This is a genomic window from Calidifontibacillus erzurumensis, from assembly GCF_013303125.1.
In the GTDB taxonomy this organism is placed as follows: Bacteria; Bacillota; Bacilli; order Bacillales; family Bacillaceae_J; genus Calidifontibacillus; species Calidifontibacillus erzurumensis.
In genome coordinates this window covers 1-57,671 of record NZ_JABTTE010000007.1, presented here as the reverse complement: position 1 = coordinate 57,671, position 57,671 = coordinate 1, and the positions used below count along the sequence as shown (strand labels likewise).

Genomic DNA, 57,671 nt, shown 5'->3' with positions numbered 1-57,671 from the left:
ATGTCACTTTTTTCCGGCGGATCATCGCCAGATCAAAAGCCTTTCGGATAATTCTTTCAATTTCTTCATTAGTATAAGAAAGCGTGTCGACGACTAACTCTTTTCCGTTTTCTATTCTCCGTTCCCGCGGGGTGCCGAAATAAATGCCCCCAGTTAATTCACGGACAATCATTAGATCGACTCCATCAATGACTTCTTTCTTTAAAGTTGATGCGTCTGCAAGGCTTGGAATAGCTTGAACAGGTCGCAAATTCGCAAACAAGCCCATTTTTTTGCGGATTGCTAGCAGCCCAGCTTCTGGACGCAAAGCTGGTGGATTATTATCCCATTTTGGACCGCCAACGGCCCCTAAAAGAATCGCATCACTATTTTTGCAAAGAGAAACTGTTTCTTCAGGAAGCGGATTGCCGTCAACATCAATAGCTTCTCCACCAATACAGCCGTATTCAAACTCGAATTGATGGTTAAACTGTTCGGCGATCGTTTGCATTACTTGTACGGTTCCTGCTACGATTTCTTTTCCGATTCCATCTCCAGGCAATACTGCAATTTTCTTTTGCAAATGTATTCCTCCTTTCATACTATTTTTCTAACAATCTATTTCAATACGTTTTGCATTTCTTCACGATATTGTTTTTGCACTAGAACACGGTTGACTGCATTAATATAAGCTTTTGCAGAAGCTTCAAGCACATCTTGAGCTGTACCTCTTCCGCTTGCTGTCATATTTTCGAATTCGATTTTTACGAATACTTCAGCAAGTGCATCTCGGCCGCTTGTATTTGCTTGAATTCGGTAATCTTTCAAATGAACAGGAGAACCAATTATTCTTTCTAATGTATTGTAAATCGCTTCTACACTTCCTGAACCCGTGCACGCTTCATGAACTTCTTCGTTTTCAGGTGTTGTCATGGAAATGGTTGCAGTTGTTACTTGGTCAGTAACATACTGTACTTGCAACGTTTTTAATTCATAATACTTAACGGAACTGCCAAGTTTTTCTTCATAAATAAGCGATAATAAATCATCGTCTGTAATTTCTTTCTTTTTATCTGCAAGCTCTTTAAAGGCGACAAATAATTTATTAATTTCTTCAGTTGAAAGTTGATAACCAAGTTCTTCCAAACGATTACGGAAAGCGTGACGGCCTGAATGTTTACCAAGCACCAAATCATTAGATGGTACACCGACTAATTCAGGAGAAATAATTTCATACGTTGTTTTCTCTTTTAAGACACCATCTTGATGGATGCCTGATTCATGAGCAAATGCATTTTTACCAACGACCGCTTTGTTTGGAGGTACGACAACACCAGTAAGCTTGCTTACTAAAGTGCTCGTATTTTTAATTTGCTGCAAATTCAAACCTGTCTTTGCTTGATAATAATCGTTGCGAATATGAAGAGCAACAGCAATCTCTTCAAGAGCAGCATTTCCTGCCCGTTCACCAATACCATTAATTGTTCCTTCAATTTGGTTAGCACCATGCTCGATAGCAGATAAAGAATTGGCAACTGCCATTCCTAAGTCATCATGGCAATGGGCTGATAAAATTACTTTATCAATATCAGGTACATTTTCTTTTAAATAATTGAAAATTTGCCCATATTCTTTCGGTGTTGTATAGCCAACTGTATCAGGAATATTGATCACTCTTGCACCTACTTCAATGACTGCCTGAACAATTTTTGCAAGAAATGGTAATTCGCTTCTCGTTGCATCCTCACAAGAAAATTGAATAATCGGGAATTTTTTAGCAGCGTATTTCACCGATTCAACAGCTGTCTCAAGCACTTGTTCCGGTGTCATTTGCAGCTTATATTGCATATGAATAGGAGAAGTGGCTATAAAAAGATGCAGTCTAGGTTCGGCTCCACCTTTTAATGCGTCCCAGGAAATATCAATATCTTTCATATTGGAGCGTGATAACCCAGTTACAGAGCAGTTGCGAATAGCTTCTGCAATTTCTTTAACTGCACGGAAATCTCCTTTAGAAGAAGCCGGAAACCCGGCTTCAATAATATCAACACCTAAACGTTCCAACTGGCGGGCAACTTCCATTTTTTCAGAAAAGTTCAAGTTAATACCAGCTGACTGTTCACCGTCACGAAGAGTAGTATCAAAAATATTAATTTTTCGCACTAGCAACCACTTCCTTTGGTTTTCTTGGTTTTACAAATGGCATCATTTCACGAAGCTCAGCGCCAACTTTTTCAATTAAATGTTCATTTTCAGCGCGGTTAATCGCATTAAATTCAGGGCGTCCCAATTGGTTTTCTAAAATCCAGCCTTTTGCGAATTTACCAGTTTGAATGTCCTTTAACACTTCTTTCATGCGCTCTTTAACACCCGCATCAATGACGCGTGGCCCTGAAACAAAGTCACCCCATTGGGCTGTATCAGAAATAGAATAGCGCATATTTGCAAGGCCGCCTTCGTACATTAAGTCTACGATTAATTTCAATTCATGTAGACATTCAAAGTAAGCAACTTCTGGTTGGTAACCTGCTTCTACTAATGTTTCAAAGCCTGCTTTTACTAGTGCAGTTGTTCCACCGCAAAGAACAGCTTGCTCACCGAATAGGTCTGTTTCTGTTTCTTCTTTAAACGTTGTTTCAAGAACGCCTGCACGAGTAGAACCGATTTGCTTAGCGTATGCTAACGCAAGCTCTTTCGCATTTCCAGTTGCATCTTGATAGATAGCAATTAATGCAGGAACTCCCGCACCTTCTGTGTACGTACGGCGTACAAGATGTCCTGGACCTTTAGGAGCAACTAAGAATACGTTCACGTCTTCTGGCGGTACAATTTGACCGAAGTGAATGTTGAAACCATGGGCAAATACTAATGACTTGCCAGCTTTTAGTCCTGGTTTAATTTCTTCGTTATATACTTTTGGTTGATGTTCATCTGGTAATAAAATCATGATAATGTCAGCAGCTTCAGCAGCTTCTTTTACAGACATTACTGTATGACCATCAGCTTTCGCTTGTTCTGCAGATTTACCTGGGCGAATACCAACGATTACATCAACGCCGCTTTCTTTTAAGTTAAGGGCATGAGCGTGGCCTTGTGAACCATAGCCAATGATTGCTACCTTTTTCCCATTAAGTACTGCTTCATTTGCATCTCCGTTATAATATACTTTTGCCATGTTTAAATCTCTCCCCTATTTTTATTAATTTTAATTATTCAAATTGAAAATGATTTTTTATTAATGAAGGCTTTATTAAACGAAAATTTAATTAATAAAGCCAAGCTTTAACTAAATTAAAATACTAAATTGAAAATGCTGTATGTCCATTGCTCTTTTTTGAACCGCGGGCAAATGCCGTTGTGCCGGTTCTGGCAATTTCTTTAATACCATAAGGACGAACGAGTTCGATCAGCGCTTCGATTTTTTGGCTATCTCCAGTTACTTGAATGACTAAGGAATCACGGCTGACATCAACGATGCTTGCTCTAAATGGATCAATAATTCCTGCAAGCTCATTTCGTGTTTGTGGATTGCTTACAACTTTAATGAGAGCTAATTCCCTTTCTATAATTGGTTGATCAGTAATATCTTGAACTTTAATGACATCAATTTGTTTATTTAGTTGTTTTGTCAGCTGTTCAGCTTTTGCATCATCTTCTACATTAACAACAAATGTCATTCTTGAAATTTGCGGATTTTCAGTTACACCAACAGTAATACTTTCAATGTTATAGTCTCTTCTTGTAAATAATCCTGTGATCCGGTTTAAAACACCAGGTTGATTATTAACCGTTGCTGTTACAATCCTTTTCATAATTTCACACCTGCCATTTCGTGAATTCCTTTTCCTGGAGCAACCATCGGATAAACTTTTTCCAACGGTGCCACCCGGAAATCCAATAGAACTGGGCCATTATATGCAAAAGCTTCTGTTAAGACATTGGATGCCTCTTCTTCATTCGTTGCCCTTAAAGCTTTTATTCCATAAGCTTCAGCCAACTTCACAAAATCTGGCTGCTCATGAATTAATGAATGAGAATAGCGTTGTTCATAGAACAGTTCTTGCCATTGGCGAACCATTCCTAGAGCACTGTTATTAACAATTACAATTTTGATCGGTAGGTTTTTCTCTTTAATTACTGATAACTCTTGCAATGTCATTTGAAAACCTGCATCGCCGACTATTGATACAACCGTGTCATTTGGACTGGCAAGTTGAGCACCAATCGCAGCTGGCAACCCGAAGCCCATTGTTCCAAGACCACCGGAAGTTACCCATCTGTTAGGTTTATCAAATTTATAATATTGGGCTGCCCACATTTGATGTTGACCGACATCGGTTGTTACAATTGCATTTCCATTCGTTTTTTCATGGATGAGTTCAATTAAACGTTGCGGTTTCAATACATTAATTTCTCTTTTATATTGAAGCGGGTACTCTTCTTTCCAATTTCTTAACTTTTTCAACCAAATTGAATAATCTCCTCTTGCCCCGTCTTCAGCAATTAAAGCTTTTAAAGCTTCTTTCGCATCGGCAACTACCGGAATATGCGTAGGGACATTTTTACCAATTTCAGCAGGATCTATGTCAATATGAACGACTTTTGCATTTGGAGCAAAATGAGCCAAGTTTCCTGTTAAACGATCATCAAACCGTGCTCCGATATTAATGAGCAAATCACATTCATACATAGCCATATTAGCTGTGTATGTTCCATGCATTCCGCCCATTCCTAAAAAGAGTTCATGGTTTCCTGGGAATGACCCTAAGCCTAGCAAAGTATTTACAACTGGCAAATTTTGCTGCTCAGCATAAATTCGTAACTCTTCATGAGCATTTGCATGAAGAACACCTGCACCTGCTAAAATTACCGGTTTTTTCGCAGAGCTTACAGCTTCAACAACTTTCCGAATTTGCAGATGATTTGGAATATAGTTCGGCTGATAGCTCGGAATATTTACTTCAATTTCATCATAATTGAAAGTATCTGTCCCAACGGCAATGTCTTTCGGAATATCGATTAAGACCGGTCCTTTACGTCCTGAATTTGCAATATGGAATGCTTCTTTAATGACTTTTGGAAGTTCTTCAGTTGAGCGTACTTGATAACTGTATTTCGTAATTGGCATTGTAATTCCAATAACATCCGCTTCCTGGAATGCATCAGAACCAATTACACTTGTAGCTACCTGACCTGTAAATACAACTAACGGCAATGAATCCATCATCGCATCCGCTAAACCAGTTACAATGTTCGTTGCTCCAGGACCAGAAGTAACGATTACAACCCCCGGTTTGCCAGTAATACGTGCATATCCTTCTGCAGCATGGATGGCACCTTGTTCATGCCTTGTTAAAACATGATGAAGGCCTGAATCGTAAAATTCGTCATAAATCGGTAAAACAGCTCCGCCTGGATAGCCAAAAATCACTTCTACACCTTCAGCTTTTAAAGCTTCAACCAACATCCTTCCGCCATTCATCTTCTGGGGTATTGCTTTTTCTTGCTCTGCTTTTACATTCGTACCCACTATAAAAGCCTCCTATTTCTTAAATATTTCAATTTAATTGTTAACATTATTCATTTCAAAATATAAAAAACCTTTTCACCCCATATTAGCCCGAAAGCAAAGGGGTGAAAAGGTTTAACTCTCCACGATACCACCCTTAATTGCGATGCTCCTTTCGAAGCACCACCTCATGAGCGACAATGTCCTATAAAAAAACATTGCTACGCTCGTTTTTGTAACGAGTGCTGTGTTCAACACTCGGCCAATCCTACTAGTATCTCCTTTGTGATCGTTCAGATTGACACTCAGAGGTGAGTTCACCATCAGGGACACCACCGGTTTGCACCAACCACCGGCTCTCTATAGATGCGATCCTGAGATTACTTATCCTCGTCAACGTTTTGATTTATTTGAGGATTATCTTACTCCGTAATTTCGTTTCAGTCAACCCTCTTTTTTATAATAATTTGATAATTTTGATAAAACAGAAGTGTCTGTATGCGTTTCCATCTCTTATATATCAACATTTTTACGATTCAAAAAATTTTTCATTTTTTTGTTTTGAAAATTCTATATTAAAATAGTTGGAGGATTAAACACATTCATTATTGTTTACAGCTTAGCCTAAAAAATATAATTTTTATATAATGAAAAAAGACCGAAGAAATTAATCTCCAGTCTTTTTAGTAGCATCTCAGGAGAGATTTAAACTCCCGAACATGCGCCACCAACCCAAGTTGGTGGACAGACTATCGACAAACTCCCGCGGCGGTGGTTACCACGCGGGAGTTTGTCTTCAATCTGAAGCCGCAATTAATCATGACATGGTTTAATATTTTTACCACAGTTCATCACATTTCATTAAAAATCCGGCTTCCATACCATGAGCACCATGGCGGCTAATGGCAAGATGGTTGAAACAATGCCATACATATTCCAACGACGGGAAGCGCGGACAAACTCTTTCGTCACGGCACCTTGATGCAACGAAATGTTCCCTTCCCGGATCATTTTGGCCTGGGCTGGCAACAATACGACCAACCAGATGACGCCGGACAAAACAAACAATCCGTAGGAGAGGCCAAGCCAGTTCAAATCCAATACCGAATAACCGGCGTTTACCGCGAGCAAATGACCCGAAATCAGAATGAGGGCGATGGAAGGAATGGTAAAAACATAATCCGCAATCATAATATTTTTCGCTGTCTGCAACGTCTGTTGCAAATCTTTGCTGTAATCGGCCCTAATTTTCCAGAACGCCACCGTCAGGGAATTCCCCAACAACAATACCACCCCGGTTAAATGTAAAAACAGCAGCAGGTTCACGTTTCACTCCCCCAAAAATTATAATAAACACCGTTCATTAAAAGTCTAAAAAAAATTATGGCTTTAATGCCAGATAAAGCATTTCTTTCGCCTGAGCTGTCAATTTTGCTATTCGTTCTTCCGAAAAAGCGGGAATCTGGATGGCCAGCGCCACAATACCGTGCATGGTTGCCCACAACAAATCGCTGTATGCCTGCGCCTCTCCCGATTTAATGGCGCCCAAATTTTGCGCGTATTTCACCGCATCCAGCAACACCTGAAAGGCTTCCATCCGCGGTGCCTCTTCCCCGTGCCTCGCTTGCAGCAAATAATCGACCCGCCACATAAACATCAACTGATAATATGCCGGGTGGGTTAAACCGAACCGGATATAAGCGTCTCCGATCCGGCCTAACCGTTCCCACGGATCCGACACGCTTTCGGCAGCTTGCGCCAAATCGTTCCGAAAGCGGGTAAAAGCGTCGTCAACAACACAGAACAACAGTTGGTCCTTATCGGTGAAATATAAATACAACGTGGCGGGAGCATAGCCGATCTTTTCCGCCAGTTTTCGCATGGAAAAAGCGTTGTAGCCTTGTTCGATAAACAACTCGCTTGCCGCATTCAACATAAGCTGGCGCATCTGCTCTTTCTGATCCCCTTTTCGCCGTCGTCCGAAAAGTCTGGAAGTTTTATTGTCCGAATTAATCGGGTTGTTCATTCGTTTCCCCCTTTTAATAAACAGTGTTTATTAAAATTTATCAAATCTTTTTTCCTTTTTCAAGAATCATTCCCGTGCGGTCCGAGTCAAGTATTTGTGGACAATTTTTTTATTCCTTACAAATTGGGTTCTATAATTTTTAGTGTTGGTGAATAAAAACCAACACTAATTTTTTTCAAAAAATAATGAGACAAGTGACAAAAACTGATACTTTAAAAAACTAATGCGTGAAATTGATTTCAGCGGCTATCTGGTAGATCTTAATCCTAAATTAAAAGCTTCATACGAGTTATACCATACGATGTGATATTGTATGAAAACCAAGAATTTTAATCTTTTAAAGAAGGCTCTATCCGATCAACAAAAGAACGCTTCCAGCTATATGAAAACGGCCATCAAGACGATAAACATATACATAAATTACATTGAAAATACGTTTAATACCGATTATAACAACGGTGTTCTGGAAGGCATTAATAATAAGATTAAGGTGATTAAAAGTATTTGCATTTGGTTATAAATGTTTCTTCCACTTTAAAAATCGAATTCTAATCATTCAAAATCTAACAGCCATAAAAAAGCTTAGAGTATTCAAACACCCCTCTAAGGGATCCGATTACATTTTACTATTAGAGTTATCTAAAAATATTAACCAGCACCAATTGACAAAGAAACATTGTTTACTGCTTAGCCAAAATAATATAATTTTTATATAATTTTATATAATATAAAAAAGACTGAAGAAATTTTCTCCAGTCTTTTTAGTAGCGTCCCAGGAGAGATTCGAACTCCCGACCGTGCGCTTAGAAGGCGCATGCTCTATCCAGCTGAGCTACTGGGACATCATATTTATTTTAAATGGAGCGGGTGATGGGAATCGAACCCACGACATCAGCTTGGAAGGCTGAAGTTTTACCATTAAACTACACCCGCATTTATTGATTAATTTTTTATATCAACTAGCGACAATTAATAATATAAATGATCTGTTCTACTATGTCAACACTTTTTTTTAAATAGGTTAGAGAATTTTCTCTAACCTATTTTGCATGCAACTTTTAGGCCCGGTATTTCTAATCCATCTATAGAATAAAATCTTACTATAGCATTTTTATTATCGTCAATTTCCAAGATCGAATATGTTTTTTCTTTTCTCATTCGCGGCAAACGAATGCTTCCAGGATTAATGAAAAGTATACCATCAATCAACTCGGCTCCAGCAATATGGGAATGTCCAAAGCATACAATTTTAGCTCCAACTTCTTCGGCTCGGTATCGCAAATTTAATAAAGTCATTTTCACATTATACAAATGACCATGGGTAATATAAAAAGGCAAATGGTTAAGGTTGACCAATTGGTCACTAGGAAAACTGCGATCAAAATCACAATTTCCCTTGACGACTAAAAATCCTGATAGTTCATTTGAGCTGCTTTCAAGTTCTGAATCCCCACAATGGATCATTGCATCTACTTCTGTCATGTACCTATTTTTCAACTCAATAAGCTCTTCCTTTAATCCGTGGCTATCGCTTACAATTAAAACTTTCATGTCTCTCCCATCTTTCTTGAAACAGGTTCATACTAAATATGAATAAGCAAATCTAAATTTTCTTGAAGTTTTTTCAATGCGCGAGCGCGGTGGCTGATTTGATTTTTTTCTTCAGTTGTTAGTTGTGCCATTGTCTTTTTAAGATTAGGTAAATAAAAAATCGGGTCATACCCAAAACCGTTTTCTCCCACCGGTTCTTCAGCAATATAGCCTTCGCAGGTTCCTTCAAAAATTTTTGTTTTTTTATTAGGAAAAGCAACTGCTAAAACACAATGGAATCTTGCTGTTCGTTTCTCAAATGGAACTCCTTTTAATTCTTCCAACACTTTTTGCAAATTTGCTTCATCATCTTTTTCTTCTCCTGCATACCGGGCAGAAAAAACACCAGGAGAGCCATTTAAAGCATCGACACAAAGGCCTGAATCATCAGCTATGACAACTTTATTAAATTGTTTTGCAAATGCTTCGGCCTTTAGTTTTGCATTTTCAGCAAAACTAGAGCCTGTTTCTTCTACATCAATCGATTCTGGATAATCTAGTAGAGACTTAACACGAATACCTTTCTTTTCAAATAGCGCCTGGAATTCGTTCACTTTTCCTATATTTTTTGTTGCAATTAAAATTTCATCAAACTTGTTCAATTTGGTCTCTCCTTATTCTTTTTTTTCATTTTCTAATACTTTTTGCGCAAGATCTCCAAGCGCTTCTTTTTGAATATCTATAATTTCTCTAATACCTTTTTCCGCAAGGCTAAGCAACTGTTCCAATTGATCTTTCGAAAATGTGCTTTCTTCCCCAGTTCCTTGCAGTTCAACAAATTTGCCTTTTCCAGTCATCACAATATTCATATCAACACTTGCTTTTGAATCTTCAACATAATTCAAATCTAAAATTTCCCCGATCTCCGGATCAATTCCTACTGATGTGGCTGCTAAAAAATCAGTAATTGGCAATTCCTTGAACTCATTTTTTTCAGTCAGTTTTCCTAATGCAAGTGCCATCGCAACATAAGAACCGGAAATGGCAGCCGTTCTAGTTCCTCCATCTGCCTGGATGACATCGCAATCGATCCATATCGTACGCTCGCCAACGAGATCAAGGTTTACAACAGAGCGGAGCGCACGACCAATTAGGCGTTGGATTTCCATTGTTCTGCCAGAAACTTTTCCTTTTGTTGATTCACGCATATTTCTCTGCTCCGTTGCCCTAGGGAGCATTGCATATTCAGCAGTAATCCACCCTTTTCCTTGTCCACGCAAAAAAGGCGGCACACGATCTTCAATGCTTGCGGCACAAATTACTTTTGTATCTCCTACTGTAATTAGCACAGATCCTTCAGGATGCTTTAAATAGTTTGTTTCAATATGTATTGGTCTTAATTCATCATTTTGTCTCCCGTCAATCCTCATAGAAGATCCTCCTTGCATTTTTTGATCCGTATAGAACAGCCGTTTTCCCTTCATTCCTGCTGTTTCCGTTCCCCCATTATACTTTGGTCATGATTTTTTTTGTATATACTTGATTAAAGAAATAAAAAAGGCGGCATCTGTTCGCCGGCCCTTTCCATTCGCAAAACAATTATATCAAAGATGCGCTATTAAAAACTACCTGTATTCACAGATTTTGGTCTTGATACTGGAGAAGAGATTTCTACTCCTTTGTCGGTTAATAATTTTTCTTTTCCATTCACTTTTATAGCAACACTTTCTACCCCATCTTGTTCCGTTAAAGAAAGTACAATTTCATTAATGATGTTTTGCGACAATGCAGTTCCTTCCAAACTATTTAAAATACCTTCATTAAAATTTAAAGTTACCGTACCATTTTTATACGTTGGCTCATCAATTAATGCAATATCATCATGAAGTTCTGTATACAATCCTGAACGAGGATCCGGACCTTTAATTAATTCTTTTACCGTTGCTTCATACGTATTTTTTACGTTTTTATCAATTCTTCTCGTAACTGGAACATAATATGTGTTGTCCCCATTTTGGGCAAGAAAGTAAAGCGTCACCGCTTTACTATTTGTAACATCCACGACTTCACCATTATCAAAATTAATGCCTATTGCCCTGCTTGTTCCTTGATTGATTGGTGTACCATTCACAGGCATATGTGTTTGGTCGTGGCCATTGATTTGAATTTTTACTTTTTTCACTGTGTCGAATTGTGTCAATGTATATGTGATGGCTTGTAATATTTTTAATTCATCTTCCGCTTTATAATTAGCAAACTCTTTTGAGAAATCAACAACTAACGTACCATCCTCTAATAAGTTTACCCCGTTCACCATCGTTCCAGGCGGCAGGACAGCTCGGAATCCATTTGGCAAAAGTTCAGTGATCGGGCCACCTTCTACTAAATATTCGAGCGCTTGCTTGGCAACTTCTTTTGTTTTTGGTAGTGGAATCATTTGCGGAACAACATAACCATTTTTATCGAATAAATAAAGTTCTCTTTGTACAGTCTCTTCTACTTGCGCCTCATCCTTGCTTTCCACTTCATCTGTAGAAGCAGGAGTTTGTTCCAACGTTTCTTCTTCAACATATGTAACTTCCTGCGGAAACTCGTTATCTTTCGTTTGATTTACTGCTTGTTCACCTCCCAATGCACATCCTGTCAATAATGCTGTCAAAGCTAGAAATGAGGCAATGATTCCTGTCTTTTTTATTTTAAACATACTTTTCCCTCCCATGGCAGTTTGTACTACTATATATACGAGCTCATGGTTGTTTTAGAACAAAAAAACCTTCCAAACGGAAGGCTTTTTGTCTACAAATGTATTGATTTAACATTATAAACAGGATGTTCAAATATTTTTGACGCAATTTGTTGAAAAATTTCTTTAGGTCCTGTAGTCAAAAACAAATGCTCAGGCACTCTTTTTTCTGTTACGAGCAAGCCGGAATGGTGAAGAATCGCACTAACTTCCCTTGCAGTTTCATCGCCTGAACTGATTAGTTTCACTTTCTTTCCCATCACTTCCTGAATGATCGAACGAAGAATCGGATAATGGGTGCAACCCAATATAAGCGTATCAATATCATGCTCTTTTAACGGCTGCAACGTTTGTTCAACAATATGAAAAGCTTCTTCCCTTTCATAATTTCCGCTTTCAACAAGGGGTACAAATAAAGGGCAAGCAAGGCTTTTAACTACTACATCGTGGTTGATACTTTTTAATGCATGTTCATAAGAGCCGCTCTTAATAGTGCCTACGGTACCAATCACACCGATATGATTATTTCTAGTCACTTTTAAAGCTGCTCTAGCACCTGGGTGTACTACACCAACAACAGGAATATCGATATTCGCCCTTATTTCATCTAAAACAAGTGCTGTTGCAGTATTACAAGCTATCACTAACATTTTAATGTTAAAGTTTAGCAAATATTTCGTAAGCTCCCAAGTAAATGCCCGAACTTCCTCAATTGGTCTTGAACCATACGGACAGCGAGCCGTATCACCTAAATAAATTATTTCTTCTTTTGGCAGCTGTCTCATTAATTCTTTTGCTACTGTTAAACCGCCAACTCCTGAATCAATAACACCAATACGTCTATTCAAAAGTAGATCGCCTCATTTGTTATGTATTTACTATGCAGTATCAAAGTATTTTCCAAAGTTTTATTATAGCACAATTACTTAGCATATCCATCAAAAATTGAAAGGCTGGCAATGCCAGCCTTCGTAAATTATAATTCTAGTTCCCCCATTCTAAGGAGTTCCACAACTGCTTGAGAGCGCCCCTTAACTCCCAATTTTTGCATGGCGTTTGAAATGTGATTTCGTACTGTTTTTTCGCTAATAAAAAGCTCTTCTGCGATTTCTTTCGTTGTTTTATCTTGGACCAGTAGTTCGAAAACCTCTTTTTCTCTTTTTGTGAGCAGCGGCTTCGGTTGGTAGTTATTTTCCTTCAATCAATTTTTCCCTCCTTACCAGGGCATGAGTTGTGCTTGAAGGGAATATATTTAGTCACGATATAATATGATAGTTTGAATAAGACTGTGACTTATTAGCTTTTTAGTTGTCAATTGGTTTTTATAGAAAATTTTCACAAATGTTGATTTTTGAAATTTATTATGGGATTATTATATTAAAATATTTTTATAATTCATAATTAAACCCTGTCATACCTTTCTGTAAAACTAATAAGTAAAACACATTAAGATATTTATAACATACTTTATTTTGCAAAATAGCCAATTATTGTGAATAATTTTTGTAACTTATTTAAAAGAATGTCACATCTTGACGAAAATTTAGTATAATAGATGCAGTAAAAATTTTTAAATTTTCTTTAATTACATTCTATACACTTTCGATTGGTATTGGATTAGGGGAGGACTTATCACATGTATACCATGTACAATGTAAAGCTTGCTGGCTTCGATTCTGAAACAAAAGAGCAAATCGTACCTTGGATTAATGAAGCGCTAGACGGTCATTATCAAATCTTTTCCGAAGAATATGACGGAAATATCCAGATTGACATTGTTATCTCAAAAATTAACAAATCGTTTGACTGGGTGAAAATAAACCGTCTTCGGAAAAAGCATTTGCAAAGCAAACTAATTATCATTATGGATGAAGAAAATTTAAAAACCGCCCCAATTGCAGTTAACTTGCATGTTCAAGCTCTATTATTAAATCCGGTGCGGAAAAATGCTTTTATAGGTGCAATCAAATCCACCATTGCAGAATTAGCTGATTTACCAATTGTCCGTGAAATGTTTTTAAGAAGGCTATTATATGGAGAAATAAAAACAGAAGAAGAATTGAAGCAATATCAAACATTAGCGAAAATGGAAAGCGTCCCGAATATTGTTTGCCTTGTCCAAGGAACAGAAGGGGCACAAGAATTTATTGAAAATGAGGAAGGAAGACGTATTATTCGCGGCCATCTTCGCTCCGCGATTAAAAACCATCTATCACATTGGGTAAAAGATGTTTATTTCGTATCATTTCCTCGCTATTTGGCGATTCTGTTCCATATTCCGTATGTATATAAATCTATACGTGAATGGGATCAAATTCGTTACTATTTATTAAAACTGATCGAGGAAATTCAAAAGGATTTCGGCATCACGCTGCACGCTGGGGTAGGATCTGTCTACAATGAACCATTAAGCTTAAATCAACCTTATCGTGAAGCCCGCAAAGCATTGGGACGAGCTATTAGCGAAGGTAGCCTGCTTTGCTTCTATGAAGAATTAACAAAAGACCAAAATTTACAAAAATGTATTGAATATATATCAAATTACTTCCATGAAGACTTGTCAATTAAAAAAGTGGCTAATAAAGTTCATTTAAGTCATACGTATTTTAGTCGCTTGTTCAAAAAAGAACTTGGAGTCTCTTTCGTAGAATATGTTACCAACATTCGTATTAAAAGAGCAAAATATTTGCTTGCAAATACGAATGATACAATCGAATCGATCGCTTCCCAAGTTGGATTTAATACACCAAACTATTTCAGTTCAATCTTTAAAAAACAAACAGGTATGTCACCTAGTGAATACCGTGAAGCTCATATCATTACCGTTAATGAATAATTGAATGATTTCTATAAATTACTATTTAATCGGCATCACGCCGTTTTTTTTTTTTTTTTGTAAAATGTCGCTTTCAATTAAATAACTATATTTAATAAGTTACCGCTAAAATATAAACAAAGTCTTGCTAAACACAAAGCGATATCAATAAGAACTGCGTTTATTTAAACACATAGCCTGTTTTCCATACAGGAATTTATTAGTATCATAAATTACTAATAATTACTTTTTAAAGGAATGAGTTACTTACAAGGCGACTCTATTTTTTACTTGAATACAATTTTATTTTTCCAATTCCTACATTTTAAAGTCAAAAACATAAGAAACTTAAAAATCGTGAAGCTTTTTCAGAGCTTTTTAGATTACCTCTTCTATAACAATTGAACCATAACAAAAAAAATAACCAAACCTCTATGATTGAGGCTTGGTTTTATATTTGTTTTCAAAACTATTATTTGTCGCTGCCAAAGAAGTTCTTGAACATTTGTACAGTTGCTTCTCTGTTTAATGCTGCAATCGATGTTGTCAAAGGAATTCCTTTCGGACAAGATTGAACGCAGTTTTGTGAATTTCCGCAGTTCGCAAGACCGCCGTCGCCCATAATCGCTTCCATGCGCTCTTCTTTATGCATAGCACCGGTTGGGTGTGTATTAAATAAGCGAACTTGTGAAAGAGGAGCAGGTCCAATAAAGTTTGATTTGTCGTTTACATTTGGACAAGCCTCTAAACATACACCACAAGTCATACATTTTGCTAATTCATAAGCCCATTGGCGTTTTCTTTCCGGCATTCTTGGACCAGGACCAAGATCGTATGTGCCGTCGATCGGAATCCATGCTTTTACTTTCTTTAATGAATCAAACATGCGGCTGCGATCAATTTGCAAGTCACGTACAACCGGGAATGTACGCATTGGCTGCAAACGAATCGGCTGCTCAAGATGGTCTATCAAAGTTGAACAAGATTGGCGAGGTTTGCCGTTAATTACCATTGAACAGGCACCGCAAACCTCTTCCAAACAGTTCATATCCCAAGTTGGAGGCGCAACTTTTTCCCCTTTAACCGTTACAGGATTGCGTTGGATTTCCATCAATGCTGAAATTACGTTCATATTTGGTCTATAACGTACTTCGAACTCTTGCTCATAAGGGGCAGAATCTGGTGAATCTTGACGTTGAATAATTAAACGAACTGTTTTTTCACTCATGATTATTTTGCCGCCTCCTCTTGTCTTTCTTCTACTTTACTTTTCTTTGTATAGTCGCGTTTACGCGGTTTAATGAGCGAAATATCAACATCTTCATAAGAGAACTCTGGAGCATTCTTCTCTGGGTTGTACTTCGCTTTTGTTGTTTTTAACCATTCAGCGTCATTACGCTCAGGGAATTCTGGTTTGTAATGCGCACCACGGCTTTCGTTACGATGGTATGCACCTAATGTAATTACGCGTGCAAGGTGAAGCATGTTCTTTAACTGACGCGTAAACATAACGCCTTGGTTGCTCCATTTAGCTGTATCATTAATATTGATTTTTTCCCAACGTTCTTGTAATTCTTGAATCTTTTCGTCCGTTTTTAATAAACGATCATTGTAACGAACAACTGTTACATTATCTGTCATCCATTCACCAAGCTCTTTATGGATCACGTAAGCATTTTCAGAACCAGAATCCATTGAAATGAGCTTATTGAATTTTTCTTCTTCAAGGCGAACTTGCTGTTCGAATACAGATTCAGGCAATGAATCAGTTGCTCTCGCACGGTTTCTCATATATTCAACCGCATTTGGTCCAGCAACCATTCCTCCATAAATTGCAGATAACAATGAGTTCGCACCTAGACGGTTTGCACCGTGTTGTGAATAATCACATTCACCAGCAGCAAACAAGCCAGGAATATTTGTCATTTGGTTATAGTCTACCCACATGCCGCCCATTGAATAGTGAACAGCTGGGAAGATTTTCATCGGAACTTTACGAGGGTCATCACCTGTAAATTTCTCATAAATTTCAATAATACCGCCAAGCTTGATATCAAGCTCTTTAGGATCTTTATGTGAAAGATCTAGGAATACTACGTTTTCACCGTTAATACCTAATTTTTGGTTCACGCACACATCGAAAATTTCACGAGTAGCGATGTCACGTGGTACAAGGTTTCCGTACGCAGGATATTTTTCTTCTAAGAAATACCACGGTTTTCCATCTTTATATGTCCAAACGCGTCCGCCTTCACCACGAGCAGATTCACTCATTAAGCGAAGTTTGTCATCGCCAGGGATTGCTGTTGGGTGAATTTGAATGAACTCACCGTTCGCATAATAAACACCTTGTTGGTAAGCGGCAGATGCAGCTGAACCAGTATTAATCATAGAGTTTGTTGACTTACCAAAGATGATTCCCGGACCACCTGTTGCCATAATAACAGCGTCAGCTTTAAATGCGCGGATTTCATGTGAACGCATATCTTGAGCCACTACACCACGGCACTCTTGGTTTTCATCAAGGATTAATGAGAGCATGTCCCATCCTTCATACTTCGTAACAAGTCCTGCAACTTCATGACGGCGCACTTGCTCATCTAATGCGTATAACAATTGCTGACCAGTAGTTGCCCCAGCAAATGCTGTACGGTGATGTTGAGTACCACCGAAACGACGGAAATCCAATAAACCTTCTGGTGTACGGTTGAACATAACACCCATACGGTCAAATAAGTGGATAATACCAGGCGCTGCTTCACACATCGCTTTTACTGGCGGTTGGTTTGCTAGGAAGTCGCCGCCGTAAATTGTATCATCGAAATGGATCCAAGGTGAATCTCCCTCACCTTTTGTATTTACTGCACCGTTAATCCCACCCTGCGCACATACAGAGTGAGAACGCTTTACAGGAACTAATGATATCAAATCAACTCGAACTCCGGCCTCTGCAGCTTTTACAGTTGCCATTAAGCCTGCCAAGCCGCCGCCGACAATTACAAGATTTCCTTTACTCAAAATAACTCACTCCCCGAATTTGTTTGATCCGAAACTCTCATAACGGTCTGATTCTTACAAGTTTGCTAATTGTGGATCTAAGAATGCAAATAGAGCTCGCATTGCTACGATTGAAATTAATACGAAAATACCCATTGTCACATAAGTGGATACTTGTTGGGAACGAGGAGTAATTGTAAGTCCCCAGCTGACGAAAAATGACCATAATCCGTTCGAAAAATGGAATACGGCTGAAAGTACTCCAACAATATAGAATACAAGCATGGCTGGGTTATCTAGGATGTTTGTCATCATATCAAAGTTTACTTCTGCACCAAAGGCAGCTGCGATACGGGTTTGCCAAACGTGCCACACAACGAAAATTAATGTAATAATACCAGTTACACGTTGAAGGAGGAACATCCAGTTTCTAAAATAGCCGAATCTGCTGACATTGTTTTTCGCAGTAAAGGCAATATAGAGCCCGTAAACTGCATGATATAATAATGGTAAGAAAATTAAAAATACCTCTAGGAAATGAACAAATGGTAAATTTGCCATAAAATTAGCGGCTGCGTTAAACGCAGATGCTCCTCGAGTTGCAAAGTGATTCACAAGTAAATGTTCAACTAAAAACAGACCTACCGGAATGATCCCTAATAAAGAGTGTAGTCTCCGGTTTAAAAACTCACGGTCTTTTGCCATAGTTTTGCCCCCCTTTAATACCTTTCAATTTTTTAATAAAAATTTTTTAGTCCGAACGATAATCCTCCTGCCTCCCCGTAAGTAAAAAAACACAAAGAAGCATCATAGGTGAAGCTTCTTTGAATAATCTGTGACATGTTCATTTTACTCCTCTCTACAAAACCCGTCAAGAATACCCATTAATAAAGATTCGAAAAATTCGATTTGTTGCATTTTTATACAAAATTTTCAATATATTCCTTACCTTCGACAGTCATTCTATTCATTTTTTTATACATTTCTTACAAAAACGTTTTATTGCCAACGAACCGAAAAAGATTAATAATAAAGTTTAGGAAAGGGTGGTTTTGATTGTTTACAAAAAAAAATCAGACAGAAAGATCACAAGAAGAATTCCATCAATTAACAGTTCCTGCATTCGGCTATGAATTGATTCGCTATACTTTTCTAAAAGATATCCTCGGAAAAGACTATCAATCAATCCTTTATTGGGGCGGTAAAAATATTGCCCGGAAATACCCTTTAAAATCCATTGAAGAGGTCGTACATTTTTTTGAAAAATCCGGTCTTGGACAAATTTCTCTCATGAAAGAAAATAAAAATGAAATGGTCTTTCAGCTTACAAGCGACTTAATTGCCAATCGATTCGAACGAAATGTTGATTACTCTTATCAATTGGAAGCCGGCTTTTTAGCGGAACAGCTGCAAAACATTTTAGAAAAAGAAGCAGAAGCAATGGAACTTCAGCAAAAAAAAACAAAATCCGTTTTGATTACAGTCAAATGGGAGTGAACTATCCCTACTTAATTTTCTAGCGTATATTTGAAGTGGGGGCTTCCAAAGAAGTTTGACTGCTTTTAGCAATCCTTATTCTTTGAGGCTTGTCCACTTCACCCGCTAGAGCATAAGACACTCAGGTCTACAGCTTTACTTTTCTTTAAAATGTTCATGCCCCTTTCACATCAGCATTAATCAGTTTGCCGGACTTCGGATCGATACAATCCGCGTTTGATGCGTTTGCCGCTGAATTTATAATCTATTGGATGGTCAGCATTGTATTCAGGGATCTCGTCGCCATCACCTTTTTCAAAATTTGCCGTGCCATGTAGCTTTTTACTCTTCTTTCGTCAAACCATTAAGCTTCTGCTTGATACTAAAATATATTTTTTCACTTACCATCTAACTATATTATCTATATTTTACTGAAAATAGGATAGATTCAGTAAAATTAAATAGGGCGATCCATCTCCCACTTACTCCACTTTGCTCCATTGAAGCAGGAGTCTTCTCACCTAAAACAAGATAAAACGAACATTAAAATGGAAGTTGCCTCTCCTTCCGGTCGTTTAGGAAACGGGCAACCTCCAAGTCGATTGTTATTCCCCTTGTTCTTGTAAATGTTTATGAATATTTTCAGCAACATTTTTTGGAATTTTTAATGCAATCAAGTCTTCTACTGTCGCTTCTTTTAATTTTTTCACAGAACCAAAATGAGACAGCAATTTCCTCTTTCTTTGGGCACCGACACCCGGAATATCATCTAACACCGATTTAAAAGCTGTTTTTCCGCGCAGTTCACGATGGAATGTAATGGCAAAGCGATGGACCTCATCTTGTATCCTTTGTAACAAATAAAACTCTTGACTATTTCGATCAAGCGGAATAACGTCAGGCGGGTCTCCGAAAAGCAGCTCTGAAGTCCTATGTTTTTCATCTTTAGATAACCCGCAAACCGGCACGTCGATCCCCAATTCATTTTCAAGAACATCTTTTACCGCTTGAATGTGCCCTTTACCGCCATCGATAATGATTAAATCCGGAAGCGGTAATTGTTCTTTTAACAATCTTGTATACCTTCTCCTTGTTACTTCTCTCATCGATGCGTAATCATCAGGACCTTCTACGCCTTTAATTTTATATTTTCGGTATTCTTTTTTCTCCGGCTTACCATCTACGAACATAATCATCGCAGATACAGGATCTGTACCTTGGATGTTGGAATTATCAAAAGCCTCTATACGATGGGGTGTAGGAATCCTCATTTTTTTGCCTAAATTTTCGACTGCTTTAATCGTTCTTTCCTCATCTCTTTCAATGAGGGCAAACTTTTCCTTTAAAGCTATTTTGGCATTTTTAATAGCCAAATCTACCAATTCTTTTTTCTTGCCTCTTTTCGGTTGAACAACTTTTACTTCAACAAGTTTCTCCGCATATTCACCTTTAATTTCTTCCGGTAGAAAAATTTCCTTCGGTTTAATATGGTTGCTTTTTAAATAAAATTGCCCTAAAAAAGTGAGGAAATCCTCTTCTGGTTCATTGTAAAAAGGAAAAAACGAAACGTCGCGTTCAATTAATTTTCCTTGGCGAATGAAAAAGACTTGAACACACATCCAGCCTTTATCATACGTATAGCCAAATACATCGCGATCAATAAATTCATTTAAGTTCATTTTCTGCTTTTCCATTACTGATTCGATATGTGCGATTTGATCGCGATATTCTTTTGCCCGTTCAAAATCAAGCTCTTCAGAAGCTTTGTACATTTTTTCCATTAAATTTTTTTTAATATCTTGATAGCCGCCATTTAAAAATTTCGTTATTTCATCAACTAAACGTTTATTTTCCTCTTCTGGCACTTCTCTAATACAAGGGGCTAAACATTGATTCATATGATAATATAAGCAAACCCGATCTGGGAGAGTGGAGCATTTTCTTAATGGATAAAGACGGTCCAACAATTTTTTCGTTTCATTAGCTGCCCCAACGTTTGCATAAGGACCGAAATATTTTCCTTTATCTTTTTTTACATTTCGCGTCGTAATTAGCCTTGGATGTTTCTCCGCTGTTATTTTTAAGTAAGGATAGCTTTTATCATCTTTAAGCATGACATTGTATTTCGGATCATGCTTTTTTATTAAATTCATTTCAAGTATGAGAGCTTCCAAGTCAGATGATGTGACAATATATTCGAAATCAACGATCTCAGATACTAGCCTCGCCGTTTTTCCGTCATGGGAGCCGGTAAAATACGAACGCACCCGGTTTTTTAATACTTTCGCTTTTCCGACATAAATCACCGTACCATGCCGGTCTTTCATCAAGTAACACCCCGGCTGGTCTGGCAATAGCTTTAGTTTTTCTTTTAATTGTTGATGCATATTTTACACCTCCCCCACAGATAGTAGAACATACCTTTGCTGTCATTGCAATGCTGATTTTTTAACCATAAAAAAATAAGCCAAGAACTGGCTTATTTTTAATTAAATATGGCTTTGTAATCTTTCTAAAAGAGCATCTTTTGGTTGGAAACCAATCACTTGGTCAACTTTTTCGCCATCTTTAAAAATGATAAGTGTCGGAATGCTCATGACTCCAAATTTTGCGGCAGTATCTGGATTTTCATCTACATCAACTTTGACAATTTTAACTTTTTCTCCAATTTCAGCATCAAGTTCTTCTAATACAGGCGCAATCATTTTACATGGTCCACACCATGGTGCCCAGAAATCAACAAGTACGACGCCTTGGCTAGTTTCAGTTGAAAAACTTTGGTCAGTAGCATTAACAATTGCCATAATATATCCTCCTTAAATAACATTTGTTCAATGTATTTTAAAGTATATCACTTGAAGTAAACTGAAGCGAATCTTTTGCTCTTTTTCAATATTCCCATTCAGTTAATGGAATACTCCATTTGCGAACGACTTTTAACAAAAACAATTATTCGTCCGCTCCTTATTATAAGTGAAAATAAGTTTTCTCTGACTTATAATACCACATCAATAAGCCAAAAATATAAAAAATTTTTGTGTCATTTCCCATGTTTCCTGGGATGCAAAGGAAAAAACGTGCAGTGGTTATCCTGCACGTTTTTAAAAAATTAATTTCCTTATTATTAGATTAAGCATTTACTTTAATTTTCTTAAATTCTTCTGTTAATAATGGAACAACTTCAAATAAGTCTCCAACAATACCGTAATCAGCTACATTAAAAATATTTGCTTCAGGATCTTTATTGATCGCAACGATCACTTTTGAGTTTGACATTCCTGCCAAATGCTGAATAGCACCGGAAATACCGCATGCAATATATAAATCTGGTGTAACAACTTTACCAGTTTGGCCAATTTGTAATGAATAATCGCAATATTCAGCATCGCACGCACCACGGGAAGCACCAACAGCACCGCCTAGGACATCCGCCAATTCTCTTAATATATTAAATCCTTCTGCACTTTTTACACCCCGGCCGCCTGCAACAACAACTTTTGCTTCAGTAAGATCGACTCCTTCAGATGCTTTTCGTACAACTTCTTTAATTACAGATCTTAAATCTTTTATTTCAACATCTAATGTTGAAATTGTTCCTGCACGTGATTCATCTTTTTCAAGTGGAGTGATGTTGTTCGGACGGATCGTTGCAAAAATAAGTCCATCGGTAATGATTTTCTTTTCAAAAGCTTTCCCTGAATAAATAGGTCTTGTAAATACAATATTGCCACCTGCTACTTCAACATCCACGCAATCGGAAACAAGACCTGATTGAAGTTTCGCAGCAATTTTTGGAGATAAATCTTTTCCTAGGGCAGTATGGCCGAGCACAATGCCTTCTGGATTTTCTGCATGAATAACAGCTAGCAATGCTTGGGAATAGCCATCTGTTGTATAATTTTTCAATTGGTCATTTTCAACAACGACGACGCGATCTGCACCATAATGGATCATAGCGTTGCCCAATTCTTTCACAGAATCACCAATCAAAACGGCAACGACTTCTCCACCTTCAGCAATGAGCTTACCAGCTGCAATCGCTTCGAAAGAAACGTTGCGCAAACCACCTTCACGAACTTCACCAACAACTAATACTTTTCTTGCCATTGTACGTCCTCCCCCTGTCTAAATTACTTTTGCTTCTGTTTGCAACAATTTTACTAATTCTTTCACTTGATCTTCTAGTTCGCCTTCAAGAATCTTTCCTGCTTCTTTTTTCGGCGGCAAATAAACTTCAATTGTTTTTGTTTTACTAGCTACATCATCTTCATCAAGATCTAAGTCATCTAATTCAAGTTCATCAAGCGGCTTTTTCTTCGCTTTCATAATCCCCGGCAATGAAGGATAACGTGGTTCATTTAAGCCTTGTTGTGCTGTTACTAGAAGTGGCAGCGCAGTTTCAATCACTTCGCTGTTACCTTCAACGTCGCGGACAACTGTTACTTTTGAACCATCAATATCGATTTTTGTTATTGTTGTAACATAGTTAATATTTAGCGCATCAGCTACACGCGGACCAACTTGTCCAGAACCTCCGTCAATCGCCACATTTCCACCTAAAATTAAATCAAATTCTTGTTCTTTTAGGTATTCAGCTAACACAGCTGCTGTTGTAAATTGATCTCCATCTTCAATATCGTCTTCGATATTAATTAATACAGCTTTATCTGCACCCATAGCTAGGGCTGTGCGAAGTTCTTTTTCGGAATCTTCGTTACCAACAGTAACAACCGTTACTTCTCCGCCATGCTTTTCTTTTAGACGAATTGCTTCTTCTAATGCATATTCATCATAAGGGTTAATGATGAATTCTGCTCCATCTTCATTGATTTTACCGTTAGAAATAGTAACTTTTTCTTCTGTGTCAAATGTTCTTTTCATAATTACAAAAATATTCATTGTCAATCCTCCTTATATTTTGCAGCATATCATTCCTTCGTTGAGCGATCGCTCAGTTTTCGACAACAACTTATTTGCCCTTAAATTCAGGACTACGTTTTTCAATAAATGCTTGGATGCCCTCTTTCGCATCTTCTGTAAAAAAGATCTTCCCAAATAAACTAGCTTCTTGTGACACACCTTTTTCAAAAGAAGCACCTTTTGCATATTGCAATAATTCGATAGTATGCCTTAAAGAAATCGGGCTTTTCGCAGCAATTTTTCGTGCTAGTTTCTCTGCTTCTTCAAATAACACTTCTTCAGGATAAGCATGGTTAACTAATCCAAGTGCTGCAGCCTGTTTACCTGTAACTGGTTCGCTTGTGAACATCATTTCTGCCGCTTTTGGAACTCCTACCAAACGTGGCAAACGCTGTGTTCCAGCAAAACCTGGAATAATTCCAAGCTGAAGCTCTGGCAATCCTAATTTCGCATTTTCTCCGGCTAAACGAATATGGCATGCCATCGCAAGCTCCAAGCCTCCACCTAATGCTGCTCCATGAATAGCTGCAATGACCGGCTTAGGAAAGTTTTCAATCCGATTGAACAACTGCTGGCCTCTCTCTGCAATTTCCTTGAAACCTTGTTCAGAATCAACTTCTGTAAACTCTTTAATATCAGCACCGGCTGAGAAAAACCTTCCTTCTCCTTTTAACAAAAGAACGCGGACATCTTCATTCTTTTCCACTTCGTCTAAAACTAGTGAAAGCTCTTTCAATACATCTGAAGCTAAAGCATTGGCAGGTGGTCGATTTAAAATAATTGTAGCAACTTTTTCTTCAATTTGCACAGTAAAATAATTCATTCGTTTCCATTCCTCCCCATCCCTTCAAATCATTAATCAATGACCAAGACCCACTTCCATCATATGCTCTAATATGAGCATATAGACAATCTCTTTTAGAATATTGGCAAATTTCAAAGCAATTTTGGACAAAGAAACTGCCTTACTTTATATATTTACTTCTCTATAAATTGAAAATTTCCTGCATCGGATGCTTGAATTTTTTTCATAATCTATTTTTCTATAAAAAATGTATGTATTAGAACAACCAAGCGGTTGTTCATGATTTTTGTTTTTCTTCATCAATGAGCACACGCCTTAAAATTTTCCCGACAGCGGTTTTTGGAAGTTCATTGCGGAATTCAAATTGCTTAGGAACTTTATACGGTGCTAATTTTTCACGGCAATATTGTTCCAATTGTTCAGCTGTTACGGTCGCTTGATCCTTTAACACGATATAAGCTTTGACAGTTTCTCCACGGTACTCGTCAGGAATTCCAACAACAACAGCTTCCTGAATTGCTTCATGTTCATATAAGACTTCTTCAATTTCACGTGGATAAATATTGAATCCGCTTGCAATAATCATATCTTTCTTCCTATCAACTATATAAAAATATCCTTGTTCATCCATATAAGCAAGGTCTCCAGTTTTCAGCCATTCTCCTTTGTAAAAACTCTTGTCAGTTTCTTCTTCCTGCTTCCAATAACCTTTCATCACTTGGGGGCCTTTAATAACGAGTTCACCAATTTCATTTGGAGGTGCCGGTTCGTTTTTATCCAGGGAAAGGATAAAAGCTTCTGTATCTGGCCATGGAACGCCTATCGTTCCTTTTTTTCCTGAGTCTTTCCATAGAAAATTCGCATGGGTTACCGGTGATGCTTCAGTCAGCCCATACCCTTCCACAAGCCTTCCACCTGTAATTTGTTCGAATTGTTCTTGTACTTCAACAGGAAGCGGTGCCGAGCCGCTAATGCATGCTTCAATCGAGCAAAGATCATAGTCAACGATATCTGGATCATTTAACAAAGCGATAAAAATAGTTGGAGCTCCAGGAAAAATGGTTGGCTTTTCTTTTTCGATCGTCCTGAGTGCTTCTTTCACATTAAATTTTGGCAGCAAAATCATCTTTGAAAAAAACATAATTGCTAAATTCATAACGACTGTCATTCCAAACGCATGAAAAAGCGGAATAATTCCTAAAATTCTTTCTTCACCTTTTTTCATTTTATACATCCAATGCACACACATCGTCGTATTAGAAACTAGGTTAAAATGGGTTAACATCGCTCCTTTTGATTGACCGGTTGTGCCACCCGTATATTGGAGAACTGCAAGATCTTCTTTTGGCTGAATGTTGATTGGGATTTTTTCTGGTGAGCTCTCTTTTAATGCTTTTTGGAATAGATGAGTAGTTTGACCGTGGGCAATTTTTAGATTTTTACCGTGCTGTATTTTCTGAATAAAAGGATAGATGACATTTTTGGGGAATGGTAGGTAGTCTCTGATGCTTGTAACAATGATATGTTCTATTTTCGTTGCGTTTTTTACATTGGATACTCTTTCGTACAATAAATCTAAACAAATGATCCACTTTGCTCCTGAATCATTAAGTTGATGTTCAAGTTCACGTTCTGTATACAAAGGATTCGTTAGAACGACAATGCCTCCTGTAAAAAGAACCCCGAAATAGCTTATTACTGCTTGAGGACAATTTGGCAGCATCACTGCAACGCGGTCGCCTTTTTTGACACCAAGTCCAGAAAGGTAGTTTGCTAATTTTAATGAAGATTCGTAAAGCTCTTTAAATGTAAGTTCTTTTCCTAAAAAGTGAATGGCATTTTTATGCGGCACACTTTCTGCTGCTTCTTCTAAGAAAGCAAAAACAGGCTTTTCTTCATATTCAATGTGATGGGGAATTTCTTTAGGGTATAAAAAAAGCCAAGGTTTTTCCATGTTGTCATACCCCCTACTTGCAATCTCTTATTTTGAATATATTCTGATTGCAATGGGAATATTTCTTTATTTTAGTAGGCGGTTTGAGTTGTGAAATAAAGGTTTTATGAAGCAGGAGGTAAATGTGGGAAGGACAATCATTTGATAAACATTGGACAGTGGAAGGGACATTTAAGATCAAACATACCTGCCACCTAACCCCTGTCCAACTATCTAACCATCTTACGCATTTGTTATCCAATAATAAATTCCGATGATGAAAAAAACCGCACATACGACTAGCAAAATTTTTGCCAATTTCTCCAAGACTTTTCCACTCCTCGTTCCGTCATGATCCTATATTGGCGCCGATCACAAATGATAATCCAATCGAAATAATCATCGCAATAAAACCAACAGCTGTATTTCCTTTTTCAATTTCTTCATCAATGTTAAACTTTGGCGTCAAAAATTCAAAAATAAAATAGCCAATCAACAGCAAAATAAAACCATAGATCCCCCATAACAATGTGGATGCTAATGATTCATTATGCTGAATGGAATATCGAAAAATATTGGCAATCCCAAATATTTTTCCTCCGGTCGCTAACGCAACAGCAAGATTCCCATTTTTTATTTGTTCCATATTATTGTATTTTGTAACAAGTTCAAAAATAGAAAGGAAAACGATTAATGAGAGGACGACAACGCTATAATTGGCTGCTGTTTGAACAAAATTATTTTCCCAGAAATTATTCATGACAGATCTCTCCAAATACGAATCTTTCTTGTAAACGGAAAGGAAGAGGCGTTTCTCGCCTTCCCATCTCCGTTATTTTAATTCGACAACAGTAACACCGCTGCCTCCTTCAGCCATTTCTCCAAGACGAAAGCTTTTTACATGACGATGATTTTTCAAAAATTCATGAACACCTTTGCGCAGGGCACCCGTACCTTTTCCATGGATGATGGAAACGCGTGGATAGCTGGCTAGGAGAGCATCATCAATGTATTTTTCAACTTTAACGATCGCATCCTCATACCGTTCACCACGAAGGTCAAGTTCTAGTTTCACATGATGGTCAGATCCTCTTACTGTTGCCAGCGGTTTTTTCTCAATAGGTGTCGGACTGCTAATGTATTCAAGATCATTTGCTTTTACTTTCATCTTTAATATTCCGATTTGTACTTGAAACTCTTCTTCACTTATTTTTTCAACGATATGGCCTTTTTGATCTAGACTGATGACTTTTACTTCATCACCTGGGAGAAGTTTTTTCTTAATCTGTTTTTTTGTTGGCGTTTGCTTATGTTTTTTTTGTAAACTAGGCACAGCTTCCTCTAGTTTTTTCCTAGCCTCAATCATTTCATGTTCTTTTATAGAATCGGCAGCGGATTGTTTCATTTTTTGCAAGTCTCTAATGATTGCTTCTGCTTCTTTCTTTGCCTTTTCAACCGCTTCTCTTGCTTCTTCTTCAGCTTTTTCTAATAACTTGTTGCGCTCTTCATTAAAAGCAATGATCTGTTGTTGTAGTTCATGGTGGAGTTCTTCCGCATATTTACGGATTTTTTCTGCTTCGATCCATTCTTGCTCCGCTTTTTTCTGCGATTGTTCAAGAGAGAAAATCATGTTCTCGACTTTATTCGTCTCATTGCTCACATAATTTTTCGCGTTCGCAATAATTCTTTCAGAAAGTCCTAGTCTTTTAGAAATTTCAAAGGCATTGCTTCGGCCTGGAACTCCAAGAAGCAGTTTGTATGTTGGACTTAATGTTTCAACATCGAATTCTACACTGGCATTAATAACACCGGTGCGATTATAGCTATAAGCTTTTAATTCAGAATAATGAGTCGTTGCAACTACTTTTGCTCCGCGCATGTAGACATCATCCAAAATCGCGATCGCAAGCGCAGCACCTTCCTGAGGATCTGTTCCCGCTCCTAATTCGTCAAATAAAACCAAGCTGTTTTCATCAACGTGTTTCAATATTTCTACGATATTCGTCATATGGGAAGAAAAAGTACTCAAACTTTGTTCAATTGATTGTTCATCGCCGATATCAGCAAAAACAGATGAAAAAACAGTCATCTCCGAATCATCAAGAGCAGGAATTTGCAAACCTGCCTGTGCCATCAGCGTTAATAAACCAATCGTTTTTAAAGTAACAGTTTTCCCGCCTGTATTTGGTCCAGTTATGACGATTGCCGAATAATCTTCACCAAGAAAAATATCGTTTGGAACGCAATTTTTCGGATCAATCAACGGGTGGCGGGCTTTATATAATTTAATGATTCCTCTTTTGTTCATTTTTGGCTTGGAAGCTTTTATATGTTGACTATAAAAAGCTTTTGCAAAAATAAAATCTATTTCAGCTAATATATCTACATTTTCATAAAGCAGTCCTGCTTCTTCAGCAACAGACATCGTCAGTTCATGCAAAATTCTATCAATTTCTTGTTTTTCTTTAGCTTTCGTTTCTTGCAATTGATTGTTCAAATCAACGACTACTTGCGGTTCAATAAAAAGAGTAGCTCCTGAAGCAGATTGGTCATGGACAATTCCACCGTATGCATGGCGATACTCTTGTTTGACCGGGATTACAAAACGTTCATTACGGATTGTAATAATTGCATCTGAAAGCATTTTTTGTGCCGATTGAGACCTTGTCATATTTTCTAATTTTTCTCGTATTCGGGATTCAGTTGACCGTAATGTCTGCCGAATCGTTCGCAATTTATCACTAGCTCCGTCCATGACATGACCGTGGTCATCAATGCAATTTTTTATGTTCCGCTCCAATTCCGCAAGCGGCTTTATTTGTTTTACATAATCATCTAAAAGCGGCAGTTCAATACCATCTTCGACCATTGCTTCAATAAAATTTTTAATTTGTCTTCCTGCATAAATCGTGCTGGCAACATCAAGCAACTCGCTGGCACTTAAATCGCCGCCAATTTGCGCCCTTTTTAAGCTTGCACGAATATCGAAGATGCCCCCTAGTGGAACTTGTCCTTTTAATCTTAAAACTTTAACCGCTTCATCCGTTTCTTCCTGCCATTTCACAACTTCATCGAAATTGCTAGATGGCTGAAGATTTTCAGCTTTTTCTTTTCCTAATGAAGAAGTAGCATGTTTGGCCAATGCTTCCTTTATTTTATCGAATTCTAAAACGCGAATAACTCGCTCGTTCAATTGTATTTTCCTCCTTTGTCCAAAGAGCCCCTGTATTTCTTAAGGAAAGTTTTTTTATCTTGTCCCTTCAGTATTTAAAACAGGAGCCTTGTCCTATCTATTGTTGCTCTCAAAGCGAGATGATTAATGCCGCTCGTGTAAAAATTTTAATAGTTTATCTAATGGCCATGTATTTAATACCGTTTCTTTTTTAATCCAACCGCGTCTAGCTGTCTTAACTCCCAGCTCCATATGGTTTAACATATCTATGTGATGAGCATCGGTGTTAATGACAACTTTTACTCCCGCATCTTGAGCTTTTTTCAACCATTCTGCAGACAAATCTAAACGATATGGATTGGCATTACATTCAAGAGCTGTATTCGTCTTTTTGGCCAATTCAATTAGCAAATCTAAATCGACATCATAACCTTTTCGTTTACCAATTAAGCGACCGGTTGGATGGGCAATAATATCAACATGATTATTTTCCAACGCTCGAGTGAGACGCTCCATAATTTTATCACGATCTTGCGAAAAGCTGGAATGAATCGCTCCAATAACAATATCCATTTCTTTTAAAACTTCATCATCGAAATCTAAAGTTGCATCAGGCAAAATATCCATTTCAACTCCGGCAAGAATCGTAATATCATCATATAATTCATTCAATCGGTTAATTTCTTCTCTCTGTTTACGTAGCCTTTCCGCCGTAAGCCCGTTGGCAACTCTTAAATATTGGGAATGGTCCGTGATAGCGATATAAGAATAGCCTTTCTTTCTTGCTGCTTCAACCATTTCCTGAATGGAATACGCTCCATCGCTCCATGTTGTATGCATATGGAGGTCGCCTTTTATATTATCCAACGTAATAATGTCAATACTTCCTTCTTTAGCAGCTTCTACTTCCCCTTGATCCTCTCTAATTTCCGGCGGAATAAACTTTAAATCAAAATGTTTGAAAAACTCCTCTTCCGAATCAAACGTTAATAACTCACCTGTTTCCAGCACCTCAACTCCATATTCACTTATTTTCTCACCACGTTCTTTTGCCAATTGACGCATTTTTACATTATGTTCCTTTGAACCAGTGAAGTGATGCAATGTTGTTGCGAAACTTTGCGGAGCAACTAGCCTGAAATCAACAGATACATCATAATCATAACGCAGCACTACCGATACTTTTGTATCTCCGCTTGCAATCACCTCAGTTATTTGTTCAAGTTTTAACAGTTGCTCACGTACATTTTGAGGATTTGTAGTAGCAATAATAAAATCTAAATCTTTTATCGTTTCTTTCATCCTGCGGAGGCTTCCTGCACGAGAAAATTGAATAATATCTGTAAATGTTTCTAACTGCTCTTCAATCGTTTTTGCGATTTGAAGCATGTACCAAATCGGTAATCGATCCGGACGCTTTCCCATCTCATCGATGGCTGCCAAAATTTTTTCTTCCGTCTTCTTGCCAAAGCCAGGAAGAGCTTGAACTTGATTTTCCAAACAACATTTTTTCAAACTCTCAATATCGGTAACATTCAATTCTTGATACAATTTAGCAATCTTTTTTCCACCAAGACCAGGAAGATTTAAGAGCGATAATAAACCGTTTGGAATTTCTTGTTCGAGCTCTTCTAACAAAGTTGACTTTCCTGTATCCAATAGTTCATGTATGACAGCAGCCGTTCCTTTTCCTATCCCACTTAACTTAGAAAAATCGTCTATATCTTTAATACTTCTGTCATCAGCTTCCAAAGCAGCTGCCGCTTTGCGATAAGCAGAAACTTTAAAAGGATTCTCACCTTTTATTTCTAAATATGTCGCTATTTTCTCTAAAGTTTTTATAATATCTTTTTTATTCATTTCCATATCAATCACCTATTCAATAAAAATTAAAGAAGTCCGATCCCCGTTAAAAACCCCCATGTATATTACATGGAGGACTAAAAAGAAAGTTCTTTAAGCTTGCCGGATACAATCGGTGTATGTTCGATCATTCCTTTTGCCAATACAGAATCATTCACGAAAGCTTGGACGGTATCGATCGGTAATAAATTTGCTATATAAAGCAATATAAACATAAGCAAATATACTTCTACCAAACCTAAAGCGCCCCCAAGCCATCCATTGATCGTCCTTAAAATCGGAACATCTGCTAGAAAATTTAACATTGACCCAATCATGCGCAATGTTAATTTTGTACCAAAAAATAGCGCTGCAAAACTGATCGCCCGGTAATAAATTTCTTCTATTTTAATTGTGTCAAATAAGAAGGAAACAGCACTATTTCCATTTAGTGACGGAAATGGCACCCATAGTTTTATGAACGGTGAAATATCATCCGAATAAAAGTACGCAACAACAATAGCTGCGATAAAACTTGCAAAATAGAAAACCTGAAGAATAAACCCTCGCCGAAAACCTATAAAAAAGCCAATGACAAGGATGGAGAGCAAAATGATATCAAACATCGTTTGCTTTTCCCTCTCTTAAAAATATATCATAATACTATACATAATTGATTTAATGATACCACGAATACAAATCATTTTAAAATAATTACAATAAAGGAGAAAAAAGATGTCAAATGCAGTCATTACTGTTTCTAATCATAAATTGACTGAAATGAAAAAGTATTACGATTCTATTGGGGCAATTATAGACGCAAAGCCACAGGGCAGCATATTTGTAGCGAAAACGAATGGATGTACGATTACCGCTTACAAATCCGGTAAAGTTTTATTTCAGGGAAAAAATGCTCAAGAAGAAGTAGCTCAATGGAATAATAGCGAGGCCGATAACCAATTATTTTCTGGAAAAGCTGATACTTCGTCTACAAAAAAGAAAGGTTCGATAACGAAGGCACTAGAGAAAAATTTGCTACCATATAATTTGAGTGAGATGTCCATCATCGGTTCCGATGAAGTCGGCACAGGTGATTATTTCGGACCGATCACAGTGGCAGCGGCATATGTAGCAGGGGATCAAATTAAAAGATTACAAGAACTAGGGGTAAAAGATTCTAAAGATTTAACGGATTCCCAAATTGTAAAAATTGCTGAACAAATCATTCCAATCGTTCCTCACAGCTTGCTTATTTTGCGTAATGAAAAATATAACGAACTTGAACAAAAAGGAATGAATCAAGGAAAAATAAAAGCGCTTCTACATAATCAAGCCATCAGCAAAGTTATAGACCGAGTTTCCGGAGATTCTCAAATAGATGGGATTTTAATTGACCAATTTTGCCAACCAGATGTTTTCTTTCGCTATTTAAATGGAAAAGAAATCCCTTGGAAAACAAAAAACTATTACTTTAGTACAAAAGCGGAACGTATCCATATAGCCGTTGCGGCAGCTTCAATTATTGCGAGATACGCATTCGTGAAAGAATTCGAAAAACTTAATAGTTTAGCTGGGTTTGAACTACCAAAAGGTGCTGGGGAAATCGTTGACAAGAAAGCTGCTGAATTTATTGAAAGGTTTGGTGAAGAAGCTTTAGTCAAAGTCGCCAAATTGCATTTTGCCAATACGGAAAAAGCAAAACAACTCCTAAACAAAAGGTAACAATACTAATTGCAATTTAGTGTGTCGTTTGACCACTTTTTTGGCTATAAACTTACCTGTCAACATGCTCATTGCCTTTCTGAGTTTCTTAATGCTTTTCAAATGTTTTAGGATGAACATTGATACGGGCAGAGGGCAGAATTAATCATTGGTTTATGAAGGCGATTGGAAAATGTTTTTGTTAGTGACTAAATTTACAGCATGATATAAAAAGTTTTGGAAATAATGATAGTTGAAGTTTAACTTTTGCAAATTTATTTTTTAAGGGGAAATTGGATGATGGAAAAAACTTTTACAGTTACGAAAGAAACAGGAATTCATGCACGGCCGGCAACTGTTCTTATTCAAGAGGCAAGTAAATTCAATTGTGATATTAATATAGAATATAAAAATAAAAAAGCAAACTTAAAATCGATTATGGGTGTCATGTCTTTAGGAATTCCTAAAGGAGCTCAAATTAAAATTATAGCGAATGGCACGGATGAAAAAGAAGCTTTGCAAGCAATAGAAGAGGTTTTTAATAAAGAAAGTTTAGGTGAACCGTCTTAAGTGATTATAAGAAATTAAAAAAGCTGAGCTTGCTTTTTGACAAACCCAGCTTTTTTCTTGTAGAATGACTTTTTCATCGTCTGAACCACATTCGTCTAAATGTTATCCTCTTAATACTGCTCCAAGCTTTTCTTCCACTGCTTTTAATACTTTTTCATGGGCTTTTGCAACCTCTTCATCTGTTAAAGTTTTTTCCGGGTCAAAATAACGCAATGAAAATGCGATTGATTTTTTGCCTTTTTCTAAATGTTCGCCTTCGTATAGGTCAAAAATTTTAACTTCCTTCAATAAGTTGCTGCCTGCTTCTTTTATAACATCTTGCACTTGGCCTGCTAAGACGTCTGCATCAACGACTAAAGCAATATCACGAGAAATGGATGGGAACCGCGGAATTGCTTCATATTTAATAGCGTCAACGTCCGTATTTAACAGTTTATGAAGATTTAACTCAAACACGTAAGTCGGGTTTAAGTCAAGCTCTTTTTGTTTTTCAGGATGAACTTGGCCAACATAGCCCAAATATTCTCCATCAAGTTTAAGAATAGCTGTTCTACCTGGATGAAGTCCGTCTTTCTTGCCTTGTTCATATACAATTCGGTCTTCTAAGCCCAGCTTTGAGAATAATCCTTCAAGAATACCTTTTGCAACGAAGAAATCAACTGCTTTTTTCTCACCTTGCCAAGAGTGAGAGTGCCATAAGCCGGTAATAGCACCTGCTAGATTTTCTCTTTCTATTGGAAGTTCTGCATTGATTTTTTCTTCTGAAATATATACTTTTCCGATTTCGTATAATGCAACATCGTCAATTTGCCGAGCATTGTTATGACTAATAGATTCCAACAAGTGTGGGATTAAACTTAAGCGTAACGTGCTTCGTTCTTCACTCATCGGCATTGACAAGCGAATTGGCGTTGCCTTTGTTGTTTCATCTTTGAACCATTCAGCTTTTTCACTGCTTGTTAAAGAATATGTTACGGCTTCGGTCATTCCAGCTCCTTCTAGGAAGCTGCGTACTTTACGGCGCTTTCTTTGATAGTCGGTCAATTTACCAGGAGTAGCATCTCCGATTGGCAACGTCGTTGGAATAAAATCATAGCCATAAAGGCGGGCAACTTCTTCAATTAAATCTTCCGGTATTGAAATATCGCGTCGTCTCGATGGAGCAGTAACAGTAAATTCCCCATTTTGTTCCGTATATTCAAATTGTAGCCTCGCAAAAATATTCGCAATCTCTTCTGTTGCTATGCTCGTTCCAAGCACTTGATTAATGCGATCTGTAGAAATAGAAACTTTTACAGGTTCTTTATCCAAATAATTTGCTTCAACAACACCTTCAAGAATTTCACCACCGCATAGTTCTGCCATTAGAAGAGCGGCACGATCGCATGCTTCCTTCGTCATCAATGGGTCGATTCCTTTTTCAAAGCGAATGCTTGCTTCACTGCGCAAACCGTGATCTTTAGAAGCTCTGCGAATCGTTTGTCCATTAAAAACAGCCGATTCAATTAATACATTGACCGTTCCTTCATGAACTTCGGAATTGGCTCCTCCCATCACACCTGCTAAAGCAACTGGTTCCGTACCATTTGTAATGACCAGCTGTTCTTCCTTCAATGTACGTTCTTGATTATCAAGTGTAACAAGCTTTTCCCCTTGTTTTGCACGGCGGACTAGAATTTCTTTTGAACCTAACCGGTCATAATCAAAAGCATGTAACGGTTGACCATATTCGATTAACACATAGTTTGTAATATCAACTACATTGTTAATAGGACGAATGCCAGCAGCCATTAAACGCATTTGCATCCATAATGGCGATGGGCCAATTTTTACTCCCTTAACTAAGCGAGCAGCATAATATGGACAATCTTCTTTAGCATCGATCGAAACAGTAATATAATCAGAAGCTTTTTCTTTTGTTTCAGTAACAGCCGGTTTTGGCAACTTCACACTGCGGCCTAAAATGGCTGCAACTTCATAAGCTACACCGAGCATGCTTAATGCGTCTGAACGGTTTGGCGTTAAACTTAATTCCAACACTTTATCATGCAAATTCAAATATTCGAGTGGATCAGATCCGACTTCTACATCAAATGGAAACACAAAAATTCCTTCACTATATTCTTTTGGAACAAACTTCGATTCAATGCCTAGTTCTTGGAGAGAACAAATCATTCCGTTTGATTCTTCTCCGCGCAATTTTGCTTTTTTAATTTTAAAATTCCCAGGCAAAACTGCACCAATTTTAGCAACAATAACCTTTTGTCCCGCAGCAACATTTGGTGCTCCACAAATAATTTGCTTCGGCCCATCCTCTCCCAGATCCACTTGGCAAATTCTTAATTTATCAGCCTGTGGATGTTTGGCACATTCAAGCACATGGCCGATTACAACACCTTGAATTCCTTTATTTAAAACTTCAACTTGCTCAACTTCAATTCCGGCTTTCGTTATTTTATCCGCAAGCTCTTCAGCTGTAATATCACTTAGATCTACATAATCTTTTAACCAATTATAAGATACTAACAAAATTAACCCTCCTTATAAATATGTCTAGCTCAAGTACACATTTTTCTAAAGTTAGTTCATATGGGGAGAAAGCCATGCGGTACTATATCGAATCGTTAGTTTCGCACCGCTTTTTTATTTTGCAATTAGTTCATTTGAAATTCCAAGCTTAATAAAAAATGCTGAAATATATTTTGTTGTATTAAGCACGATTAAATTGTTTTAAGAAGCGAATATCATTTGTATAAAAATGACGAATATCATCGATGCCGTATTTTAACATGGCAATACGTTCCGGTCCCATTCCAAAAGCAAATCCAGTATACTTTTTCGAATCAAAACCAGCCATTTCCAAGACATTTGGATGAACCATTCCTGCTCCCAATATTTCAATCCAACCTGTGTGTTTGCAAACAGAGCAGCCATCACCGCCGCACATACAAGAAACATCGACCTCAACGGATGGTTCTGTAAATGGGAAAAAGCTTGGGCGGAGACGAATTTTACGATCTTCGCCAAACAATTTTTTCGCAAAAACTTCAAGCGTTCCTTTCAAATCGCTCATGCGGATATTTTCATCAACGACCAATCCTTCAATTTGCATAAATTGATGGGAATGGGTTGCATCATCGTTGTCGCGGCGATAAACTTTCCCCGGACAAATAATTTTTACCGGTCCAAGGCCTTCATGCTTTTCCATCGTTCTTGCTTGCACTGGAGATGTATGCGTTCGCAATAATATTTCTTCCGTTATGTAGAATGAATCTTGCATATCACGGGCAGGGTGTCCTTTTGGAAGGTTGAGTGCCTCAAAGTTATAATAATCTTTTTCAACTTCTGGACCTTCAGCAATCGTATACCCCATGCCGATAAATAAATCTTCAATTTCTTCAATTACAGCTGTTAACGGATGATGATTTCCTGTTCGAACCGGACGTCCTGGAAGGGTAACATCAACCGTTTCAGCAGCAAGTTTTTGTTCAACTTCAAGTTTGCTAAGTTTTTCCTGTTTTTCTTCAAGTTTTACTTGAATAGCTGCACGAACATCATTGGCAAGCTGACCGATCACTGGCCGCTCTTCTGGAGATAATTTCCCCATGCCACGCAATATTTCAGTAATTGGTCCTTTTTTTCCTAAATAAGCAACTCGGATATCATTTAATGTTTTTAAATCTTCAGCCTGCTCAATTTTTTCAAGAGCCTCGGCTTGCAATTGTTTTAAACGGTCTTCCATTGTGAATAAAATCCTCCTTCTTTTTTCTATGTAAAATAAAAAAAGCCTTCTTCCCCAAGCAAGGGACGAAAGCTTAACATTCGCGGTACCACCCTTATTAACAGCACATTTTTGCTGTTCACCTCATTTTGATAACGGCTTTAACCGGAAATGCCTTTACTGGGGATGGATCCCTCAGGTCCAAGCATCAGCTCCAGAGTGAATTCCGTTACTTCAATCATAAAGATGCTTCCAGTCTATGGCATCTTCTCCCTGTATGTTGAGAGGTAACGTACTACTTTCCTTCATCGCTATTAATTATGAAATTTTATCTACTATTATAGTATATGTTTTTTTCAGCTGCAAACGTTTATAGGAATTTGTTTGCATCAAAACGTTTTCTCAAAATCATTTTCTATTCCGGTTTTCACCAGCACTTTACAGAATTTGTTATTTCATGTGAGGATTATCAATATTCGTTTTTCAATTTCATGCTATGCTGCTAATTTTATCCGCGCAAATGATATAACAAGATTCCGGTAGCAATTGATACATTTAGTGATTCTGCATTCCCATATATAGGAATGTACAAATTTGCATCTGTTTCCTTTAATAATTCGGGATTGACACCATTACCTTCATTTCCAACAAGAAGTGCAAAGCTATGTGGTGCTTCAATTTCTTTATAATTTTTAGCACCTTCCAATGCTGTGCCAAAAACGGGTGTGCCGACCGATTTCAACTCATTAATCCACTCTTTTAAATTCCCTTCCAATATCGGAATATGAAATAAAGAGCCTTGGGTTGCCCGAATGACTTTACCATTATATAGATCGACACAGCCTTCACCTAAAATAACAGCATCCAATCCTACAGCATCTGCTGTACGTATCATCGTTCCAAGATTGCCCGGATCTTGTACCTGATCAACTAACAACAACTTTGCAGAAGCTAAATCAATGGCTTTAGGTTCCATCTTCCGACAGACTGCAGCTATCCCTTGGGGAGTTTCTGTTTCGGAAATTTGCTTCATTACTTCATCAGTTACCTCATACACATCAATATTCCCTACATCTAATAGCGCATACTCTGTACCAGTACGGACAATTAGTTCTTCCATCGGAACTTTAAATTTTAAAGCTTCTTCAATTAAATGCATTCCTTCGATCAAAAATAAACCTGTTTTATCACGCTCTTTTTTTGTATGCAGCTTTTTCCATTGCTTTACACGAGTATTTTTTGTGGATTCAATTCGTTTTATCATTTTTCCACCTCATGAACTTTTTTACTTGCTTGATTGCAAAAAAGCAAAATCCTGCCGGCATTTTCTAATATAGGAGAATGTTCCTTAAGTTATCGGATTTCCATGAACTTATCACGCTGCATCGACTAGCAGTCAAACTTTTGACAAGGGGGACTTGTTTGAAATAATAAACACCCTCTAAAACAAAAAAGTGTTAAATACCAAAGATTTAAAAGATATTAGAAGGGCGTTCATATATAAAATAAAAGTTCTGGACAGCCCACTTGTTTCATTATATCTAGAAATTTTTACATAATCCAATTTAAATTGCAGACACTATTGAATGAAATTGGTTCAAAAAAGGAGTGCTGATAAAATGAATTTAAATCTTCGTAAAGCGATCATTTCAAATGTATCTGGAAACACGAAAGAAGAGTTGGAAGATACAATTATTGATGCCATCCGGAGCCAAGAAGAAAAAATGCTGCCTGGTCTTGGTGTTTTATTCGAAGTCATTTGGCAAAATGCCAATGAAGATGAAAAAGAAGAAATGCTTAGCAACTTGCAAAAAGGATTGCAAAAGCAAGCATAAAACACATGTTCCATTAGCATACTAACAAAAAATATTCATAATACAATTGAATCACCCTCCAATAAAAAACGAGGTTTTCTTCATAAGAAGATTCCTCGTTTTTATTTGCTATTGGAGATGTCTTAATTTTGTGTATTAACTATAAATAATTTCTTTTACTTTTTGTGCATCTAAACGTTTTATAACTTCGACAATTAATTTTACTGCATTTTCGAAATCGTCACGGTGAAGCATTGCTGCATTTGAATGGATATAGCGAGTTGCAATTGTAATGGCCAATGCTGGCACACCATTTGCTGTTAAATGAATGGCACCAGCGTCTGTTCCACCACCAGGCATTGCATCAAATTGATATGGGATGTTCATTTCTTCGGCTACATTAACAACAAAGTCACGTAAACCTTTATGGGACACGAGCGATGCATCATATAACATGATTTGCGGTCCTGCACCCATTTTGCTTACTGATTCTTTTTCAGATATTCCAGGTGTATCTCCGGCAATACCAACATCTACGGCAAATCCGATATCCGGTTTAATTTGTGCAGTTGCTGTTTTCGCTCCTCTTAAACCGACTTCTTCTTGAACAGTTGCAACGCCGTATACGGTATTTGGATGGTCCACATCTTTCAATTGTTTAAGTACCTCAATGGCAATCGCACAACCGATGCGGTTGTCCCAAGCTTTTGCAAGCAGCATTTTTTCATTTTTCATCACTGTAAATTCAAAATACGGAACGACTGAGTCTCCCGGGCGAACGCCCCACTCCATTGCTTCTTCTTTGCTAGATGCACCAATATCGATAAACATATCTTTAATGTCAACAACTTTTTTTCGTTCTTCTGGAGAAAGTATATGCGGTGGTTTGGAACCGATGATCCCTGTAATATTTCCTTTTTTAGTCATGACTGTGACCCGCTGAGCGAGCATTACTTGCGACCACCAACCACCAACTGTTTGAAATTTGAGAAATCCTTTATCAGTAATTTGTGTGACCATAAACCCAACTTCGTCAAGATGCCCAGCTACCATAATTTTTGGTCCCGTTTCATTGCCAACCTTTTTCGCAATCAAGCTGCCAAGATGATCAGTAGTAATTTCGTCGGCATAAGGCGAAATATATTTTTTCATTACTTCACGAACTTCCCGTTCATCACCAGGAATCCCTTTTGCATCAGTCAAATCTTTTAACATTAATAGCGTATCATCCATTTGGTTTGACATATGTATCATGGAGCCCCCTTCATGATTTTTCCATAAAAATCCGGATAGCACCATTATACCGGGAACGTTGCTAATTTACAAAAAAGTACTTTTTCTTTCTATAATATTAATAGCCTTGATCTTGACGTTTATGATTTACTTCATTTTTCATTTTGTAAGCTTTTTCTATCTCTTCAACGGAAAACCCTAGCAGCTTGCCAAGCAGGATATACTCAGCAAATATGGATTGGTAATTTTTCATGTTTATTTCTTTTCGAAATGCTGCAATACTATCGAATACATAGTGAAACTGCTGGACTAGATCTCTTTTTTCAGTTTGTTCCACTAATTGAAGCTGATCTTCAATCGCTAAATTAAGGCCGATCGATAATATAAAGTGGATGCCGTCCACATATTCTTCTAAAATTACTTCCCGTTTCGCTGCCGGTTTTTTACTCCAATATTTAAAACAACGCGTTTCGTTCGCTAGTTCGCCTAATTCCACAAGAAGCGCCAATATTTTCTTATCCATTAAATCTTGATTTTCAAGCCCATGCTCTTTTTCGATCCGGGTATCCAATTCTCTTTGAAGGGCAAATAATCTTTTTAACAATTTTATTCCTCCTCGTTTAGTGCTTGATGACAGACACTGCTGGGTATACTGCTGTAGACAAGTGGTGGTGAAATAAACTTAAAGCCTCTTCTAAACACCGTTGGCATCGGTAGGAACTTTGTTTTCCCTACTGCTGTAATAAAGTGAATCAATTTGATTTTTGTTCATTAGATTCTCCAAATAGAGGGGTGATGAATATCTTTCTTATTTCTATTAGTTGTTAATAAAATCGACTAAACTTCACGGTTAGCACAGTCATTATATTTTCTTTTTCTGCTAATTAATAACTAACCCAATGAAAACATAGACCAATAGATTTAATAGTATGATGAATGGCATGCCGACCGTAAATGCTCGATGTTTCGTTTTATGCCGATACACTTTCATTCCTGCGTATAAACCAATTCCTGCACCAAGAATTCCAAGAATCCAAAACCTCTTCTCCGGCACCCTCCATTGACTTTTTTGCGAACGCTTTTTGTCAATTCCCATCATGAGAAAGCCAATAATGTTGAGGATTAAAAGAAAGCCGAACAGTATTTTCATTTAAAAATCTCCTTCTATCGAAAAAAAGGCCATTCCTAGATGCGGAATGACCTCTTATTATTTATTTAGCTGAATGCTTTCGCTTTTCTTATTGTAAGCTTGCTTTTGCTTTTTGTGCTAATTCAGCAAATGCTTTTTCGTCGCTTACAGCAAGTTCTGCAAGCATTTTACGGTTGATTTCGATGCCAGCAACTTTTAATCCGTGCATCATACGGCTGTATGAAAGACCATTCATACGTGCAGCTGCATTAATACGTGTAATCCAAAGCTTACGGAAGTCGCGTTTTTTCTGACGACGATCACGATAAGCGTACATTAATGATTTCATTACTTGTTGCTTAGCAACTTTAAATAATCTATGTTTAGAACCAAAATAACCTTTTGCTAGTTTTAATACACGTTTACGACGACGACGTGTAACTGTACCGCCTTTAACTCTTGGCATGTGATTCCCTCCTGTAATCCATTTCCGAATTTCAATAGTTGGTTAATTGTTGCATTCGTTACAAATATATTCAAAAAAATATTATAAGTTTGCAATCATTTGCTTAATGCGCTTATAGTCACCAGCGCTAACTAAAGTGCTTTTACGAAGTTTACGTTTTACTTTTTGATCTTTATTTGCAAATAAGTGGCTTGTATATGCATGTGAACGTTTCACTTTGCCAGTTCCTGTTTTTTTGAAACGTTTTGCTGATGCTCTATGAGTTTTCATTTTTGGCATGTCTTTTTCCTCCTTAATATCACTGCTGAATCTTGTATTCATCTAATACTTCATCAATGTATGGCCATCAATGAGAAGTTTTATTTTGCAAATTACTTATGATCTTGTTTAGGTGCTAGAACAATAAACATACTGCGACCTTCTAATTTCGGCTTTTGTTCAACTACGCTTATTTCTGAACATTGCTCCGCAAATCGGTCAAGCACACGTTGGCCGATTTCTTTATGAGTAATTGCACGGCCTTTGAAACGGATTGTAGCTTTTACTTTGTCGCCTTTTTCCAAAAATTTAATTGCACTGCGAAGCTTAGTATTAAAATCATGTTCTTCAATACTAGGGCTTAAGCGGACTTCCTTAATATTGATAACCTTTTGATTTTTACGTGCTTCTTTCTCTTTTTTCTGCTGCTCATACCGATATTTGCCATAATCCATAATCCGGCAAACAGGCGGTTTTGCATTAGGCGCAACCATCACTAAATCCAAGTTAGCATTTTGGGCCATTTCTAAAGCTTCATTTCTCGATTTAATACCGATTTGATCGCCATTAGGACCAACGAGACGAACTTCGCGGGCACGAATTTCCTCGTTTACTAATAAGGTTTTATTAATAAGTGCCACCTCCAATTTTTTTTGAAACCTTTCATTTTAACGACGTTTATACGAAAAAAAACGTCGGTATACATACTACACCCACGTTTCACGATCTACTATAACCGAGATTGTGTATAACCTGTCAACAACAAATCACGCGTCAAGCAGGTGAGAAGCGGGTGCCTCTACTTGTACCACAATGAAATATTGAATTTGACTTAAAAATAATATCACAGTCAAAAAAAGATGTCAAGAGGAGTGATGTTGATCTATTGTGTTTTATGTAGGTTTATTTTATCCACAATCATTCATCAATAGCAACGATCTTTATATTAACGTAAGATACGATATGTTGCAAGTTTTTTTGTTTCTGCATATCCTTTTTTACACAAACTACTTTACAATGAATACCAGCAACTGTGAGAAGCAAATTAGTTTCGATCAGCCTTTTAAAAAAATTTCGTTCGAAAAACTTTTGTAAAGTCTTGCCCTTCCTAACAATTTTTAAAAAGGCTGGCGCACAAAATGAGCCAGCCTGGAAAATAAATAAAATTCGCCAACTTATTCAACATGTCCTTTCCGTTCCACTTCAATTTTCAAAGCTTGGATAAATTCAGCAAACGGAACGGTTTTTGAATCTTTTTCGCCATATTTGCGGACATTGACGCTATTGTCTTTAATTTCTTGATCACCAACAACGAGCATGTATGGGATTTTTTGCATTTGTGCTTCTCGAATTTTATAGCCGATTTTCTCATCCCGCTCGTCGATTTCCACTCGGAAGCCTTCCATTCTCAATTTTTCTTCCACTTCTTTGGCGTAATTGAGATGAGCCTCGCTTGATACCGGGATAACCTTCACTTGCACAGGTGCAAGCCATGTTGGGAAGGCCCCTTTATACTCCTCAATTAAGAAAGCTACAAAGCGTTCCATCGTTGATACTACACCGCGGTGAATAACAACTGGACGGTGTGGTTTGCCGTCTTCGCCGATATATGTTAAATCGAAACGCTCAGGTAATAAGAAATCCAACTGAACAGTGGATAATGTTTCATCTTTTCCTAAAGCAGTCTTCACTTGCACATCAAGTTTTGGACCATAAAAGGCAGCTTCCCCTTCAGCTTCATAATAATCAAGTCCTAATTCGTCCATCGCTTCTTTTAACATCGATTGTGCCTTTTCCCACATCGCATCATCATCATAATACTTTTCTTTATCTTGTGGATCGCGGTAGGACAAACGGAAAGCATAGTTTTTAAAATTAAAATCTTTATAAACAGCAAGAATTAAATTGACAACGCGCTTAAATTCATCTTTGATTTGGTCCGGACGAACAAAAATATGAGCATCATTTAATGTCATGCCCCGTACACGCTGAAGTCCTGATAAGGCACCTGACATTTCATATCGGTGCATTGTTCCGAGTTCAGCAATGCGAATTGGCAATTCCCGATAACTGTGTAAACTGTTTTTATAGACCATCATGTGATGCGGACAGTTCATCGGGCGGAGCACCAATTGTTCATTATCCATTTCCATTGGAGGGAACATGTCTTCATGATAATGATCCCAGTGGCCAGAAGTTTTATAAAGATCTACGCTTCCTAACACTGGTGTATATACATGGTTATAGCCAAGCTTTTCTTCTAAATCAACAATATATCTTTCAATCTGACGTCGGATTGTAGCTCCTTTTGGAAGCCATAAAGGCAGACCTTGTCCAACTAATTGAGACACTGTAAATAAATTTAATTCTTTACCTAGTTTACGATGATCGCGTTCTTTTGCTTCTTCAAGCATGCGCAAATGTTCGTTCAACTGTTCTTTCTTCGGAAAAGCTGTACCATAGATGCGTTGCAGCATTTTATTTTTGCTGTCGCCTCTCCAATAAGCACCGGCAATGTTCATCAGTTTAAAAACTTTTAATTTGCCTGTTGATGGCACATGAACACCGCGGCAAAGGTCAAAAAATTCACCTTGAGAATAAATCGTAATTGTTTCCCCTTCTGGAATATCGTTAATTAATTCAATTTTTAGATGATCACCGATCTCTTCATACATTTTGATCGCTTCTTCGCGAGTGACTACACGGCGTTCAACCGGCAAATTCGCATCAATGATCCGCTGCATTTCTTTCTCAATTTTAGGCAAGTCTTCAGGAGTTAATGACTGTTCCATATCAATATCGTAATAAAAACCATTTTCAATAACAGGTCCAACCCCTAATTTTACATTACCATATAAACGCTTTATTGCCTGTGCCATTAAATGAGCTGTACTATGACGTAAAATTTCAAGACCTTCAGGTGTATCGTACGTAATGATTTCGATCGCACCATCTTCTTCAATCGGAGTCCGTAAATCAATTGGCTTTCCATTCAATTTACCTGCAAGCGCATTTTTCTTTAATCCGGGACTAATTGATGCAGCGATTTCCTCAGTTGTTGTACCTTTTGCAAATTCCTTTACAGCACCATCTGGAAATGTAATTTTAATTGATTCCGCCATTTTTAACACTCCTTTTTTCTGCAAAATAAAAAACACCCATCCCTCAAGACAAGGGACGAGTGTTATACTCGTGGTTCCACCCTTCTTCCCACAGTCGGCAAATGAAAGCAATGGATCTCGATGTCAACTCGGTCTTTCGATGCTCACGTAGGGTTAAACCTACACTCCGCTTCTCTTTCCTTCGTTTCCTAAATCTCGTTGCTTCTCATTCCCTCCAAAAGTTTGATCAATTTCTCTCTTAATAAAATAGTCAAACTGTGGCTCGAAGTAGGATAACGGTTGTTGCCGTCAACGGTTTGTCCCGTTGAAGTTTAGAGGTGGTAAGTTATTTTCCGTGTATAGAAAGCTTGCAGCCAAGGCTTTCCTCTCTAAAATACCGTAAAAATAACCCATGTCCTCATCATTACTGATTTCTTATTGATTTACTATGTACGTATTATAAGCACATATTTAAATAAAATCAAGATTACTATTTACTTTTCTTTTGAAAGGCAGTCATCGGCAACAAAACAGCACGTTCCAAAAAAATATTTTGAATCGTCTGGATGAGTCCATGGTCATCATCATCGGTGTACAAATAAATCGTCCTAGGAGCGATCGAAATGAGCGGCGCTACGACTAATGATTCCACATCAAGATCTTCAATTTTTACTAGTTGTTCATCAATTAAATACCGGAGCTGTTCTTTACTAATTTCATTAAAATTTCTGTCAAAAAATTTGAACTCTTTATCATAAACTAAATGAACCGTATCCATGAGGGCATCTTTTCCATAAACATAGTTGCGTAGATTTTCAACGAAATTTTGATATTCTTGTTCCAATTTGTATTCATCAATAGCTGCTTCAATATAGCGTGCGAGACGAAAACGATAATCTTTTAAACGAAACTGCAAAAATGATTCAAATGAAAAAGAAACACTCCCTGTCAAAAAATCTTTTAAAGCATTTTCAATCATCGCATCACGAGGCATATATTCATTAAGTTTGATTGCGGCAGGCAGTTCTTGTTTTTCCCCTTCAATGATCGCTCTAGCAATAGACATGATTTGGCGTTGCTCTTCCTCATCCGTAAAATAAAACATATCCCGTATCATTTCTTTCATCCACTTAACTTCAACTGTTTTAATAATGTATTTCAACAAAACCGGGATCATTACAGTGGAAATGATCGCATCAAAACATTCGTCACTATTTATTTTTACAAGAACTTCTGGTTCAAAAATAATATTTGCATGAACAAGCCCGGTATTCGGATGGTCATGTTCTTTTAAATATTGAAAAAACAATACAGCATCTTTTTTTTCGCGAAATTGGATTGTAATCATTAGTATGATCCCCCTTTTGCTGTTGGACAGCAAATACCTGTTACATGTATATGGGGATAACATAAAAAAAATACCTATCATCATAGATAGGTAGATTTAATGCCATTCTTCAAGATTTACATCTTTTTTTCGATAATCCGCTCCATCCAATTTAATAATGATTGTATTTTTTAATAATCTTGATGTATTTCTTTTTCCAAACATAGCGATAAACTGTTCATAGTTTAAGTTTGTCGTATAAATCGTCGGTTTGCCAAGCCTTGAATCTAATAGTTCAAAAATCTTTTGAATATCATGGTTGGAGCCTGCTTCAGCACCTAAATCATCGAGTACGAGCAAATCAATTTCTTTCATTTTTGTTAAAATATCTACAACGGTCAAACCACTTTCATCATATTTTGAATAAGTATTTTTAATGAATGTGAGTAAAAGCGGTAAACTGATAAACAAGCCGCTGTATTCCTTTTCTATCACCGCTTTTAAAATGGAAACAGCCAAGTGGGTTTTTCCGATGCCGGTATCACCATAAATCAGTAAATTTTTCGGCGGATCTTTTTCTAAGCTAAACTTTTCCGCATAGGCCATGCAAAAATCTTTGACATCTACTTGAAGATTCGTAGTAGGTTCATAGTTTTCAAATGTTGCATTTTTAATATCCTCATTCATGAGAGAATTTTGATTAAAATAGCGGAAAAAGCGTTCTTTCCTTAATAGCTCTACATTTTTTTCAATTTCAAGCGCTAATGCTTTGTCTTGACATTTGCAGCCGATTTTAAACTCCTCAAGCTTCCCTTTATTCGGTCCACCTAAAATGGGAAGTACTTGTACTTTAACTAAATTGTTGCAGCCCTCACAAAAGTACTCATGAACAGTTTTTGGCTCATTGAACATTTGACCAAACATGTCAGCTAATATGATGCCAACGTTTCGCAATTCCTACTCCCTCTTTCCTTCTAAAAGGTTGAACATTTTCTCTCTTCTTTTCTTTCGTTCTTCTTCGGTTAATTCCACATTTTTCGACACTGTCTTTTCTTCTTGTTCATCGGCACCCAGCATGAGTAATCTTCGTTTCATGTCTAAAGTCAATTGTTCTTTGCCAAATCTTTGGTTTGTTTGGCTGCTCTTCTTTTCTTTCTTTTGCTTGTCCGATGCCCATTCTTGATATTGACGGTGTTCTTCTTTTGCCAGATTCATCGCTTGTTTTACCGTTTTAATTTCTTTCCGAGCCCAGTGGGCCGCAATTTTTTCTACGTAGTTTTTAGAAAGCTTCATATCTGTTCTCAGCATAACATAATGGATGAGAACATTGACAACGCCAGGGGGCAGCTTTTGATTAATCATAACATGTTCAACGATTTGTAAATCGGCAACTGATGGTTCTACACCGCCTGATAGGTCAACGAGAAATTGGTAGGGTGATATGGATTCCAAATATTGAATTAATTGTTCTTCTTTATTTGAAGGATCGGCTGTTTGGGTTTGATTTGACCTTAATGGCAAAGGCTGTGTTCTCGTCACTAAGCTTGGCAATGTATCACCGTTCATAAATTGATAATAATCTCTTGCAGCTTTTCTTAATTGCTCGATGTCGATTTGATCATGTTCATCAAGCGCTTGAATAACAACTTTTTTCATTTCAATCGGATCGATTTTATATAAAAAAGCAAGCTTAGCAATGACTTCCCGCACTTGATCGGTAAATGCATCTTTCGGTATTAGCGAATCAGATATACCCGCAAAAAACAATGGAAAATCGAATAATTCTTCGATGATAAAAATTCCGGGAGGGTTTTGGCGATGAACAAACTCGCTGTTCTCACAGCTATTTAAGGCAATGTTCATTTCGTTATTATAAACTTGTAATTCCGATGGATGTAATGATGAAAAAACAGCGCTAAAGGCGCTCGTGACTTCTTCATAATCGTCTTTATTTATTTTTTCATATGAAAAGAATTGCTTTACTTTATTAAATCCTGATTTTCCAAGTCGGTTATATAGATATATATTTAAAACTCCATCATTGAAAAAATCTTGTGGTGAAAGCGGCGGTTGCAATTCGTATATAAATGTTCGGTGGAAATCATCGTGTTTTACATACGTTTTTAATAGACCAATTCCTTCAAGCTTTTTTCGTTCCTCAAGTATTTGTTTTAAATTCAACTGGGTGATGCACATTAAATGATAATGTTTATTTACAAGAGGAGATCGGGCTTCCGTTTCACCCCAAAGGGTCATATATAAACTAAAGCAGGTCGCTCCAATTAATGGTTGATATAACATTGTCAGTACTTGCCGATCAAAGTCATGAAGGAGCCCATTAGTCCGTACGATATATTCATCAATGGGAAGCAATTCTTTCCAATGTTCACTCATGATTTAATCCCGCCTTAAAAATTAGGTTATCCTTTCCTTTAAGTAGAAAAAGAGCTTTCTACGAAAGAAGCCCTTTTGTTTTTTTATTTTTCTCTTTTAATTAATTCCTTTAATTCTTCTATAAACACGTTAATATCTTTAAATTGACGATAAACGGATGCAAAACGAACATAAGCAACTTCATCCACTTTTGCCAATTGTTCCATCACCATTTCACCGATGGCTTCACTTTTTATTTCAGATATTCCTTGATTCCGTAATTCCTTTTCGATTGAACTCGTAATCTCTTCAAGCACTTGCAATGGAACAGGTCTTTTTTCACATGCTTTAATAAGTCCTCTGAGCATTTTTTCTCTACTAAATTCTTCTCTCGTTCCGCCTTTTTTTACTACAATTAGAGGAATTTCTTCAACTTTCTCAAACGTAGTAAACCGATAATGGCATTGTTCACATTCTCTTCTTCTACGAATGGAACGCCCTTCTTCGACAGGACGGGAATCGAGAACCCTTGTCCCATTATATTGGCATTGTGGACATCTCATACTATCAACTCCGTTAAAAAACCCAATAACCGTATCTTACTTTCTATCATAACGAAAACAAGGTTTATTCACAAGAATTTTTAAAAGGAAATGTTTATAAAATAAGGACTAATATCAATAACACTTTTCGTTTTGATTGAGGTTAGTATTTTTGTAATCTCCCACCAGATGTTTGGGGTAAGCTTGCTTGCTAATTCACTCCATCAAAGAATAGTGGTGTTTGGGAATCCTTACCAAATAGTTAGGCTAAGTCGACTTGCTAGTTCAAAATATTGTAATTTGCATTGTTTCAAAATTTGCTGTGGTTAGGGAATCTCCCACCAAATGAAAGGCTGTACTTATTTGATTTTTTCCTTCATAAGAGATTAGCGGTATTTGAGTTATTTTACACCAAGTGAAGGTCTATGCTTGCTATTTTCGACCATCAAGATTTGCGATGTTTGGAATCTCTTACACAATCATTAAGCCAACCCCCTTCTTATGATCGGAAACTTTTTCTCGGAAATTCATAAAAATTATAAATGGTAATATTAATGTTGTTCCTTTTCTACTTTTAAACCCTGTATTTTACTTATTAAATTTCTATAATCGTCAGAACTAATAGAAAATCCCCCAATTTTTTCATGTGTAGTACACGTGAACCAAGCAACATTATCTTTTATAAACGTTAAGTCTTCTGGTAAATTTGGAGCTATCCAATCGTATAGTGAATTTGATAATTGTTGCAATAATTTACAAGTTTCTTTATTTGCCCGAATGACATACACCGTCGCAGGTGAACCTTTTGTAATTGTATTTGCCCATTTTTTTGTTTTATAAGTTTCTATGACATATGGCTGAAATTGGTCAAGCACCTTTTTGTTATAAGTAAACTCTTTTCTTGTTACAAAGTAAAACTTATTAGAATGATCACATAGTACTTTGATGAACTGTTGATAAGTTTTCCCTGTTGGATTTTCAATTAATCTCCAATATTCCATATATCTCACCTTCAACATACTTTGTTCAGAATGGTCCAAAGGCTTTCAAACATGATTTCTTTAATTATAGGGTCAAAGATAGAGCTATGCGTTAAAACTCTCTCTTTTTCGATATATGTTAAATTTTTGAAATAGATGAATGATCAAGCTTTTCTTTTTACCCCAAATTCAAATCATTTTAACAACTACATAGGCAAAAAGAACATTAACTTTTATTTTTGTCAGAGCAAAAAATAAAAAGAGAGACTGCTTATAAGTCTCTCTTTGTAAAATTCGATTGTTCATCAATTTTTATAGTGCTTTTACAACCTTTTTTTGATTTACTTGTACCGGACCCATGCCGCGTGGTACTTCAATGTTTTCTCTAACAGTTGCTTCAAGTTCGTCAGCAATGTAGTCTGCTGCTACATTTGGATCAATTCGTTCACCGCAAGTATAAACATCGATGCTTGCATAACCATGCTCAGGAAAGCTGTGAATAGTTAAATGAGATTCCGAAATGATCACAACTCCACTTACACCTTGAGGTGCAAACTTGTGGAAAGCAACTTCTCTAATTTCAGCACCAGCTTTAAGTGCTGCATCAACAAATGTTTTTTCAAGCCATTTCATATCATTTAGCTTTTCTTCATTACAGCCCCAAAGCTCAGAAATAACATGACGACCCATAGTATCCATAGTACGTCCCCCTTATAAAAATATATTTAAAATATTCCGAAGCACACATGTAAACTACCACGGGGGAAAGTTAGTCCAAAGAGGTCCTAACCCTTTAAGTAGTCACATTTTTCTTCGCCGTTGTTTTAAGTTCACGAATCATAGTATACGTTGTTTACTTTTATTTTGCAACCATAAATCTAAAAAATATTAAAAGATTTTCTTATAGTATATAAAAAAGGCAGATGCTTGCTTAACCATCTGCCTATTATTCATAAAAATTAATAACTATTTTTCGGGAAATTTTTCGCATTAAGATACAGTTACTTCAGCAGCTTTTTCAATACCTTTTGCCACTAATTTCGCTAAATCTACAACGCGGCATGAATAACCCCATTCATTATCATACCAAACCAAAACTTTTACTTTTCTGTCACCAATTACCATTGTTGAAAGGCCGTCAACAATACCTGAACGATCATCAGTGTTAAAGTCAACTGAAACTAGTGGTTCATAAGTAATTCCTAAAATGCCTTTTAATGGGCCTTCTGCTGCTTTTTTAAGCGCCTCGTTTACTTCTTCAATCGTAACATTGCGCTTCAAGTCAACTACAAGGTCAACTAAAGAAACATTTGGTGTTGGAACGCGCAAAGCAATGCCATGCAGTTTGCCAGCCATTTCAGGCATAACAGTCGCAATCGCTTTAGCTGCTCCAGTTGTAGTTGGAATAATAGATTGTGCGCAAGCGCGAGCACGACGAAGATCTTTTTTATGTGGATTATCCACATTTTTTTGGTCATTTGTATAAGCATGAACAGTTGTCATCAAACCATTTTCAATGCCAAATTCATCATTTAATACTTTTACAACTGGTGCTAAGCAGTTTGTTGTACAAGAAGCATTGGAAATAATATGATGTTTTTCATGATCATATTTATCTTCGTTTACACCGATTACAATTGTAATATCCTCATTTTTTGCTGGTGCTGTAATAATTACTTTTTTAGCACCTGCTTCAATATGTGCACTTGCTTTTTCTTTTGAATTAAATTTTCCTGTTGCTTCAATAACAATATCTATATTTAACTCTTTCCATGGAAGTTGTTTAGGGTCACGTTGGTCTAATAGCTGTACGCGTTTGCCATTAACGATAAGCGCATTTTCTTCAACTTCAACAGTTCCTTGGAATTTTCCATGAACAGTATCATATTTTAGCATATGTGCTAAAGTTTCAGCTGGATAGCTTGCGTTAATAGCAACAATGTCAAATGAATCCTCAAAAATTGCCTTTCTGAAAAACATTCTACCTATACGTCCAAAACTATTAATCGCTACTCTTGCCTTCACTTTATTGTCTCCTTCCGGATTATGTTATACTTAATGTAAAATTAGTATAACATAAATCGATAAAAAATGTTTAGACAAAAACACATTTTTTCAAAAAATAAATTAGAAATATTAATTTAAATATAAAATAATGTTATATTATTTGCCACTTTTTTAATACTTCCGCTAATTGCTTCTCTGTTTCGGATATTGTACCGTTGTTGTATAAAACCGCATCAGCTAAAGAAATTTTATCTTTTAAAGGCATTTGAGCTTTGATTCTTGCTTCTGCTTGTTCACGGGTAAAATGATTGCGTTCCATTAATCTTTTTACCTGAACATCGTAATCAACATACACAAGAATAATTTTATCAACGAGATGGGTTAATTTGCTTTCAAATAAAAGCGGGATATCCAGAACAATCGTTTTTTCTCCGCCTTCGATATATTTTTGTTTTAGTTCATTCATTCGGGTGCGAACGGCCGGATGAACGATGCTGTTTAACTTCTTGCGCTGTTCTTCGTCATTAAAAACAATAGCACCCAATTTTTCACGATGAATGGTGCCATCTTCATGCAAGATGTCTTTCCCAAAAGCCTCGACAATTTTGTAATAAGCTTCTTCGCCTACTTCAACAACTTCTCGGGCAATGACATCGGCATCAATAATAGGAATTCCATAATTTTTCAGCATTTTTGCAACAGTGCTTTTTCCGCTGGCAATCCCGCCGGTTAAACCAATTATCGTTGTCATTAGTTTCCCCCTTTTAATTGCTTATATCCCTCCGACCGGTAGGCTTTTGATTATAACTGCCAATCCGTTTTTTACGAAACCCGTCGTAGGATCTATTACCTTTTGGGCAGAGTTTTTTGCGGACGATCCTTTGTTAGTCGTCCCTTTTTTCATTGTCCTTAGATTTGAAGTTTTTAACAGGCAATGAAATTTACTATGTACGTTCTTCAATTTTGACATTTCGGGCAAAAATGCGTTCCTCTGCCTCCCACTTTAATTTTTTGAATGGTTGTACCACACTTTTTGCATTGTTCATTATTGCGCGCATAAACGAACAATTCGAGTTGAAACATGCCAATTTCACCTTGGCTGTTAACATATGAGCGAATTGTGCTCCCCCCTTTGGCAACTGCTTCTTGCAAGGTAGAGATAATTTCGCGGTGCAACACTTTTATTTCTTCTGGTTGCAATGAATTTGCTTGTCGTTCCGGATGAATTCCAGCCCGAAACAAAGCTTCATCAACATAAATATTCCCAAGGCCAACGACTATTTTTTGATCTAGAAGAGCAACTTTGATCTTTCGATTTGTTTTTTTCAATTTTTCCCATAAGTATTCATCAGTGAATGCATCAGAAAAAGGTTCAACACCTAAGTCCACTAAAGGAGGAACTTTTTCTTCCAATCCTTTTTTAATTAAATGCATCGTTCCAAATTTCCGTACATCACGGTAACGCAGTTCAGTCCCGTCTGTAAACGTAATGAGAGCGTGAGTATGTTGTTCAATCGGGTCTTCTTTTGAAAACAGACCATATCGACCTTCCATCCGCAAATGGGAAATTAACACAAAATCATCCAAAAGAATCTTTATAAATTTTCCTCTTCTTCCAATATCTTGTATTGATTGCCCCGTTAAATTCTTTTGGAACTCATAAATATCTGCAGGCTCTTTCACCAATTTCGGCCAAAAAACATCAACTTGGGCAATCGTTTTTCCTTGTATTAACTTTAATAACGTTCTTCGAATCGTCTCAACTTCTGGCAATTCAGGCAACCGTTGGCCACCTCCTTACTTTTCGTTTTGCGTGTCTCCGGCACTATCTGCAGGGCGGGGTTAGACCCTTCTACTGTACCGTCTCCGGCACCATCTACGGGGCGGTGCCTGACCCCTCTGCGGTATCGTCTCCGGCACCATCTGCGGGGCGGTGCCTGACCCCTCTGCGGTACCGTCTCCGGCACCAAAAAAGATTATTTCGCATCGAACCATGTTGGTCCATAGCTATAATCAACTTTTAATGGGACGTCTAATTGGATGGCATTTTCCATAACTTCCGGTACAATTTTTGTTAATTTCTCTATTTCACTTTTCGGTGCTTCAAATATCAATTCATCATGAACTTGCAATAATAGGCGTGTTTTTAAATTTTCTTTTTTCAGGCGCTCGACCATATCGATCATTGCTTTTTTGATGATGTCTGCAGCGCTTCCTTGAATAGGTGTATTCATAGCCGTTCTTTCGGCAAAGCTGCGCACATTAAAATTCCGGCTCGTAATATCCGGTAAATATCGGCGTCTATTTAAGAGCGTTGTCACATATCCATTTTCTTTAGCTTTCAAGACAATTTCATCCATATATTTTTTTACCCCTGGGAAGCTTTTAAAATATTGTTCGATAAATTTAGCAGCTTCTTTTCTTGTAATTCCAAGGTTTTGTGATAATCCGAAATCACTGATTCCATAAATGATTCCGAAGTTGACTGCTTTCGCTTGGCGGCGCATATTTGGTGTCACGTCTTTTTCATCAACATGAAAGACATCCATTGCTGTTTTCGTATGAATATCTTTTCCTTCACGAAACGCTTCGATTAACTTCTCATCTTTCGCTATATGAGCTAATACCCTAAGTTCAATTTGTGAATAATCAGCTGCAAAAATAACCCAGTCTTCTTCTGATGGAATGAATGCTTGTCTAATTTTTCTACCTTCTTCCATACGAATTGGTATATTTTGTAAATTAGGTTCAGTAGAACTTAAACGCCCCGTCTGCGTCAATGCTTGATTAAATCGGGTATGAATTTTTGATGTGTCGCGATGAACGACTTTTAACAAACCTTCAATGTAAGTTGATTTCAATTTGCCAAGCTGACGGTAATGAAGTAAAAGCGGAATCATTTCATGCATATCAGCTAATTTTTCAAGAACATCCGCCGATGTCGAATAGCCAGTTTTTGTCTTTTTGACAGGAGGCAACTGCAATTTTTCAAATAAAATAGCTCCCAGCTGTTTTGGTGAATTAATATTAAATGGCTCTCCAGCCAATTCATATATTTTTTCTTCGATTTCTTTTAGCTGTACATCAAGCTCTTGACCCATTTTTTCAAGCCGGTTAATATCAACCATCACACCAGTATATTCCATTTCACTTAAAATAAATGATAGCGGCAATTCTAAATTTCTGAATAAATCATACTGATTATTATCTTTCAAATGCTTAATCGCTTGATCTTTTACTTGGAAAATAGCATCAGCTTTGCGGACTAGATGGTCAGCAAGCTCATCTTGAGACGGCACCTTCCGTTTGGCACCTTTACCGTATACAACTTCATCTGCATGAATATTCATATAGCCATATCGTTTGGCGACATCGGTAATTTCATGGGCTGTTTCGGAAGGATTTAAAAGATAAGAGGCAATTAATAGGTCGAATTCGACCCCTTTTAATGAAATTCCCCTCCATTTAAGGGCTGTCATCGCCTGCTTAGCATCAAATACAATTTTCTTCTTGCTCTCATCCTCCAGCCAGTTTTTAAAAATGGCAGATTGAAGCGCAATTTCAGTAGGTATGTAAAGTTTTTCCTTTTTATTAACAATAGAAAAACCAACAATATCTGCTTCATGGTAATTTTCATCAATGATTTCAACTACTAATGCTGCTTCATCTAGCAACAATGCTTCACTGAGTTCATCAACAATTTTATATTCGATCTCAGCAAATTCTGCCTGAGATGTTTCGTCAGCATCACCTATACGTTCAAGCAAAGAAGTGAAGCCGAGCTCTTTAAAAATTTTAATGACGTTTTCTTTGTTCATTTCCTTCCGGTTAATATCTTGAAGTGTAATATCAATCGGAGCGTCACAATGAATGGTTGCAAGCTGTTTTGACATTAGCGCCTGCTCTTTATGTTCTATTAATTTTTCCTGTAATTTTTTCCCGCTTACTTCATGAACTGAATCTAATGTATTTTCAAGGGTACCAAATTGAGTTAATAACTTAATGGCTGTTTTCTCTCCAACTCCTGGTACACCCGGAATATTATCGGAAGAATCTCCCATTAATCCCTTCATATCAATGATTTGCTTAGGTGTTAATTGATATTTTTCTTTAATTTTTTCAACATCATAAACTTCAACATCGGTAATTCCTTTTTTCGTGTGCAAAACTGTTACATAATCAGAAACAAGCTGGAGCAAATCTTTATCACCGGTAATAATTTTTACTTCAACTTTTTCTTTTTCTGCCTGTTTGGCTAATGTACCGATAATATCATCTGCTTCATATTGTTCCAGCTCATAGCGCGGAATGTTAAAAGCATCTAACACTTCCCGAATAAAAGGCAATTGTTCCGAAAGTTCAAGCGGAGTTTTTTCACGGCCGCCCTTATATTCTGAAAACGTTTGATGACGAAATGTTGTTTTGCCTGCATCAAAAGCAACTAATATGTGAGTTGGATTTTCTTCCTCCAACACTTTCATCAAAATCATCGTGAAACCATAAACTGCATTTGTATAAACACCTTTGTCATTATTCAATAGCGGCAAGGCAAAAAAAGCCCGATAAGCAATGCTGTTTCCATCAATTAAAACAATTTTCTGATTTGACATAAAAAACCTCCTCGAATAAAAAGCGCCCATCCATTTTTTTCTTACTATATATTTTACCATAACGAAAAAAACAAAAGCCGAGCGCTGTTAAT

General features: G+C 37.1%; 52 protein-coding genes, 2 tRNA genes, 1 pseudogene and 3 other annotated features (1 of these 58 running past the window's edge). Of the genes and pseudogenes, 6 read left to right on the top strand and 49 right to left on the bottom strand.

What is annotated here, in order from left to right; genetic code table 11:
* From leuB to HR057_RS07235, 7 genes are all read right to left on the bottom strand, one after another.
* Positions 1 to 562, bottom strand: partial view of a 3-isopropylmalate dehydrogenase gene (gene leuB / locus HR057_RS07265; RefSeq protein ID WP_173730776.1) — the 5' portion only. It extends 548 nt beyond the left edge of the window; 562 of the gene's 1,110 nt are visible here — the first part of the coding sequence; the start codon lies at positions 560 to 562; its stop codon lies beyond the left edge, outside the window.
* A gap of 35 nt (positions 563 to 597) precedes the next feature.
* Positions 598 to 2,142: a 2-isopropylmalate synthase gene (locus HR057_RS07260; protein ID WP_173730775.1), complete on the bottom strand. Its 1,545-nt coding sequence runs from the start codon at positions 2,140 to 2,142 to the stop codon at positions 598 to 600.
* Positions 2,129 to 3,154 (bottom strand): ketol-acid reductoisomerase, encoded by a 1,026-nt coding sequence (gene ilvC, locus HR057_RS07255; RefSeq protein WP_173730774.1) that lies wholly within the window; start codon positions 3,152 to 3,154, stop codon positions 2,129 to 2,131. Before ilvC ends, HR057_RS07260 begins: the two co-directional genes overlap by 14 nt.
* 124 nt (positions 3,155 to 3,278) lie before the next feature.
* A complete protein-coding gene (gene ilvN / locus HR057_RS07250; RefSeq protein WP_173730773.1) occupies positions 3,279 to 3,791 on the bottom strand; it encodes an acetolactate synthase small subunit in 513 nt (170 codons plus the stop codon).
* Positions 3,788 to 5,461 (bottom strand): acetolactate synthase large subunit, encoded by a 1,674-nt coding sequence (ilvB, locus tag HR057_RS07245; RefSeq protein ID WP_196237884.1) that lies wholly within the window; start codon positions 5,459 to 5,461, stop codon positions 3,788 to 3,790. The genes ilvN and ilvB overlap by 4 nt, the downstream gene beginning before the upstream one ends.
* A 145-nt stretch (positions 5,462 to 5,606) precedes the next feature.
* Positions 5,607 to 5,894: a binding site (T-box leader), on the bottom strand.
* 455 nt (positions 5,895 to 6,349) lie between these two features.
* Entirely contained in the window at positions 6,350 to 6,814 is a 465-nt protein-coding gene (locus HR057_RS07240) for a DUF2269 family protein (RefSeq protein ID WP_173730771.1), read from the bottom strand.
* Positions 6,815 to 6,869: 55 nt separating this feature from the next.
* Entirely contained in the window at positions 6,870 to 7,514 is a 645-nt protein-coding gene (locus HR057_RS07235; RefSeq protein ID WP_173730770.1) for a TetR/AcrR family transcriptional regulator, read from the bottom strand.
* 313 nt (positions 7,515 to 7,827) lie between these two features.
* On the opposite strand from HR057_RS07235, the gene HR057_RS17355 reads away from it, so the two are divergent.
* The gene (locus tag HR057_RS17355; RefSeq protein WP_173730769.1) at positions 7,828 to 8,034 is read left to right on the top strand and encodes a transposase; all 207 of its coding nucleotides are present in this window, start codon (positions 7,828 to 7,830) and stop codon (positions 8,032 to 8,034) included.
* A 248-nt stretch (positions 8,035 to 8,282) separates the two neighbouring features.
* Here HR057_RS17355 and HR057_RS07225 read toward each other — a convergent pair.
* From HR057_RS07225 to HR057_RS07190, 8 genes are all read right to left on the bottom strand, one after another.
* Positions 8,283 to 8,356: transfer RNA gene (locus tag HR057_RS07225), tRNA-Arg, on the bottom strand.
* A 17-nt stretch (positions 8,357 to 8,373) separates the two neighbouring features.
* A tRNA-Gly gene (locus tag HR057_RS07220) sits at positions 8,374 to 8,447 on the bottom strand.
* Positions 8,448 to 8,549: 102 nt separating this feature from the next.
* Positions 8,550 to 9,065, bottom strand: a complete 516-nt coding sequence (locus HR057_RS07215; RefSeq protein ID WP_173730768.1) for a metallophosphoesterase family protein — start codon at positions 9,063 to 9,065, stop codon at positions 8,550 to 8,552.
* A 32-nt stretch (positions 9,066 to 9,097) separates the two neighbouring features.
* Positions 9,098 to 9,706: an XTP/dITP diphosphatase gene (locus HR057_RS07210; protein ID WP_173730767.1), complete on the bottom strand. Its 609-nt coding sequence runs from the start codon at positions 9,704 to 9,706 to the stop codon at positions 9,098 to 9,100.
* Between the two features lie 12 nt (positions 9,707 to 9,718).
* On the bottom strand, positions 9,719 to 10,474 hold the full coding sequence (gene rph, locus HR057_RS07205) for a ribonuclease PH (RefSeq protein WP_173730766.1): 756 nt from the start codon (positions 10,472 to 10,474) through the stop codon (positions 9,719 to 9,721).
* A 188-nt stretch (positions 10,475 to 10,662) separates the two neighbouring features.
* Positions 10,663 to 11,748 (bottom strand): GerMN domain-containing protein, encoded by a 1,086-nt coding sequence (locus HR057_RS07200; RefSeq protein WP_173730765.1) that lies wholly within the window; start codon positions 11,746 to 11,748, stop codon positions 10,663 to 10,665.
* A gap of 92 nt (positions 11,749 to 11,840) precedes the next feature.
* Positions 11,841 to 12,635 (bottom strand): glutamate racemase, encoded by a 795-nt coding sequence (racE, locus tag HR057_RS07195; RefSeq protein ID WP_173730764.1) that lies wholly within the window; start codon positions 12,633 to 12,635, stop codon positions 11,841 to 11,843.
* 128 nt (positions 12,636 to 12,763) lie between these two features.
* On the bottom strand, positions 12,764 to 12,988 hold the full coding sequence (locus HR057_RS07190; protein ID WP_173730763.1) for a helix-turn-helix domain-containing protein: 225 nt from the start codon (positions 12,986 to 12,988) through the stop codon (positions 12,764 to 12,766).
* Positions 12,989 to 13,423: 435 nt separating this feature from the next.
* Here HR057_RS07190 and HR057_RS07185 point away from each other — a divergent pair, with 435 nt between their 5' ends.
* Positions 13,424 to 14,623, top strand: coding sequence for a helix-turn-helix transcriptional regulator (locus HR057_RS07185; protein ID WP_173730762.1), 1,200 nt, complete (start codon positions 13,424 to 13,426; stop codon positions 14,621 to 14,623).
* Positions 14,624 to 15,074: 451 nt separating this feature from the next.
* On the opposite strand, the gene sdhB is transcribed toward HR057_RS07185, so the two are convergent.
* The 3 genes from sdhB to HR057_RS07170 form a co-directional block, all read right to left on the bottom strand.
* Entirely contained in the window at positions 15,075 to 15,830 is a 756-nt protein-coding gene (gene sdhB / locus HR057_RS07180) for a succinate dehydrogenase iron-sulfur subunit (RefSeq protein ID WP_173730761.1), read from the bottom strand.
* Between the two features lie 2 nt (positions 15,831 to 15,832).
* On the bottom strand, positions 15,833 to 17,572 hold the full coding sequence (gene sdhA / locus HR057_RS07175; RefSeq protein ID WP_230474381.1) for a succinate dehydrogenase flavoprotein subunit: 1,740 nt from the start codon (positions 17,570 to 17,572) through the stop codon (positions 15,833 to 15,835).
* Positions 17,573 to 17,674: 102 nt separating this feature from the next.
* Positions 17,675 to 18,304 (bottom strand): succinate dehydrogenase cytochrome b558 subunit, encoded by a 630-nt coding sequence (locus HR057_RS07170; RefSeq protein ID WP_173730759.1) that lies wholly within the window; start codon positions 18,302 to 18,304, stop codon positions 17,675 to 17,677.
* Between the two features lie 351 nt (positions 18,305 to 18,655).
* Here HR057_RS07170 and HR057_RS07165 point away from each other — a divergent pair, with 351 nt between their 5' ends.
* Positions 18,656 to 19,096 (top strand): YslB family protein, encoded by a 441-nt coding sequence (locus HR057_RS07165; RefSeq protein WP_173730758.1) that lies wholly within the window; start codon positions 18,656 to 18,658, stop codon positions 19,094 to 19,096.
* A 19-nt stretch (positions 19,097 to 19,115) separates the two neighbouring features.
* Here the strand turns inward: HR057_RS07165 and HR057_RS16985 are convergent.
* From HR057_RS16985 to HR057_RS07115, 11 genes and pseudogenes are all read right to left on the bottom strand, one after another.
* A pseudogene (locus HR057_RS16985) lies at positions 19,116 to 19,383 on the bottom strand (hypothetical protein); the annotation flags it as partial.
* Between the two features lie 297 nt (positions 19,384 to 19,680).
* Entirely contained in the window at positions 19,681 to 21,462 is a 1,782-nt protein-coding gene (gene uvrC, locus HR057_RS07160) for an excinuclease ABC subunit UvrC (protein ID WP_173730757.1), read from the bottom strand.
* 102 nt (positions 21,463 to 21,564) lie between these two features.
* Positions 21,565 to 21,879, bottom strand: a complete 315-nt coding sequence (gene trxA, locus HR057_RS07155; RefSeq protein ID WP_173730756.1) for a thioredoxin — start codon at positions 21,877 to 21,879, stop codon at positions 21,565 to 21,567.
* A gap of 325 nt (positions 21,880 to 22,204) precedes the next feature.
* Positions 22,205 to 23,182 carry an electron transfer flavoprotein subunit alpha/FixB family protein gene (locus HR057_RS07150; protein ID WP_173730755.1) on the bottom strand — a complete coding sequence of 326 codons (978 nt, stop codon included), beginning with the start codon at positions 23,180 to 23,182 and terminating at the stop codon, positions 22,205 to 22,207.
* Between the two features lie 18 nt (positions 23,183 to 23,200).
* Positions 23,201 to 23,974: an electron transfer flavoprotein subunit beta/FixA family protein gene (locus HR057_RS07145; RefSeq protein ID WP_173730754.1), complete on the bottom strand. Its 774-nt coding sequence runs from the start codon at positions 23,972 to 23,974 to the stop codon at positions 23,201 to 23,203.
* A gap of 70 nt (positions 23,975 to 24,044) precedes the next feature.
* The gene (locus tag HR057_RS07140; RefSeq protein WP_173730753.1) at positions 24,045 to 24,818 is read right to left on the bottom strand and encodes an enoyl-CoA hydratase; all 774 of its coding nucleotides are present in this window, start codon (positions 24,816 to 24,818) and stop codon (positions 24,045 to 24,047) included.
* A 259-nt stretch (positions 24,819 to 25,077) separates the two neighbouring features.
* Positions 25,078 to 26,754, bottom strand: a complete 1,677-nt coding sequence (locus HR057_RS07135) for an AMP-binding protein (RefSeq protein WP_173730752.1) — start codon at positions 26,752 to 26,754, stop codon at positions 25,078 to 25,080.
* Between the two features lie 328 nt (positions 26,755 to 27,082).
* The gene (locus tag HR057_RS07130) at positions 27,083 to 27,493 is read right to left on the bottom strand and encodes a DUF350 domain-containing protein (RefSeq protein ID WP_173730751.1); all 411 of its coding nucleotides are present in this window, start codon (positions 27,491 to 27,493) and stop codon (positions 27,083 to 27,085) included.
* Between the two features lie 72 nt (positions 27,494 to 27,565).
* Positions 27,566 to 29,926 carry an endonuclease MutS2 gene (locus HR057_RS07125; protein WP_173730750.1) on the bottom strand — a complete coding sequence of 787 codons (2,361 nt, stop codon included), beginning with the start codon at positions 29,924 to 29,926 and terminating at the stop codon, positions 27,566 to 27,568.
* 123 nt (positions 29,927 to 30,049) lie between these two features.
* On the bottom strand, positions 30,050 to 31,771 hold the full coding sequence (gene polX, locus HR057_RS07120) for a DNA polymerase/3'-5' exonuclease PolX (protein ID WP_173730749.1): 1,722 nt from the start codon (positions 31,769 to 31,771) through the stop codon (positions 30,050 to 30,052).
* Positions 31,772 to 31,845: 74 nt separating this feature from the next.
* Positions 31,846 to 32,373 (bottom strand): CvpA family protein, encoded by a 528-nt coding sequence (locus tag HR057_RS07115; protein WP_173730748.1) that lies wholly within the window; start codon positions 32,371 to 32,373, stop codon positions 31,846 to 31,848.
* 109 nt (positions 32,374 to 32,482) lie between these two features.
* Here HR057_RS07115 and rnhC point away from each other — a divergent pair, with 109 nt between their 5' ends.
* On the top strand, positions 32,483 to 33,469 hold the full coding sequence (gene rnhC / locus HR057_RS07110; protein ID WP_173730747.1) for a ribonuclease HIII: 987 nt from the start codon (positions 32,483 to 32,485) through the stop codon (positions 33,467 to 33,469).
* Between the two features lie 276 nt (positions 33,470 to 33,745).
* Positions 33,746 to 34,018, top strand: coding sequence for a phosphocarrier protein HPr (locus HR057_RS07105; protein ID WP_329955849.1), 273 nt, complete (start codon positions 33,746 to 33,748; stop codon positions 34,016 to 34,018).
* 102 nt (positions 34,019 to 34,120) lie between these two features.
* Here the strand turns inward: HR057_RS07105 and pheT are convergent, their stop codons facing one another.
* The 3 genes from pheT to HR057_RS07090 form a co-directional block, all read right to left on the bottom strand.
* Positions 34,121 to 36,547, bottom strand: coding sequence for a phenylalanine--tRNA ligase subunit beta (gene pheT, locus HR057_RS07100; protein WP_173730745.1), 2,427 nt, complete (start codon positions 36,545 to 36,547; stop codon positions 34,121 to 34,123).
* Between the two features lie 181 nt (positions 36,548 to 36,728).
* Complete coding sequence (gene pheS, locus HR057_RS07095; RefSeq protein ID WP_173730744.1) at positions 36,729 to 37,760, bottom strand: phenylalanine--tRNA ligase subunit alpha; 1,032 nt, start codon at positions 37,758 to 37,760, stop codon at positions 36,729 to 36,731.
* 58 nt (positions 37,761 to 37,818) lie between these two features.
* Positions 37,819 to 38,057 (bottom strand) — a binding site (T-box leader).
* A gap of 190 nt (positions 38,058 to 38,247) precedes the next feature.
* Complete coding sequence (locus HR057_RS07090) at positions 38,248 to 39,000, bottom strand: TrmH family RNA methyltransferase (RefSeq protein WP_173730826.1); 753 nt, start codon at positions 38,998 to 39,000, stop codon at positions 38,248 to 38,250.
* 358 nt (positions 39,001 to 39,358) lie between these two features.
* Between HR057_RS07090 and sspI the strand changes: the two genes are divergently transcribed.
* A complete protein-coding gene (sspI, locus tag HR057_RS07085; protein WP_173730743.1) occupies positions 39,359 to 39,574 on the top strand; it encodes a small acid-soluble spore protein SspI in 216 nt (71 codons plus the stop codon).
* 135 nt (positions 39,575 to 39,709) lie between these two features.
* Here sspI and HR057_RS07080 read toward each other — a convergent pair whose 3' ends face one another.
* The 17 genes from HR057_RS07080 to polA form a co-directional block, all read right to left on the bottom strand.
* Complete coding sequence (locus HR057_RS07080) at positions 39,710 to 40,798, bottom strand: M42 family metallopeptidase (protein WP_173730742.1); 1,089 nt, start codon at positions 40,796 to 40,798, stop codon at positions 39,710 to 39,712.
* A 106-nt stretch (positions 40,799 to 40,904) separates the two neighbouring features.
* Positions 40,905 to 41,390 (bottom strand): dUTP diphosphatase, encoded by a 486-nt coding sequence (locus HR057_RS07075; protein ID WP_173730741.1) that lies wholly within the window; start codon positions 41,388 to 41,390, stop codon positions 40,905 to 40,907.
* Positions 41,391 to 41,666: 276 nt separating this feature from the next.
* Complete coding sequence (locus tag HR057_RS07070; protein WP_173730740.1) at positions 41,667 to 41,936, bottom strand: DUF1294 domain-containing protein; 270 nt, start codon at positions 41,934 to 41,936, stop codon at positions 41,667 to 41,669.
* A gap of 88 nt (positions 41,937 to 42,024) precedes the next feature.
* Positions 42,025 to 42,381, bottom strand: a complete 357-nt coding sequence (gene rplT / locus HR057_RS07065; protein WP_173730739.1) for a 50S ribosomal protein L20 — start codon at positions 42,379 to 42,381, stop codon at positions 42,025 to 42,027.
* Between the two features lie 81 nt (positions 42,382 to 42,462).
* The gene (gene rpmI / locus HR057_RS07060) at positions 42,463 to 42,660 is read right to left on the bottom strand and encodes a 50S ribosomal protein L35 (protein ID WP_173730738.1); all 198 of its coding nucleotides are present in this window, start codon (positions 42,658 to 42,660) and stop codon (positions 42,463 to 42,465) included.
* A gap of 92 nt (positions 42,661 to 42,752) precedes the next feature.
* Positions 42,753 to 43,280 (bottom strand): translation initiation factor IF-3, encoded by a 528-nt coding sequence (gene infC / locus HR057_RS07055; protein WP_173730825.1) that lies wholly within the window; start codon positions 43,278 to 43,280, stop codon positions 42,753 to 42,755.
* 39 nt (positions 43,281 to 43,319) lie between these two features.
* Positions 43,320 to 43,450: a sequence feature (ribosomal protein L20 leader region), on the bottom strand.
* Positions 43,451 to 43,814: 364 nt separating this feature from the next.
* Positions 43,815 to 45,761: a threonine--tRNA ligase gene (gene thrS / locus HR057_RS07050; RefSeq protein ID WP_173730737.1), complete on the bottom strand. Its 1,947-nt coding sequence runs from the start codon at positions 45,759 to 45,761 to the stop codon at positions 43,815 to 43,817.
* Between the two features lie 469 nt (positions 45,762 to 46,230).
* A complete protein-coding gene (ytxC, locus tag HR057_RS07045; protein WP_173730736.1) occupies positions 46,231 to 47,088 on the bottom strand; it encodes a putative sporulation protein YtxC in 858 nt (285 codons plus the stop codon).
* Between the two features lie 96 nt (positions 47,089 to 47,184).
* Positions 47,185 to 48,021, bottom strand: a complete 837-nt coding sequence (locus HR057_RS07040) for an ATP-binding protein (RefSeq protein WP_173730735.1) — start codon at positions 48,019 to 48,021, stop codon at positions 47,185 to 47,187.
* Positions 48,022 to 48,024: 3 nt separating this feature from the next.
* Positions 48,025 to 49,461, bottom strand: coding sequence for a replication initiation and membrane attachment family protein (locus HR057_RS07035; protein ID WP_173730734.1), 1,437 nt, complete (start codon positions 49,459 to 49,461; stop codon positions 48,025 to 48,027).
* A gap of 83 nt (positions 49,462 to 49,544) precedes the next feature.
* Positions 49,545 to 50,003, bottom strand: coding sequence for a transcriptional regulator NrdR (gene nrdR / locus HR057_RS07030; RefSeq protein WP_173730733.1), 459 nt, complete (start codon positions 50,001 to 50,003; stop codon positions 49,545 to 49,547).
* 530 nt (positions 50,004 to 50,533) lie between these two features.
* Positions 50,534 to 50,983 carry a hypothetical protein gene (locus HR057_RS07025; RefSeq protein ID WP_173730732.1) on the bottom strand — a complete coding sequence of 150 codons (450 nt, stop codon included), beginning with the start codon at positions 50,981 to 50,983 and terminating at the stop codon, positions 50,534 to 50,536.
* 291 nt (positions 50,984 to 51,274) lie between these two features.
* On the bottom strand, positions 51,275 to 51,661 hold the full coding sequence (speD, locus tag HR057_RS07020) for an adenosylmethionine decarboxylase (protein ID WP_173730731.1): 387 nt from the start codon (positions 51,659 to 51,661) through the stop codon (positions 51,275 to 51,277).
* A 291-nt stretch (positions 51,662 to 51,952) separates the two neighbouring features.
* The gene (locus HR057_RS07015) at positions 51,953 to 52,987 is read right to left on the bottom strand and encodes a glyceraldehyde-3-phosphate dehydrogenase (RefSeq protein ID WP_173730730.1); all 1,035 of its coding nucleotides are present in this window, start codon (positions 52,985 to 52,987) and stop codon (positions 51,953 to 51,955) included.
* A gap of 133 nt (positions 52,988 to 53,120) precedes the next feature.
* On the bottom strand, positions 53,121 to 53,720 hold the full coding sequence (coaE, locus tag HR057_RS07010) for a dephospho-CoA kinase (RefSeq protein WP_173730729.1): 600 nt from the start codon (positions 53,718 to 53,720) through the stop codon (positions 53,121 to 53,123).
* Positions 53,721 to 53,926: 206 nt separating this feature from the next.
* On the bottom strand, positions 53,927 to 54,751 hold the full coding sequence (mutM, locus tag HR057_RS07005) for a DNA-formamidopyrimidine glycosylase (RefSeq protein WP_173730728.1): 825 nt from the start codon (positions 54,749 to 54,751) through the stop codon (positions 53,927 to 53,929).
* Between the two features lie 194 nt (positions 54,752 to 54,945).
* The gene (gene polA / locus HR057_RS07000) at positions 54,946 to 57,579 is read right to left on the bottom strand and encodes a DNA polymerase I (RefSeq protein WP_173730727.1); all 2,634 of its coding nucleotides are present in this window, start codon (positions 57,577 to 57,579) and stop codon (positions 54,946 to 54,948) included.
* Positions 57,580 to 57,671: the final 92 nt, after the last annotated feature.

Coding starts and splice junctions, on each gene's coding strand:
- sdhB (WP_173730761.1), bottom strand. CDS start 15,830: ATGAGTGAAAAAACAGTTCGTTTAATTATTCAACGTCAAGATTCACCA.
- HR057_RS07135 (WP_173730752.1), bottom strand. CDS start 26,754: ATGGAAAAACCTTGGCTTTTTTTATACCCTAAAGAAATTCCCCATCAC.
- ilvB (WP_196237884.1), bottom strand. CDS start 5,461: ATGAATGGCGGAAGGATGTTGGTTGAAGCTTTAAAAGCTGAAGGTGTA.
- polX (WP_173730749.1), bottom strand. CDS start 31,771: ATGGAAATGAATAAAAAAGATATTATAAAAACTTTAGAGAAAATAGCG.
- HR057_RS07105 (WP_329955849.1), top strand. CDS start 33,746: ATGATGGAAAAAACTTTTACAGTTACGAAAGAAACAGGAATTCATGCA.
- HR057_RS07130 (WP_173730751.1), bottom strand. CDS start 27,493: ATGAATAATTTCTGGGAAAATAATTTTGTTCAAACAGCAGCCAATTAT.
- coaE (WP_173730729.1), bottom strand. CDS start 53,720: ATGACAACGATAATTGGTTTAACCGGCGGGATTGCCAGCGGAAAAAGC.
- sdhA (WP_230474381.1), bottom strand. CDS start 17,572: ATGGCAACTGTAAAAGCTGCAGAGGCCGGAGTTCGAGTTGATTTGATA.
- ilvC (WP_173730774.1), bottom strand. CDS start 3,154: ATGGCAAAAGTATATTATAACGGAGATGCAAATGAAGCAGTACTTAAT.
- ilvN (WP_173730773.1), bottom strand. CDS start 3,791: ATGAAAAGGATTGTAACAGCAACGGTTAATAATCAACCTGGTGTTTTA.
- thrS (WP_173730737.1), bottom strand. CDS start 45,761: ATGGCGGAATCAATTAAAATTACATTTCCAGATGGTGCTGTAAAGGAA.
- uvrC (WP_173730757.1), bottom strand. CDS start 21,462: ATGCATCAACAATTAAAAGAAAAACTAAAGCTATTGCCAGACCAGCCG.
- rph (WP_173730766.1), bottom strand. CDS start 10,474: ATGAGGATTGACGGGAGACAAAATGATGAATTAAGACCAATACATATT.
- trxA (WP_173730756.1), bottom strand. CDS start 21,879: ATGGCAATTGTTAATGCTACTGACCAAAGTTTTTCAACTGAAACTAGC.
- polA (WP_173730727.1), bottom strand. CDS start 57,579: ATGTCAAATCAGAAAATTGTTTTAATTGATGGAAACAGCATTGCTTAT.
- sspI (WP_173730743.1), top strand. CDS start 39,359: ATGAATTTAAATCTTCGTAAAGCGATCATTTCAAATGTATCTGGAAAC.
- HR057_RS07145 (WP_173730754.1), bottom strand. CDS start 23,974: ATGAATATTTTTGTAATTATGAAAAGAACATTTGACACAGAAGAAAAA.
- HR057_RS07185 (WP_173730762.1), top strand. CDS start 13,424: ATGTATACCATGTACAATGTAAAGCTTGCTGGCTTCGATTCTGAAACA.
- rnhC (WP_173730747.1), top strand. CDS start 32,483: ATGTCAAATGCAGTCATTACTGTTTCTAATCATAAATTGACTGAAATG.
- rpmI (WP_173730738.1), bottom strand. CDS start 42,660: ATGCCAAAAATGAAAACTCATAGAGCATCAGCAAAACGTTTCAAAAAA.
- HR057_RS07170 (WP_173730759.1), bottom strand. CDS start 18,304: ATGGCAAAAGACCGTGAGTTTTTAAACCGGAGACTACACTCTTTATTA.
- HR057_RS07235 (WP_173730770.1), bottom strand. CDS start 7,514: ATGAACAACCCGATTAATTCGGACAATAAAACTTCCAGACTTTTCGGA.
- HR057_RS07035 (WP_173730734.1), bottom strand. CDS start 49,461: ATGAGTGAACATTGGAAAGAATTGCTTCCCATTGATGAATATATCGTA.
- HR057_RS07150 (WP_173730755.1), bottom strand. CDS start 23,182: ATGGCAAGAAAAGTATTAGTTGTTGGTGAAGTTCGTGAAGGTGGTTTG.
- HR057_RS17355 (WP_173730769.1), top strand. CDS start 7,828: ATGAAAACCAAGAATTTTAATCTTTTAAAGAAGGCTCTATCCGATCAA.
- rplT (WP_173730739.1), bottom strand. CDS start 42,381: ATGCCAAGAGTTAAAGGCGGTACAGTTACACGTCGTCGTCGTAAACGT.
- pheS (WP_173730744.1), bottom strand. CDS start 37,760: ATGGAAGACCGTTTAAAACAATTGCAAGCCGAGGCTCTTGAAAAAATT.
- HR057_RS07115 (WP_173730748.1), bottom strand. CDS start 32,373: ATGTTTGATATCATTTTGCTCTCCATCCTTGTCATTGGCTTTTTTATA.
- speD (WP_173730731.1), bottom strand. CDS start 51,661: ATGGATACTATGGGTCGTCATGTTATTTCTGAGCTTTGGGGCTGTAAT.
- HR057_RS07080 (WP_173730742.1), bottom strand. CDS start 40,798: ATGTCAAACCAAATGGATGATACGCTATTAATGTTAAAAGATTTGACT.
- nrdR (WP_173730733.1), bottom strand. CDS start 50,003: ATGAGATGTCCACAATGCCAATATAATGGGACAAGGGTTCTCGATTCC.
- HR057_RS07070 (WP_173730740.1), bottom strand. CDS start 41,936: ATGAAAATACTGTTCGGCTTTCTTTTAATCCTCAACATTATTGGCTTT.
- HR057_RS07200 (WP_173730765.1), bottom strand. CDS start 11,748: ATGTTTAAAATAAAAAAGACAGGAATCATTGCCTCATTTCTAGCTTTG.
- HR057_RS07140 (WP_173730753.1), bottom strand. CDS start 24,818: ATGAATTATTTTACTGTGCAAATTGAAGAAAAAGTTGCTACAATTATT.
- ytxC (WP_173730736.1), bottom strand. CDS start 47,088: ATGATTACAATCCAATTTCGCGAAAAAAAAGATGCTGTATTGTTTTTT.
- HR057_RS07215 (WP_173730768.1), bottom strand. CDS start 9,065: ATGAAAGTTTTAATTGTAAGCGATAGCCACGGATTAAAGGAAGAGCTT.
- HR057_RS07025 (WP_173730732.1), bottom strand. CDS start 50,983: ATGGAATATTGGAGATTAATTGAAAATCCAACAGGGAAAACTTATCAA.